A 57,671-nucleotide genomic window follows, 5' to 3' on the forward strand; every position below is an offset into this window, starting at 1 on the left:
TTGACTCAATCTCGATGATGACCATCGTCGTAAACGCAGAAGACAAGTTTGATGTAAAGATTCCAGACGACGAGGTAAAGAACCTTCTTACCGTTGGTGACGCTGTGAACTACATCACAAAGGCGCAAGGCTAAAACCTTGGTCCACAAAGTTGTTGTCACTGGTATTGGCGCAACTACGCCACTCGGTGGCGACAGCAAATCAACCTGGCAAGCATTGCTTGCGGGCGAATCTGGAATAACAACCCTCTCGCAGGACTGGGTTGCCCAGTATGAGCTTCCCGTTACCTTCGCCGGTCAAGCCAAAGTTCCTGCCAAGGAGATGCTGACCCCGCAAGAAGCCAAAAGGTTGGATCCATCTAGCCAGTTCGCCTTGGTTTCAGCTCGTGAGGCCTGGCTCGATGCCGGCTCCCCAGAAGTTGCACCTGAACGCTTGGCGGTCGAATACGCAACAGGTATTGGCGGAATTTGGACCCTGCTTGATGCCTACGACACACTGAAGGAGCGCGGTCCGAGGCGAGTGCTACCGATGACCGTGCCAATGCTTATGGCCAATGGCCCAGCAGCTGCAATCGGAATGGAGCTACACGCAAGAGCTGGGGTTCGAACTGCTGTTTCGGCGTGTGCTTCTGGAACTGAGGCCATCGCCAACGCTTTCAACAGAATCCGAAACGGTGAAGTCGACATTGTCGTTGCCGGTGGCGCGGAAGCCGCCATCCACCCACTTCCAATTGCATCTTTTGCAGCCATGCACGCGCTATCAAAGCGCAACGATGATCCAGCTGGTGCCTCTAGGCCTTATGACACCGCTCGCGATGGTTTCGTAATGGGTGAGGGTGCCGGAACACTCGTTTTGGAAAGCGAAGAACACGCCAAAGCCCGCGGGGCAAAAATTTATGCAGAGGTGGTCGGAGCTTCTGTAACTTCCGATGCCCATCACATCACTGCTCCTGATCCTGAAGGAACTGCGGCAGCCAGGGCCATGCTTGGCGCTCTGGAGCAATCGGGCAGCTCAATAGACGATGTTGCTCACATCAACGCACACGCTACCAGCACACCGGTGGGTGACATCGCAGAGTATCAAGCACTAAAGAGAGTCTTTGGAGAGAAGTTAGCTGGCATCCCGGTATCGGCAACCAAGGCCTCCACCGGTCACCTTCTTGGAGGAGCTGGAGCGATTGAAGCGATTTTTACAGTACTAGCGCTGCACGAAAAAACTGCACCGCCGACAATCAATCTTGAGAATCAAGATCCAGAAATCAAACTGGACGTAGTTGTGTCTCCAAGAAAGCTAGAGGGGTCGAACATTCTGGCTATAACTAACTCTTTCGGCTTCGGCGGTCACAACGCTGTTGTTGCTTTCCGGTCCGTCGAATAGCTCTCGATAGCTTTCAAGTTCGTCATCAAAAGCCTGACCTAAAACTCTCCGAAGCTCAGCTTGCAGCTTGAGCCCATTCGACCCACAGCTTTCAACAATAAATCGCAACTGGTTTTCACTCACGAGGATGTTTCCTGCCTCATCAGTAGCAGATGAGAACATTCCAAGAGTTGGTGTGTAGCTCCAGCGATAACCTGGTGTCTCTGGCGAATCCTGCTCGATAACCTCAAAGGCAAGTTGCTTGAGATTCATGAACGAGGTGGCAAGAACCGCCCCAGAGCCCTCTGGGCCCTCCCAGAGGGCAAGAGCGCGTTGACCCTGCTTTGGAGCAGGCAAAACTTGCCAGCTAATGGTTGTTGGAGCTCCGCAGACACCCGAGATAGTCCACTCGATGTGAGCAAGCAAAGCAATGGGCGCTTGGTGAATAAACACGAGCCCTTTAGACATACTTTCACCTCCAAACCTAGGTACGTCTTCCCCTACGACCTTTATTTGGTGGTTCTCCAAGGCTAGACCTAGCTGCGGAACAAGTCAAAACAAGCAGCTAAAATTGCAGATGTATGAGCAAGCTATATTTCCGCCACGGTGCGATGAATTCGGGTAAATCAACCGCACTACTTCAGGCTGCCTATAACTACGAAGAACGTGGCCAAGCTGTATTGCTTGCCAAGCCAGCGGTAGACACCAAGGGAGACATGGCAATCCTGTCCAGGCTTGGAGTTGATCGCAAGGTAGATTTCCTGGTAACTCCAGAGCTAAATCTTAGAAAAGAATTTCAAAAAAGATCCTCTCTGCATCGCGAAAAGACCGGCAAGAGAGTTGCCTGCCTGCTGCTGGATGAGTCCCAGTTTCTGACCCGGGAGCAAGTTGATCAAGCTCTAGAAATTGCAGTTTTGGATGATGTGCCAGTTCTGGCTTATGGCATTCGCACAGACTTTCTCACTAACGGCTTCCCCGGCTCACTTCGACTACTCGAAATAGCTCACAGCCTCGAAGAGCTAAAGACAATCTGTCGCTGCGGCAAGAAAGCGATGTTCAACGCCAGAAAGATTAATGACAGCTTTGTCTTTGACGGTGACCAGGTGGCAATAGATGGCGAAGAAGTGACCTATGAGTCTCTTTGCGCATCCTGTTACTTCAGGGAAAAGTCAAACGCCGCTTCGGTGGTCTAGATAGAGTGCGAAACAAACAGGCTCAAAAAGTAGCAGTAATAGCTCTGGTACTGGGCGGATTAATTACCGGCTGCACAACCTCCGAGCCTGTTTCCGAGACAGAAACTTCCGAGTCTTCCGAGTTCTTTTTTTACCCAACCGGATCCGCTTCTAGCAACTTGCCGGTCTTCGAGAGTGTCATGAAAGAATCTGGCGCTGGAAAGCCCAATCACGATCTAGCTGAAAGTATTAAGTTGCTTGGGGAAACCGGCTTTAGTATCGAATCCATTAGGCACACCGCAGTTGAGAGCAAGATTGGAGTTTCGGTTGACTCGATTAGCTTGGCGGTAGCTTTCAAGGGAGAGTGCCTTATAGCCCAGTTCTCCAACACCTGGCTCACCACAACAGTTGCCGAAGAACTGGCTTCTGGATGCTTGATAGGTGATGTTGTGAAGGCAAGCCTAGAAACCAACCAGCAGAACTAGACCTTGAACTTACTCATTCAACCGTTGACTGCTCGGACAAGAAAGTCTGAGCAACCCAAGGAAATACCCATTCAAAGAGCACAAGCACCACAATCACCAAAATGATTGCCAGCTGGATTAGCTTTAGGGCAAGTCCCCCGGGTAAGAATCTCCACAATGCTGAATACATCAAGAATCACCCTCCAATAGTTCCGCTAACTCGCTTGGTGCTCCGCCTTCTCTGGGATACCAACCGCTGTATAGACCGTATGCAATGACACGTTCAGAGACTGTGAACTTGGGATGACAGCTAGTAAGGGTGATGACTCTTGTACCAGGAACCTCTTCGTTCATCTTTGGAAATGAATTCAGAACATCCACTTCGGTTTCCCATACATACTCAAGGTTTCTGAACTCATAAGCGTGCCAACCCTCCGGCACCTCAACATAGATCTGGTCCCCGATCCGAAGCTCTCCTATATCACCGAAAGGTGCACCAAATGTTGTGCGATGCGCGGCTAGGGCAAAGTTTCCATAGCTTCCCAGCTGGTCAGATTCTAAGTATCTGCCGACGCCCAGAACTCGGCTGTTCAGAACGGTATCAACATCGACACCCTCGGCAATTGTTCGAACATAGTCCGCGCCAAACCTTGGCACGTAGAGTAGCGCAAAAGCCTCACCCTCAGCAGGTGAAAGTGTTACGGGTGGTTCATCATTACTTGGTTTAACGGCGGGAGTGGAAGTTTCCTGATCTTCACTTGATGATTCTGGGTACTGCCACTGCTCGGATAGGGCAGTAGCCGATTGATTTTGTCGATCCCCTTGAATAGTGTCGTTCAAGACCAAGTGCCAGGCAAGAAACAGACCCATTAGGGCACCTGCAGTGACAAGCACTTCTCCAGTTACACCCGTAACTTTCATGAGCTTGGTGCGCTTGCGAATGAATCTTCTAGACGGATAGCTCATAGTTTCCAATTCTACCCAAGCAAGAATTTCTAAGCTAAGAAAACGGTGGGGAGTACGGGACTTGAACCCGTGACCGACGGATTATGAGTCCGCTGCTCTAACCAGCTGAGCTAACTCCCCTCGCAATTACTAAGACTAGACGATATAAACCGCTAGCCCGCTAAGGCCTGAGAGCGTATAGCCTGCAAAACAGCGTCCAATTTAGACTGATGCTCTTCAGGAAGCTGAACACTCACCCCCATGGACGATAGAACCAGGTCCAAAATATTTTTATTCTTAGCAAGGAGCGGTCCAAATAGAGTTGTCGAGATGAAAGCCTTTTCAATAAATAGATCGATGTCCTTGTCGCTATTTCTGTACCCAAAAGCTTTGTGACCCCCAGAAGTAACCTCTCTAAACTCGCTAACCCTAGAAAGCGTTTTCAACTTTGGTAGCGCAGACAACTTCGAGCAGAAGTACTCATGTGAGGAGCCAACTAGCAGAGTTGCCTTTCCGCTCATTAGACGCTCCTGCAAAAGCTCTGTGATTTCTGCAAGTGCAGATTCGAACTCCCGCATGACAGCCCTAGAGCCATCTCCAACCAACAAAAAGTCCGAGTCGGCAAATTCTGTCGATGTCATGGAGTGCTGGATACCCCGCCACTCAAGCTGTTTTGCCAACACCTCGATGTTGCCCTGGTCTCCGTTGTTGTTGAAGTATTCGGGCATAAAGGTTGCTAACTTAATCATTTCGCCAACCCCAGATGTCTTCTCGTGCGCCTCATGGCGTCAGCCGAGAATAATACCGTTGGGCTCGGGCCAGTAAGCTCCAAAAACTCATCCGCTGCCTTATCGGCTTCCATAATTATCTTGTCTACTTGTACGCCCTGGTAAATAAGCCTCAGAGCTAAATCGTTAGCGTTCTTACCGCCCACAACAGCGACCCGCTTCAGCTTTGAGAAATCCACCGTCCATAGCCAACTTGGATCGTGGATATCTGATCCCGCCATAATCATCAGCGGGCTAGTCTGATCAGAAATCTCACTAAGACTGTGCGTAAAGCTCGTTGGATTCAGACAAAGCAAAAACCTTACATCTTTGCCACGAATTGTTGCGATTTCATCCCGCGCAAATACCGGAGGCAACGCCGAAACGGTGCTTTGGACCAAATCCCAATCAGGTTCGATTAATTTTGAAAGCGCAGTAACAGCAGCCGCTAAATTCAACGCCTGATGAGGCGCATCGGCCTTGGTCTTGAAATCTAGTTCACGCTCGCTTACTCTTAGCTGAACCAACTGCGATCCAACACCGGTTACTTGAACTGTGGGCTCAAATACTGGACTAGCTCCGAAGTTGAGGGCATAAGTGGGTCGAGGTTCAATGGCGGAAGACAGTCCGAAACCAGTCACCTTTGTACTGTCTGCGAATTGAGTGAGGTTTCGATCGTTTATGTTCACAATGGCGTGATCCGAGTGGTCGTAGATCCTCTTTAATTTCTCAACTACCAGCTCTGGATCGACGAAGCGATCAAGCTGATCGGAGTAAACATTGGTTAGCACCGCAAGGCGTGGGCGCAGTGACTCGACTAGAGCTGCTCCATGACCCTCATCCCATTCCAAAACCACAAAGTCCGCGTCGATGTGCCCGCGATAATCACCAAACTGAAGGATTGCAGCGTAGAAGCCCTGCTTGATGTTTGCAGTGGATGGGTTTGTGAAAACTTTGTAACCATGTGCCCGCAATAACGCTACGAGTACTTGAGTTGTCGAGCTCTTGCCGGAGCTGCCTGAAACTACAACTAAACCCTGTCTAGCTGATCGAATTGCATCCCTGAGTAAATTTGGCGCGATTAGGCTGGCTACGGTTCCAGGAAACGCAGAACCGCCACCTCTTCGAACAACTCGAATTAGAGATCTGGTAATTCGACCTATGGCTACCGCCAGGACGCTAAGCACTGAATTTCCAAGCCCTCAGGACCAGTTCACTCTCGCCTGCTGCAGTGTGCAGCTTATGAAATGAAATCACCCCGCCAGTTTACCCGTGAACCCTCTAAACGAATGTGATGCTAGTGCTACAAGCTATTTCCGTCCCAAGACAATCGAGACAGTAGGTGAAGCGATGTGGAAAAAGGTATTCGCGATATTCCGATCCACTCATCCCCTACCTTCGCTCTCTGTTGCAAGTTTTGCGGTTTTGTTTGGAGTAAGCACTGGTTTGTCACCAGAAAGGCTCGTCCTAGTCGGTCTAGCAGTTCTGGCTCAGCAGTTCTCGGTTGGTCTTTCCAACGACTGGTTGGATGCTGGAAGAGATTCAGCTGTAAATCGAACTGACAAACCCGTAGCCCAGGGAATGATCTCAATACCTATGGTGAGAACAGCTTCTCTGTTTTCAGCCATAATCTCGCTAGCGCTGGCTTTGACACTAGGGACACCAACTTTCTTGTGGATGATTCCAATGCTTGTAATCGGTTGGGTTTACAACTTGGGGCTAAAGTCAAATGGCTTTTCAGTTGTTCCGTACATTATCGGGTTTGGAATTCTGCCTGTATTTGTGACCCTTGCGGGTCCAGAACCATCACAGCCACCAGCTTGGGTAATTCTAGTTGCAGCACTTTTTGGCGTAGCTGCTCACTTCGCTAATTCACTACCCGATCTCCTCGAAGACAAACAAACTGGAGTGAAGGCCTTGCCACATCTTCTTGGACAAAGATTCTCCGCACTCGTTATTGCCTTCTCCGCTGGCTCGGCTTCACTAATTCTGGTAACCCAGAGCCAGAATTTGAACCAAACAGTTGCGGTTATTGGTTTTGGGCTAACTCTGGTTCTTGCCACCGTGGCGAGTTTATTGGCACTAAAGCCAAAGCCCCCGAAATTGGTATTTCATCTACTTTTAGTAGCGTCACTTGTTAACGTTGTCTTGCTAATGCTTGGCACTTAGTTAGTGGCTGCTTGAATGGCTAAGGAAGCTCTTCTCTTCGGAGTCTCTCAGCCGCTTTCTTGACACCCTTGCGCACCCGAATCTCTAGTTTCTTGGCGGCGAAGGCAACTTCGTCGCGAACTTCCTCCAGGCGCTCTTTGACCTCATCCCTGGCGTCTTCAGCCCTGGAAATTAGTTCCTTGCTTGCGAGTTCGGCTTGTTCGCGAAGCTTGGCAGATCGTCTTCTTGCAAGCGCGATAGATCTACTAAGACCCTTACTTAGACTTCCGATAGGTAGTGAGTAGGTTGCAAGGTTGTCGGCGGTTTCGTTCTCCTCCTGCTTTTCACCACTGTAGAGGCCCTCGAAGATTCTTATGGTGCGATCGATATCGTGCGACTGGATCAAGTGCAGGGAGTTTTCCGAAAGGCGATCTAGCTCTTTCTGATCGGCAGTTAACACCTTGAGTAGCCTGTCAGCAAGAGCCTTTACGTCATCTGGAGGAAATAGATAACCATTGTCACCATCGTGAACCAAGTGAGGAAGAGCCATTGCGTCAGCGGCAACCACAGGGCGGCCAGAGGCCATCGCCTCCATAGTTGCAATGGACTGCAGCTCCGCAATCGATGGCATTGCAAACACGGTTGCTCGTTCATAAACCTTGGGTAGCTCCTCGTCAGAGATGTGACCACGGAAATCCACGTTTTTGTCAATACATAAATCCTTAGCTAGCTGCTCTAGGTATTCGCGTTCGCCACCATCACCGACAATCTCAAGTTTTACCTTTAGAGAGTTAGGGAGTAGGGCTATCGCCTTGATTAGGTTGTGAATGTGCTTCTCGGAATCAAGCCGACCGAGGTACAGAACTCTAGGTTCAGTATTTGTTGTTGGGGTGTTGTTGGCAAACTTTGACGCTTCTATGCCACAGGACACGGCCAACACCCCGGTTAGGCCGGCTGCGCTTTCCAAGAGATTGGCAGCTTTCCTGGTTGGGGTTGTTACAACATCAGCTTTTTTAAGAATCCTGCCGGCGTCCTTCCAAGCAAGGCTCATGGCAACTTTTTCTGCCCAGCGCGGAATAACTAGGGAGTACTTGATCAGGTTCTCGGGCATGATGTGGTTAGTTGCGATAACGCGAATACCTCGCTGCCTAGCAGATCTCAACAGGTACCTGCCAACAATCATGTGCGAATTTATGTGAACTGCGTCAGGCTTGAGCTCTCTTAGAATTCGATCGGTCTTGGCTTTTAAGGTAAAAGGCCAGACATATCTCAAAGTTTTATGTTGGACAACTCTGTAGCTTTTGACACGGTGAACCGTCATTGTGCTGGAATCGTGAACCTCAGTGAAGGTTCCGTACCTTTTGCTGTAAGACGGTGCGATGACATGAACTTCGTGTCCAGCCCGAACCAGACCTGAAGCTAGCCGCTCCGCAAACCTGGAAGCGCCATTTATATCTGGCGGGAAGGTGTCGCAGCCAATCACCACGCGCATGCGTCTAGTATCTTTTGCTGCTTCGGTCATTTCATCCCTGAGATTGAATTGGGGGTGTCTTGAAAAAGTTTACTTGACGGGGGCTTTGGGGTGCCGTCTAAGTTCCGGGTGCACTTTCGAGAGCAAATAGACGCCAAATATAGCCAGCAGCCCAAAGCCCGAGAAGAAAGCTCCCGAGCCCAAAGTAGCCTGCTGAGCCTCCCCCAGAATGCCAATAGCGATTGCAATTGCCACGATTGGGTCAACAACCGTCAATCCCGCGATAACCAGATCCGGGGGTCCTGAGGCATAAGCGTTTTGGACGAACCAGCCTCCTAACAAGACGGCCCCTAACATGCTGACAACAGCAATAAGAGTCAAGATGTCGTAGTCCATCTGGTACAAGCGTTGGATTGTCACCTTGGCAAGAGTTGCGACAAATCCATAAAGCACCCCAGCCCCAAGAATGAAAGTTAGCGCTTGAGCCTTCTTTCCAACGGTGAAAAACAGCAAAGCGAAAACCACCAAGATAATCACAAAAAGAAGTAACACCCTAAGTAAGTTCTCGTCGGTAAGTTCGACTTGGGCGGCAACCTGAGAAGCGGTAACCACAAAACCGCCAACTCCAAATGTGCTTAGACCAATGGCTAAAATAGTGGCTTTATTGAGCCTGGTTTTTGTATAGCGAGCATTTAACAAAGAAGTTATAACTAGAGCTATAGCACCAATAGGCTGAACCACAATTAATGGGGCTAGGGATAAAGCTCCGAGTTGCAAAAACATTCCCAAGATCATCAAACCGGTACCCGAAACCCAGCGAGGTCTGACAAGCAGCTTGGCTAATTCTTTGAGAGACAGTGAAACCTTGGGTTGGACATGCTTTTCTCTACTAGTTGAGACAGCCTGGTTCTGAAACTGAGCGCCAAACGCAAGAGCGACTGCGGCCAATAGGGCAAGCGCAATAGCTAATAATCTAAGTTCTGGTCCCACAAGTATTCCTAAAATTTCCCAGATTCGAGCCTAGCCCTGATTTGAGCTCATTCGCCAAAACAAAAGGCTAGATTTGAGCCATGATCAGGCCAATACGCATATATGGGGACGAGGTGCTGCACCAGCGGGCACAGCTGGTCACGGCCTTTGATCAGGAGTTGGCCGACCTAATTCGCGACATGTTCGAGACCATGGAAAATGCCCCCGGGGTTGGGTTGGCTGCGCCGCAGGTTGGTGTTGCGCTTCGAGTATTTGTCTATGACTACCCAGACGATGAGGACAACCCTCGAAGAGGCGTAGTGATTAACCCGACAATTACTATCGGGCCAGTTTCAAGAGAAGACCCCGATGAAGAGCTTCATAGCGAAGGATGCCTTTCAGTGCCAGGAGAAAGGTTTTCCCTGCAGCGAGCTGACTGGGCCATCATCGAAGGCGTAGATCTAGAGCAAAAACCCATAAAGATAGAAGCCGAAGGATGGTTTGCAAGAATTTTCCAACATGAGTTTGATCACCTTGAAGGAATCATTTATGTCGACAAGCTCCCTGAGGAATCCAAAAAGGAAGCGTTCGAGATCATGGCTGAACTTGGTTGGAATAGACCGGGTCAGTCTTGGTTACCTGGAACAGATCACCTCGAAGACTAAAACCAAAGCCTAAGCAAGCTTGCAACCGCCGCTGCGGCAATCACAACGAAGATAAATGGGACTCTCAAGTAGAAAAGAATTGCTGCAACCGCCAAGGCAGCCGCCCGTGCGTCCAAAACAATACCGTCTGATGAGACAAAAGTTTGAATCCCAACAAGGCCAGCGAGCATGGCGACCGTAAGTAAAGCAGCGAGTGAGCGAATCTTCGGGTCCTGAACAAAGCGTTCAGGAACCAGGTGACCAAGTAGCTTCCAGGAGTAAACCAGAGCACTTGCTAAAAGTACCCCTACCCAAAGCGTCATATTCTTTTTCCTAAAAGCTCGATTATCCAGAAAGCAACAGCGACACCTGCTGTAAGCAGAACTGGAATACCAGCAGGAAGAAAAGCTGAAAGCAAGACAGCTGTGAAGGCAGAAACTACTGCAAGTAGCAAGAGCTTAGACTCTCTGAGCCTTGGCCAAATAAGCCCTAAGAAGGCGGCCCCCGCGGCAGCATCCAAACCGAAATCAGCAGGATTACCAATGAGAGATCCAAGTAGCGCTCCAGCTGCAGTTGCCAAGTTCCAAAATACAAATACTGCTATTCCTGTAAGCCAGAAACCCTGGCGCTGTTTTGCAAGATCAGGCTCTTGGGATAGCGAAACCGCATTAGATTCATCTATGGTTAGCTGAGCCCCGAATGGTTTCAAGAGCCCAGAAAGCGACAACACTGGGGCCAATCTAATGGCATAGAAGCCGTTACGAACACCAAGTAGCCACGATGACAAAACTGCCGGAACTACTCCCGCACCGGTTGCAATAACTCCAACAAATGCAAACTGACTACCCCCGCTAAACATCAAAAGACTAAGCGCCATGGTTTGCCAAAAATCTAAGCCGGCAGCAACCGATAGAGCGCCAAAAGAAATGCCATACAGACCGGTTGCGAAACCCACCCCGAATGAGATTGCTTTAACGCTTTGCGCTTCACTTGGCATCTAACACCCCATTTTGCATGAGCTTGATAATGAGCTCGCTGGAAGTAATAAAGCCTAGCGAAAGAGCGAGCGGTTGGTACTGCTCGAGACTTAGCTTCGGTTTAGAGCCTGCTCTTATCTTTGGCCACTCCTCGGCAAGTTTTTCGATCAGGCCCCTTTTTCTAACCGGCAGGGCAATAACTGCTTGACTCAACTCGAAATTGTTTTTGGACACGGGCGGTGTTTCGGTAAGTAACTTCGCGAGTTCCGGCAGGTCAATAACTGGCTCAGCAGACGCTGCTGAAAAAATAGATTTTATGAGCCCCTCAGGTCCGCTATCTATACTCACCACATCGTGCATTCCCGCTCCAAGAGCTTGGACACGTAGGGTTGCAATGTCATAGACCGTGGTAAGAACTGCCTTGGGAACCTCTGACAATTCGGGATAGCTTTGCCTGAGAGTCAAGAAGGCCTCGACTCCAGTTTTGCTATCTAGCTGTTGATCGATGACGATGACATCCACTAATAAATCAGGTATCTGATTTAGTCCATCGATGCTGCCATCAGATTCGAAGACAACCGTAAGATTCTCGGTGGCATCAAGGATTGCCCTCCTGGCGGATCGAACGCTCGCGTTCCAATCAATCAGTGCAATTCGAAGTGATTGGCTCATTTAGGTTCTTGTCAGTCTTGCTTGGGGCGACGAATCGGGAAAAGAGCCGACACCGTAAAACCAACCCCGACTGCGCGCTGTGCCTCTAAGGATCCACCAAAGCTCTCGACTCGCTCACGCATAGCCGTGATTCCGGGTCCAACAACTTTTTCTAGAAGGTTGTCGATATCATCATTGGCGTCATAGGGAGCTGGTAAGCCATTCGGCCCAACAGCACTTTTCCTAACTACCTCGACACCGTTGTCTCGAATGATTACCTGAAGGCTTGTTTCAAACCATGTAATTTCAACGGTTACCATTGTGCCCTTGGGGTTGTGCTGGCGAACGTTCTTGATTGCCTCGAAAACTATCCGGTAAATTGCTAGCTCCATTGAGCTATCCAATTTAACCCGTGAGCCCGAGTAGCTAACCGCCATGTTGTAACCGGCCTCGCGCATTGCTAGCTCAAGAGCTGGAATGCTCTCCAGGGTAGGAGGTGCGGTGGAGATCATGCTTCCTCGATTAATGGTCTCGTAAAGCCTTCTAAGTTCGGCGTGAGCTGCCTTTGCGCTTAGCAGGACTTTGTCCAAGGCCCGTAAACCCGCAGCCGGATCTAACTTGGCTGTGTATAAACCTGCTTCGGCGTTAGTGATTACCGAAGAAATGTGCTGCACAGCACTTTCGTTCATGTCACCTGCCATCTCGAAGCGCTTGGCTTGCTCCGCTAGCTCCAGCGAGATTTCATCTTGCTGAGAGTTTGAGTATTTGCGGTTACCTTGGAATTGCCTCTGAAGATATTGCTCACGTAGTAGCCGACCGCCAACTGCAGCCAGGCCAATTAGGCTACCTACAAAGATCGATCCGGCTATAAAGAAAACTAGTCTTCCCGAGTCAGTAAATTCGATTATCCCCAAGTTCGGTAGCGAAAGATTTGGGTTGTAGGAAGCGCTTGCAACAATCAAAAATGATGTAGCGCTGACAGCCAGTATGCTGATGGCGCGCCAAGGGTTAGCCGTAAATACACCAGCTGCAAAAGCAACAGCTGCAAGAACCAAGTTTCCAAAGGATGGTGCGGCCGATAATCCAACATGTAGGGCGGCTCCAATTAGAAGCATTACTCCGGTTAGGTAACTATAGTTTCTGACAAACAGCGAAGCTAGTGCGAATGGAACGATAAGTAGGAATGAAACCATTCCGCCGGTAACAGCGTTGATTCCGCCAAATACAGCCAGGAGGGTTGCGAAAAGAGTAATCTCTGGAATCCATTTGTTGTCTAGTATCCAGCGAATCAAGCAGGCTCCCAAAAATTGGTTTGATGTGATGAGAAATTCTCTGGCTCCCCGGCTTGGACTCGAACCAAGAACCTATCGGTTAACAGCCGATTGCTCTGCCAATTGAGCTACCGAGGAATGCTTGCGCAGCCTCCAACACTACCAAAAATGGGGGCTTTGCTATATCAGTAGCCCAGGGCTGGATTTACTTCACCAAGCCACTGCCCGTTACCTAGAAAAGCCTTCACGTTTTGCTCAATGCGGGTGGCAAATAGCCTAGTGACGATTTCCTTAGTGTCAGCGGTATGAGGCGTCAGAATAAGGTCGTCACGGCCAAAAAAGGCGTGTCCATCGGGCAGTGGCTCCGGGTCGGTAACATCCAACCCAGCACCTGCCAACAGACCCTCATCCAGGGCTCTTAGTAGGTCATCGCTAACAACAATCGGTCCCCTGGCAACATTGACCAAATAGGCAGTGGGCTTGAAAAGTGAGAGCCTCTCGTAATTGATAAGCCCTCGAGTTTGATCAGTAAGCGCACAAGAAACAATCACAAGATCAGCATCGGGTAGCAGGCTCTCTAGCTTGTCGAGCCCGGCAATGGTCTTGGCGCCAGCAAGTGGCAACTCTGGGTTGTTCCGGACAACGGTTATCTCTGCCCTAAACGGTGCGAAGTGTTTTACCAGCTCCTCCGAGATTCCTCCAGCGCCAATAAGCAAAACTTTTGAATCATAAAAGCTAAAGGCTTGTTTTTTGCCCCAACTAAAAGCTTTAATCCGAATGGGAAGCTTTCGACCAAGGGCGAGTGCGAGCATAAGTGCGTGCTCGGCTACCGGCTCTTTGTAGGCACCCTTGGCGCTGGTAAAAAATACATCTTTGTCGAGCAGGTCTGCAAACGCATCGACTCCCGCAAATGGTAGCTGCACCCATTCCAATTGAGGGTTGGCATCGATCAATTTACCGAGGGCCTCGGGTGAAGAGTAATCGGTCCAAATTAGCCCGCGAACCTCAGCACCCATTGGTGCAAGACTTGCTCCAGCAAGTTCAAGCGCCCTGGCGTATTCCGGAAACACCTTTGGCTCGATTGCAACTAAATTGTTAGCCACCCTGTAGAGCCCTTCTTCGCTGTTCGATGTCCATAAGCTCCTTTTGAATCTCAGCAATCTTGGTGGAGTCTGTTGGCTCGGTTTGACGGAGTACAGCCTGCAAGGAAAGCTTCTGTCTGGTGAGTAGGTTAATAAAACCACTAACGACTACTCCGTCAATGTATCTCTTTAGCTCTTCTGGTGTACTCGCAGGAAGTGCTGTAGCCGCAATTTCCCTCAGGCTTTGATGAAGCGCCGGATCAAGTGATTCGGAAAGCTTCACTAGCCAGTTCGAATCCTTGCGGTGTGAAGCATTGGCTGAAAGGGCCGAGGCGATCATGGAGTGAACCCTTGCCAAGAAATCCCCCGAGACTAGGTCCATGAATTTACTTTCTTCGACTTCTGAAGGGTGTTGAACTAGAACTTCAAGCAATTGCCGTTCGAATCGAATGGTCGGGTCTCTAAGATCTGGCACGTCAAAGGACTGCACGGCAGGCTCTAAGGAAATGTCTTGTCGCATTGGCGCCACCGCTGCTACGACCCTGTCCTTGATGGCTCGGTCGACCAATGCGCTAACTTCCGATACGTCTAGGTTTACCCAGTTAGCAACTTCTCGAAGGTATACAGATCGCATGGCAGAGTCACGAATGGTTGCAATGACATTGGCAGCGGCTCTGGCTGCACCGACGCGTCCTTCCACGCTGGAGAGGTCAAAGTTTTTTAGCTTCTGCTTGATTGCAAACTCGTAGATTGGTTTCTTGCTTTCAATCATTAGCTGCACAGCTTCATCGCCTTTTTGCACCCGAAGATCCGAAGGATCTAGTCCATCTGGCCCAACCGCGATAAAACTGTTGGCGTGGAACTTATCAGCATCGGCAAAGGCACGCATGGCCGCTTTTTGACCCGCTTCATCGGGGTCAAAAGTAAAGATAACTTCCGCTGGGTTATCTACATTTGCAGACAGCATGCGATTCAAGATTCTGATGTGCTCATCGCCAAATGCAGTTCCGCAGGTTGCAACTGCAGTGGTGACTCCAGCAAGGTGGCAGGCCATCACGTCGGTATATCCCTCGACTACAACTACCTTTTGCGACTTCGAGATTTCCTTTTTGGCTAAATCGATTCCATACAGCACCGCTGACTTGTGATACACCGGAGTTTCTGAAGTGTTTAGATACTTGGGCCCCTGGTCATCATCAAATAGTTTTCTAGCTCCAAAACCAATCACCTGGTTAGACGTGTCTCTAATTGGCCAAATTAGTCTTCCGCGGAACTTGTCGTAAAGACCGCGCTCTCCCCTGGAGGCGAGCGAGGCGAGCACTAACTCATCCTCAGTGAAACCCAACGTCTTTAGGTGATCAACCAGGTTGTTCCAACCCTTAGGTGCAAAACCAACACCAAATGTTTCGGCAGCTGATTTATCAAAGCCACGGGATTTCAAGAAGTCTCGGCCGGTAGTTGCAGCATCACTTCCAAGCTGCTCAGCAAAGTATTTCGAGGCTGCCAGGTTGGCTTCAAAGATTCTGGCTTTTTGACCCTGGTCTGGTGCATTTGAGCCAGCTTCGTAGGTAAGTGTGTAGCTGGCTTTCTGAGCTAGGTTCTCAACCGCTTCATAGAAGCTAAGTGATTCCATCTCCTGGAGGAACTTATATACATCTCCGCCTGCACCGCAACCAAAGCAATGATAAAAGCCCTGCAGGGGCCGCACATTAAAAGATGGTGACTTCTCTTGGTGAAACGGGCATAGCCCCTTGAGGCTTCCTGCACTCGCTGGCTTTAGCGCAACGTACCCACCAATAACATCGGCGATGTTTACTCGAGCTTTTACTTCCTCGATGTCTCTCGCGCTTATTTTTCCGGCCACTTGATAATCCTATTTAGTCACTAGTTCGTGGTGCAGGCTGAGTGCAGATACGTCAGTAAGAGATGCCACTTGGTCAACAACCACACGGTGTTTTTGCTCCTGCGAGGTCGCATCCTGCCAAGCACTAGCGCAGTAAGTGTCTAGGTGCTTGCCGTTGGCTGCTAGCAGCGCATCTGCTAGCTCTGAAAGAATCGCCCTTTGCCATTGGTAGTAAGGCTGCCTTTTCTCATCGGACATCAAATAGGCAGACACTATTCCTTTGAGAACTGCTATCTCAGCTCTAACTTCTGAGGGAACCACCAGGGCTCCCTGGTATCTAACTAAATGCTCGGAAGCGTTTGCTAATTCTGTTTGGTCTGTGGTCCGTCTAACGAATGAGCCAATCAGAGCGCTCGTTAGGTTCTTGAGGGTTGCCTGATCTTTCATTTCACCACTGTGACTTGAGAGCCAATAACTATTTGAGCGCAACCTAGCAAGAGCTGATTCAAAATCTGAACTAGCCAAATCAGACCCATCCCACTGGGCAATTTTTTCAATCAGTTCAGCATCAGAAGCTGTGGAGTTGATCTCGGCTAGGTTTACGTATCCCGAGACGATGGCATCTTCGAAATCGTGAACAGAGTAGGCGACGTCATCTGCAAAATCCATAACCTCGGCTTCGATGCACTTGCGCATTGGTGTCGCACCGGCTCTGAGGAATTCGAAGACTTCTTTGTCGTCCTGGTAGTAACCGAATTTGACTGAGTAGTCTCCGCCAGTTTCAGCCTGACCTGACTCTCGTCCCCACGGGTACTTGCAAGAGGCATCCAGCACTGCGCGAGTGAGGTTTAGACCCCGGCTTCTTCCATGGCCGTCAAATGCTTTTGGCTCGATTCTTGATATCAATCTAAGAGTTTGAGCGTTACCTTCAAATCCCCCGAAGTCTGACGACCATTCGTTGAGAGCGGCTTCGCCGTTGTGACCAAAAGGAGGGTGCCCCAAATCATGAGCCAGGCAAGCGGTATCAACTACATCTGGGTCAATTCCTAGCTCCTGGGCCATCTCACGTCCCACTTGAGCAACCTCAAGCGAGTGAGTAAGTCTGGTTCTGGCAAAATCACCATTTGAAGGCGAAAGCACCTGCGTCTTTGCGCCAAGTCTTCTAAGCGCTGAAGAGTGTAAAACTCTGGCTCGATCTCTTGCAAATTCACCTCGCTTGATTGAGCCCGAGCGATCTTCTGGGACAAATCTCTCCTGGTCTGATTCTTGATAACCTCGGCTAATCATTTAGCCACCCGAAACGCTGAGTTCAGCTTCCAAAAGCGAAAGCCTCGCAGAGTCTTCAAGCTCTCTGGAATCCAACCAGCGCTCAGGCAGTGCGCAGCTCTTCATTCCACCCGCTCTTCCTCTTGGACCCTCCGCTTCGTCTCCCGGGTAGGGCATGGTTCGATCAAGAGTTCCAAGAAGTTCATCCATCTGGGTCAGGGTTTCAACGCTTGCAAGCGATGCTCGCAAAGACCCGCCAACTGGGTAGCCCTTGAAGTACCAAGCGACGTGCTTTCTAATGTCCCTGCAGGCACGTAATTCATCTCCGAAGAACTCAACAAGTAGCTCAGCATGCTTCTTGAAGGCGTCCGCTACCTCTCCCAAATTTGGTTGGACTTGAGAATAGTCAATGCTGGCATTGGGGTTCTCAAGGTATGACCTAAAGGCATTTTCTAAATCTGCAAAAAGCCATGGTCTTCCGAGGCATCCCCTGCCAACAACAACGCCGTCAACACCGGTTTGCTTCATCATGTTTACGGCGTCCTGCGCAGACCAGATGTCTCCGTTTCCAAGAACTTGAACATCGGGTAAAGCCGCTCTAAGTTCCGCAATCGCGTCCCAGTCGGCTTTGCCAGAGTAGTAATCAGCAGCGGTTCGACCGTGAAGAGCAACAGCTGCAACCCCAGCATCTCTAGCGGCTTTTCCGGACTCCAAGAATGTCAGGTGATCAGCGTCGATACCCTTTCGCATCTTCACGGTTACAGGAATATCCCCAGCTGCCTTGACGGCATTTTGGACAATGGCCTGGAAAAGATCTTGCTTCCAGGGAAGTGCTGCTCCGCCACCTTTCCTGGTGACTTTTGGAACCGGGCAGCCAAAGTTTAGATCGATGTGGTCGGCGCGATCCTCGGATACCAGCATGGTGACTGCATCTGCAATTGTCTTTGGGTCAACGCCATAGAGCTGAACCGAACGCACCTTTTCACTCTCGTGGTGACCAATTAGTCTCATGGACTCTTCGGTTCGCTCCACAAGAGCCCTGGAGGTAACCATCTCAGAAACGTAGAGCCCTCCACCAAAGCCTTGGCAGAGTCTTCGGTAAGCGGTGTTTGTGATTCCAGCCATTGGAGCAAGTACTACCGGGACATCGATCGCTATGTTGCCATAACTTAAAGCCGGTTTAGTTTGTGACTGCATGGAAGATTAAACCAACTTCTCGGCCAGGTAACCCTTTAGCTTGTCTAAAGAAACTCGCTGCTGCTCCATGCTGTCTCGCTCACGCACGGTAACTGCCTGGTCCTGCAAAGAATCAAAATCGACAGTTATGCAAAACGGAGTTCCAATTTCATCTTGCCTGCGATAGCGGCGCCCGATTGCTCCTGAGTCATCAAAATCAATGTTCCAACTCTCACGCAAATCGTTGGCTAGCTTTCTGGCAACTGGCGAAAGGTCTTCATTGCGAGAAAGTGGAAGAACCGCGGCCTTGACTGGCGCCAACCTGTAATCCAAACGCAGCACGGTTCGAACGTCCACGCCACCTTTAGTGTTTGGCGCCTCGTCCTCGGCGTAGGCGTCGACTAAGAACGCCATGAGAGATCTAGTTAGACCCGCCGCTGGCTCAATTACATAAGGAGTCCAGCGCTCATTGATGCCCTGGTCGAAGTAGCTAAGGTCAACACCTGATTCTCTTGCGTGAGTTGCTAGGTCGAAGTCAGTGCGGTTAGCAACACCTTCGAGTTCACCAAATTCACTTCCAGGGAAACCAAAGCGGTATTCGATGTCTACTGTGCGCTTGGAATAGTGAGAGAGTTTTTCCTTCGGGTGCTCGAACAACCGAAGGTTTTCAGGGTCTATTCCAAGATTTACATACCAGTTGAAGCGCTCTTGAATCCAGTACTCATGCCAAGTCTCATCTGTGCCTGGTTGAACAAAGAATTCCATTTCCATTTGCTCAAATTCGCGAGTTCTAAAAATAAAGTTTCCGGGAGTAATTTCATTGCGGAAACTCTTTCCGATCTGACCAATTCCAAATGGCGGCTTCATGCGAGCCGCTCCTAGGACGTTGGCGAAGTTTACGAAGATTCCCTGAGCGGTTTCTGGCCTTAGGTAGTGCATTCCAGATTCATCTTCCACAGGGCCCAGATGGGTCTTTAGTAGTCCATTGAACTGCTTGGGTTCGGTCCAGGAGTCCCTCGTGCCACAGTTTGGACAAGCAATGTCTTTCATGGACTCTGGGGCGCGGCCCTTCTTCTCTTCAAAAGCTTCCTCGAGGTGATCCTGGCGGAATCTTTTGTTGCAGCTGGTGCACTCAATTAGTGGATCAACAAACTCTTTTACGTGTCCGGATGCTTCCCACACTTTTCTTGGCAGGATCACTGAGGAATCTAGGCCAACCACGTCCTCGCGGCTGTTTACAACAGAGCGCCACCACTGACGCTTGATGTTTTCTTTTAGCTCAACTCCAAGTGGTCCATAATCCCAAGCGGAACGGGTGCCACCATAGATTTCTCCGGCCGGAAAGACAAAGCCTCTGCGCTTAGCGAGGGCAATTGCCGAATCTAGGCGATTGGTGGTGGCCAATTTGAACTCCAAAGAATAGATAAAGCCTGAACTAAGGCTGAACCCCAGTTTAGTTGGCTAGTTAGCCCTTAGGGCTATCGATTGCAGCCCCAAAGCGGCGCTGCCTAGTCGAATACTGCTCTATTGCCCGCCAGAGCTCCTGGCGGTCAAAATCTGGCCAGAGCACTTCACTAAACACCAGCTCGGCGTAGGCGCTTTGCCACAGCAGGAAATTAGACATGCGCTTCTCCCCCGATGACCTGACAAAAAGGTCGACATCCTTGAGTGGGTTTGTAGAAAGCAGTTTGCCAAAACTGTTCTCGGTTACCGATCCGGCCTTGAGTTTCTTTTTTGCAACAAGCTGCGTGATCTCATTTACGGTATCGACGATCTCAATTCGTGAACCGTAGTTCACGCACATAGTCAAAGTTAGAACCTTGTTCTTCTTGGTCATCCGCTGCGCCTCTTCAAGCTCATCAATTACGCTGGCCCAAAGCTTTGGTCTTCTACCAACCCAGCGAATCTTTACGCCCCAGTTGTTTAGTTGATCTCTGCGAGCTCTAAGTACCTCTTTGTTAAAACCCATTAGGAATCTAACTTCTTCAGGTGAGCGTTTCCAGTTCTCGGTAGAGAATGCAAAAACAGATAATTCCGAAACACCGGCCTCAATCGCTCCTGCAACCACGTCAAGAAGTGCAGCCTCGCCGGCTCTGTGTCCTTCAACTCTGGTAAGGCCTCGCTTATTTGCCCAACGACCATTACCGTCCATGACAATTGCGATGTGCTTTGGAACCTGGGAAAACTTGGGAACCTTGATGCCCTTTTTGGCTACTGGCTGAAACTCCATCATGCTCTTTCGACGTGGGGCATTGATTTTAGACCGCGCTCTATATGCCACTGACTATACGCAGCTACGATACCCGATGCGTTTGCTCTGGCGCTCGGAGCGGAATTCTCCGCCAGTTCCCAGTCGCCAGATAGCAAAGCTCCAAGTAGGGCAGTTGTCTCGAGCGACATTGAAACAGCGCCAATTGGCTTGCATTCTTGGCACACCACAGAACCAACCTGCATTACAAAAGCAGAATGCGGACCTTTGGCCTCACACCTCGCACAGTCATCAAAGCTAGGTGCCCACCCGGCAATAGCTAAAGCGCGAAGCAGATAGGAATCCAGAATCAACGATGAGTCGTGCTCTTTGGTTGCAAGGGAACGAAGTGCTCCAACAAGTAATAGGTATTGCTGAGGAGAAGACTCCTCCATCGTGAGCCTCTCAGCTGCTTCCACCATGGCGTTAGCTGCTGTAAACGCTCCATAGTCGTCAATGATTGATCCGCCATAGGAGCCGATGGTTTCAACTTGGTTCACTATATCTAGATTCTTGCCTTCGTAGAACTGCGCATCGACAACCATGAAGGGCTCAAGCCTCGAACCAAACTTTGACGCTGTTCGGCGAACTCCTTTGGCAACGGCTCTGATTTGACCGCGGGTGCGCGATAGCAAAGTGACGATACGGTCAGCTTCACCTAGCTTGTGAGTTCGAAGCACAACAGCTTCATCGCGATAAACAGGCACTAGTCCAGTATCTAACGGGCCAGGGACGAAGCGGCTTTCTCAAGCACGTATGGCGCGATTTACGCCCGAAATTACTGCTTTGAGCGAAGAAGTGGCGATGTCAGAATCTATTCCAACGCCCCAGAGGGTCTTGCCAGCTATATCTAGCTCGATGTATGAAGCCGCCTGGGCGTCTCCTCCGGCACTCATCGTGTGCTCGATGTAATCAAGCAGCCTGGTCTCAACACCCTGCGCACCAAGAATTGCCAAGAAAGCAGAAATTGGTCCGTTTCCAGTTCCAGAAGCCTCAACTTCTTTGTCACCATCACGCAAGACGATCTGAAGTTTCACTTCACCGTCCATTTCACTTTCGGTTTTCATGCGCTTGAGTTCGAAGCGTCCCCATTTCAGCTCGGACTTTTCCATGGGCGCAGGTAGGTACTCGTCTTGGAAGATTTCCCAAAGCTTTTCGGAGCTAACTTCTCCACCTTCGCTGTCGGTTAAACCTTGAACCACTCGAGAGAATTCGATCTGAAGCTTTCTTGGAAGGTCAAGTGAGTGATCAGATTTCAATAGGTACGCGACACCACCCTTACCTGACTGAGAGTTAACGCGAATGACAGCTTCGTAGCTTCTTCCAACATCCATTGGGTCAATTGGAAGATATGGCACTGCCCACTCAAGTTCAGAGATCTCTTTGCCTGATTCGGTAGCAGTTTTCTGCATAGCCTCAAAGCCTTTTTTAATGGCGTCTTGGTGCGAACCAGAAAATGCGGTGTAAACCAGGTCGCCTCCGTACGGTGAGCGCTCTGCAACCGGAAGCTGGTTACAGTACTCAACGGTGCGCTTGATCTCATCGATGTCACCAAAGTCAATCTGTGGATCAATGCCTTGAGAAAACAGATTCAACCCAAGGGTCACCAGGTCAACGTTTCCAGTGCGCTCACCGTTTCCAAATAGGCAACCCTCGATGCGGTCCGCACCCGCTAGGTATCCAAGTTCAGCAGCGGCAATAGCGGTTCCACGGTCATTGTGTGGGTGAAGGGACAAAATTACGCTCTCGCGCTTTAGGAGTCTTCTGCTCATCCACTCAATTGAGTCCGCGTAAACATTTGGTGTAGTCATCTCCACGGTTGCTGGAAGATTTATAACCATCTTTCGATCCGGAGTGGGCGCAATTTCCTCGATAACCGCGTTGCAAACCTCAAGCGCGTACTCAAGCTCCGTTCCGGTATAGCTCTCCGGGGAGTACTCGTAATAGACATTGGTACCTGGAAGCATGTGCTCTAGTGACTTACATTTTTTGGCAGCATCCAGGGCAATCTTCTTGATTCCCTCTTTGTCCTGGTTGAACACAACTTTTCGCTGGAGCACTGAAGTTGAGTTATAGAAGTGCACGATTACGTTTTTGGCTCCAACCAGGGATTCATAGGTTCTTTCGATTAGGTGATCCCTAGCTTGCGTTAGAACCTGAATAGTGACATCTTCTGGGATGTGACCGTCGTTTATAAGCACCCGAACAAAGTCGAAGTCGGTCTGGCTAGCAGAAGGAAAACCGACTTCGATTTCCTTGTAGCCCATGCGAACTAGCAGCTGGAACATCTTGAGTTTGCGCTCTGGTGACATTGGGTCGATCAGGGCCTGGTTACCGTCACGAAGATCCACCGCACACCAGCGTGGGGGCTTTTCTATGCGCTTGGTGGGCCAGGTACGGTCCGGGAGCTCAATCTTGATTTGCTCGTGGAAGGGTTTATAGCGATGCACCGGCATCGAAGAAGGTTTTTGTTGGTTTTCCAATTGTGTTCTCCTAAAGATTGTCTGAGTCGGCTATAACAAAGCTCCGCGACGAGGAAGGCCGTTTAGTAGGCCTCGCCGCGGCCACTAAGTAGTAGCTCAGAGAACACCAAAAGAGGCTAACACTTAAAAGCCCAGTTTTCCTAGCTGCTTTGGATCCCGCTGCCACTCGTGAGCAATTTTGACTCTGAGGCTTAGAAATACTGGCCCACCGATTAGTGCTTCTATCTCCTTGCGGGCCCTTGTTCCAACGTCTTTTAGACGAGATCCCCCCTTGCCAAGAACGATTCCTTTTTGGCTGTCGCGCTCGACAAAAATGTTGGCGTGGATGTCCGTCAGCTCTGAGTTCTCACGTTTTTTCATCTCGTCCATGGTTACTGCTAGCGAGTGGGGCAATTCATGACGGACGCCTTCCAAGGATGCTTCCCGAATTAGTTCACAGATTCTAGATTCAATTGACTCGTCAGTGATTGTCTCTTTTGGATAAAGCTCTTCAGATAGTGGCATCATTCCAACAAGCATTTTCGCTAGTTCATCTAGCTGTGAGCCAGCTATCGCAGACACCGGAATTATTTCGCTCCAGTCACGAAGCTTAGAAACCTCGAGCAGTTGATTGGCCAATTCTTCTCTGGAAACTGTTTCGCTCTTTGTCACAATTGCCACGCACTTGGCTTTTGGAAAGCTACTTAGCTGCTCGTTGATGAACTTATCCCCTGGACCAATTTTGTCGCCAGCTGGAAAACACATGCCAATCACATCAACTTCGCCAAGAGTTGAGGCAACAAGGTCGTTGAGTCTTTCACCAAGCAGTGTCCTCGGACGATGAAGACCCGGGGTGTCGACAATAATTAGCTGGCCGGATTCTAGATGAGCAATACCCCTAATGGCTTTTCTTGTGGTTTGTGGCTTATCGCTCGTGATTGCAATCTTCTCGCCCACCAGAGCGTTTGTGAGAGTGGATTTTCCGACGTTGGGTCGACCCACAAAGGTCACGAACCCCGCGCGAAATTCATTAATCATCAGTTGACAGTTCCTCGGGATCTGGTTCAGCCAATACTCTCACTAATACAGTTACTAATCTCTTTGCTCGACCTTCAACGCGGTCAGCAGTTAGCTCAAGCCCGTTAATCACAATCTGGTCGCCAAGTTTTGGAAGAGCTCCTAGGCCTTTAGTGAGCCAACCGCCAACCGAATCAACGTCATCGTCTTCTAGCTCTATCTCTAAAAGTTCACCTAGCTCAAACAGAGAGAAGCGAGCATTTACTCGATAAAGGTCCGCTGCGAGCTTCTCGACATCTGGAATCTCTTTGTCATACTCATCGGCGATATCACCAACTAGCTCTTCAATGACGTCTTCCATGGTCACAAGTCCCGCTACACCGCCATACTCATCAATTACCACAGCGATGTGTGTGGAGCTTTTTTGCATTTCCTGCAAGAGGTCTTTTAGGGGTTTGGACTCGGGGACAAAAATAGCGGACCTGGCTAGATCTTCAGCTGTTTTTTCAAACATGATCTTTGGGGTCTCGTGCAAAATCTTCGCTACATCCTTGAGATACAGAATTCCCACTATGTCATCGGTGTTCTTGCCGGTAACGGGTAGGCGCGAGTATCCGCTATACAAGAACATGGTCATCGCACTGTCTAGATTTGACTCGGCAGTGATGGTCGCGATGTCAATTCTTGGAATCATTACCTCCCGGGTAATGGTTTCTGAGAAGTCTTCGACTGAGTCAATGAGTTCTTGCTCATACTCTTCCGCCTCGGTGGCGTCCACCTGCTTCTTTGCGAATACTTTGCCAATAAAGGCAAACCTGTTACTCTCCGACAAGTTGACTGCTCTCGCTTTCGTAGTAGGCCTTCAATATTGACTTCTGAATGCCAAACATCTCAAGTTCTTCCTCTGGTTCTGCGTGATCAAAGCCCAATAGGTGCAACACTCCGTGGGTAGTTAGCAGCAAGACCTCATTGATTGTTTCATGACCAGCGGTGACCGCTTGCTTTTGCGCCACGGTTGGGCAGATAACAATATCCCCGAGTAGTCCAGGAGGTGTTGGGTCTGACTCCGTTCCTGGGCGAAGCTCGTCCATCGGAAAGCTCAGCACATCTGTTGGACCTGGCTCATCCATCCACTGCAAATGCAATTGCTCCATCGCTGGTTCGTCAACAAAAATAATTGCTAACTCAGCGGCTGGATCTATTTTCATACGGTCTAGGGCAAACTCGGCAAGGCGAAGAACCCGAACTTCATCAATAGCAAATTCGGTTTCGTTGCTGATTTCAATGCTCAACTAGTTGGCCTTCTTGGGGTTTGCAGCATCGGCGCGATCGTAGGCGTCTACGATTTTTCCAACCAGTGGATGTCTAATGACATCCGCGGAGCTCATTTGAGAGAAGTAAACGTCGTCAACGTTGGTAAGAACTCTAGAGGCTACCCGTAATCCAGACACTCCTCCTTGCAAGTCCACTTGAGTAATGTCTCCTGTGACAATCATCTTTGAATTGAAGCCCAATCGAGTTAGGAACATCTTCATCTGCTCTGCCGTGGTGTTTTGAGCCTCGTCCAAGATGATGAATGAATCATTCAGGGTTCGGCCTCGCATGTAGGCAAGCGGTGCCACCTCGATAGTTCCGGTAGCAATCATCCGTGGAACCGCATCGGGATCGAGCATTTCGTGTAGGGCGTCAAATAAAGGTCTTAGATAAGGGTCAATTTTTTCGCTGAGGGTTCCTGGAAGAAAACCAAGGCGCTCTCCAGCTTCAACTGCTGGCCTGGTCAATATGATTCTCGACACTTCCTTGCGCTGAAGGGCCTGCACGGCCTTTGCCATAGCAAGGTAGGTCTTTCCCGTTCCAGCAGGACCAATCCCAAAAACAATGGTGTTTTTATCTATTGACTCGACGTACTCTTTTTGCCCAGCGGTTTTTGGCCTGATGGACTTTCCCCTGGAGCTAAGAATGCTCTGCGAGAGAAGATCAGGTTCAGTTCTTTTTAGATCTGCTGGGGTAACTTCCCTGCCAGAAGAAACTGCCGAGATAATCTGCCTCAAGCGCTGCTCAGCTAGAGCAACAGTTGCAACAGGTCCAGAAATTTCAATCTCGTTGCCGCGAGCTGTGAAGCGAACATCGGGGAAGCTTTCCTCGATAGTTCTAAGTAGTTTGTCTTCAGGCCCAAACACGAATATGGGGTCAACACCGGAAATTTCTATTACGACAGTTTTTGAATCTTTAGATTCGGATGATGTCAAGAGCCGTCCTTTGAGTTATCTGATAAAACGTGAGCGTGGGCATGAAAAATGGTCTGACCGGCTTCGCTGCCGGTATTGAACTGTAACTTGAAAGAGCCATTGGTGTGTTCTTTAGCCAATTTCGTTGCCTGTGACATCAGTTCTCCGAGTACTGCCGGGGAGGATTCCGAGAGCTCAACAACATCTTTGTAATGCTTTTTTGGAATAACTAACAGGTGGACTTTAGATAGCGGAGCAATGTCCCGAAAGGCCAAGGTATTTGCAGTTTCCGCAATTTTGTCGGAGGCAATATCGCCGGAAACAATTTTGCAAAAGATGCATGGGGCTTCTGTCATGTAATTCAGTCTAGTTTTAGCTAGCCCTAGCTCCAATTTCCAAGGGTTGCTTGCAGGTAGGAAACTACCGCCACTCCAGCCGTTGAAGTTCTCAAAATGCCGCTTCCAAGACCAACCAGGTTCAATCCGGCGGAGCGAAACTGGTCAAGTTCTTGCGGACTAATGCCGCCTTCCGGGCCGACAACTATAGCTATCGATTGGTGTCCCAAAAGGGGCAGGCTGGTGAGTGCAGTACTGGATGTAGGGTCCAAAACAAGCGTTAGGTCGAACTGCTTTAGGCGCTCTGTTAGCTCAAGTGTTCCCAAAACCCTCTCAACCTCAGGGATAAAGGGGCGAAGAGATTGCTTGGCAGCCTCAGTTGCGATTGTTTGCCAACGCAAGCGGTGCTTGTCTTGTTTTTCAGGTTTCCAGATTGATACTGATCTCTCGCTCTGCCAGGGAATGACTGTTTGAATGCCAAGCTCAGTGCAGGCCTGCACTGCCATTTCGTCGCGATCCCCCTTGGCTAAAGCCTGGACCAAAATAAGCTGCGGCTTGGGCCTTTCGATCTTTTCAACTGATTCAACATCCAGCTCCAATAAATCCTTCGAGAGCAGGCTCACTTTGCCCCGGGCTTTGTTACCCTGACCGTCCGAAACAGAAATGGCCTCTCCGACTTGCAGTCTACGAACAGACATTGCGTGTTTTGCTTCAGCGCCAGCAATTCTGATCTTGGAGCCAGATTTTGTGTCAGAAGGAATGGGTGAAATAAACAGTGGCTCAACCACGACGTCTGCCCTGGAACGCGCCTGACTTTCTAGGAACGAGGCCTGCGGTGTCGGCTTTTCGCATTCCGGCCAATGTTCTAAAGAGTTCTTTTTGCTTCGAGTCCAGCTTGGTTGGAATCTTTACCGAAAGGGTCACAACTAAATCCCCTCGGCCGGACTGCCGAAGCCTGCCAAATCCTTTTCCTTTGACGCTGACCGTATCACCGGTTTGCGAACCGGCTGGAATTTGCAACTCAATTTCCCCGTCGAAAGTTTTGATCGTTACCAGCGTTCCAAGTGCTGCTTCGTGGAGTGGGAGTTCGAGCTCACAGGTTAGCTCGTCACCGGATCTACCGTAAAGCTGATGCGGGGCAATAGAAATGTCAACGTAAAGATCTCCGCTTGGGCCACCGCCAAATCCAACTTCACCGGAGCCAGAAAGCTGCAACCTAATTCCATCTTCAACACCAGCTGGAATTTTGAGTTCAATATCTCTTCTAGCCCTGACTCTTCCTTGGCCACGACAATCTAAACAAGGCTCTGGGATAACATGGCCGTAGCCTCGACAAGATCCACATGGGCTTGTTGTGACCATCGCGCCAAGAAGTGAACGAACCTGGGTCTGGACCTGACCGCTCCCGTGGCAGATGTCACAAACTCTTGGGCTGGTTCCAGGCTTTGCACAACTTCCATTACAGGTATCGCAAAGCACAGCTGTATCCACCGGTATTGACTTCTCAACTCCAAAAATTGCTTCTTCGAAACTTAGCTCAACTCGAAGCAGCGCATCTTGACCTCTTTCGGCTCTAGAACGAGGTCCGCGCTGTCCGCCACCAAAGAATGTCTCGAAAATGTCTCCAAAGCCAAAGCTCTGCGAGTCACCACCGGAATCGTATCTACGCCTTGCTTGGTCATCACCTAAAACCTCATAAGCATGTGTCACCAACTTGAAGCGCTCTTGAGCAGCATCGGAATCGTTGACATCCGGGTGCAACTCGCGGGCCAGTTTTCTGTATGCCTTTTTTATTTCTTCTGATGATGCGGTTCTGGAAACGCCAAGAGTCTCGTAATGATCTGCCAAGAGTTAGAGTCCTCCAAGAGATTGAGTGAGATACCTAGCAACCGCTCGAACAGCACCGATGTTGGATGAGTAGTCCATTCTGGTTGGACCAATTACCCCGACCTTCGCTACTTCGCTTCCCTGGTTCTCGTAACCTGAAACCAAAACTGAAGTATTCAAAAGTGCGTCAACGGTGTTCTCTCTACCAATACGTAATGAGACACCGTGTTGATCTGCCTGCATCTCAGAAATCAACTTCAGTAAAACCACCTGCTCTTCAATTGCTTCTAAAACCGGTGAGATGCTTCCAGGAAATTCTCCCTGTCTCTTTGCCAAGTTGGAGGTTCCTGCAAGAAGAATCTTTTCCTGGCTATTGGCGTCAACCAGTAATGCGACCTCTGGAATCACAGTGTTAGCTAGTACCTGCAGTGGGCTCTCAATTTCATCTTTGGACGAGCGAAGAGTTTTGTTCACCTGAGAAAGCGGCTTACCAGCGACTTTGTCGTTTAGGAAGTTGCGAAGTTTTTCAACTACTGCCGCCTCGTAACCAGAAGCTACCTCCATTACGTGCTGCTGAATTCGACCAGAGTCGGTAATCAGCATCAAAAGAAGTCGCTTCTCGTCTATGGCGATTAGCTCAATGTGCCTAACGGATGCTTTGCCAAGGCTTGGATACTGCACAAGTGCAATCTCATTTGTTAGCTGGGAAAGTAAGCGTGCCGTTTGGCTTAGTGTTTCGTCAAGGTCAGAACTTTTTGACATGAAGCCCTCAATGGCGGCGCGCTCAGCATTGCTAATTGGCTTGACTTCATTTAGTCGATCAACAAATAAGCGATACCCCTTATCTGTTGGCACTCGACCACTCGAGGTGTGTGGGGCGGCAATTAGCTCTTCTTCTTCGAGTATCGCCATATCGTTTCGGATGGTGGCTGCCGAAACTCCAAAGGAGTGGCGCTCAACTAAAGACTTGGAACCAACTGGCTCATTGCTCTGGATGTAATCTTGCACGATTGCTTTTAGAACCTCGAGGGGTCTTTCCGAAATCAAGCTCAATCACCTACCTAGTTAGCACTCATTGCTTATGAGTGCCAATATTACCCGCTACAGGTAAATAAGTGTCAGTTGGAAAGCGCTCTAACAACTGCGTCGGCAAGCAAGCGTCCCTTGAGGGTCAAAAGCAGCTTCCCTGCAATTGCTTGTGGCCCTTCAATCAAGCCGTCGGCAATAAGTTGCGAGATTGCTAGTTCGCTACCTGGCTGAAGTTTCTTGATCTGATCGATTGACATTCCAGCTGAAGTTCGAGACTCAAGCAAAATACGCTCCAGGGCAGCGGTTTCGCTATCTAGCTGCTCTCTGCCAGCTGCTGGAGATGTGTTCTTCTCAAGAAGATTCGCGTAGCTAAGTGGGTGCTTGTGATTCCACCAGCGAACCGATCCCAGGTGAGAATGAGCACCTGGCCCATAACCCCACCAGTCTTGCCCGCTCCAGTAAGCAAGGTTGTGATTGGACTTTAGATCTTCCGACTTGGACCAATTACTTATCTCGTACCAGCTGTAACCGGCTTCAGAAAGTAACTTGTCTGCAAGCTCATACTTGTCTGCTTGCAGATCTTCATCTACATCTGCTAGCTCACCCGAACTAATCTGCCGAGCAAGCTTTGTGCCAGGCTCAACAATCAACGAGTACGCAGATAGGTGTCCAGGATCTAAATCAATAACCTGACGAATGGTTTGCTCCCACTGCTGCAATGTCTCCCCTGGCGCTCCAAAGATTAGGTCCAACGAAGTTCTAAAGCCAAGAGATTTGGCAATGTCTAGGGCAATAGCAACGTTTTCAGGATTGTGAGTTCGCTCCAGTGTCTTCAAAACATCTGGAACAGCTGACTGCATTCCAATTGAAATTCGAGTGAAGCCTGCGTCCTTTAGCGCGCTCAAGCTTTCTCTTGTTACAGAATCAGGGTTAGCCTCAAAGGTAATCTCAGCATCACTTTGAAACCCGAACTTAGATTCGAGCTCATCCAAAATGGCGATTAGATCAGCTGCGGGAAGTAGCGATGGCGTTCCGCCACCAAAAAAGACTGTCTTGAGCTTTCTTGGGGTGACATTTGATTGCTGCAGAATCTTTGCGGAAAGGATGATTTCACCGATAAGTGTCGCCGCAAAATCGCTTTGCTTCAAGGTTCCAAGTTCACTGGAAGTGTAAGTATTGAAATCGCAGTAGCCACACTTGACTGTGCAAAAGGGAATGTGCACGTAGGCGTGAAAAGATCTGGATTCCGAACCCAGGATCTCCGATGCAGTAAAGAAACCGTTTTCTGGAGGCTTGTCGCCAACTGGAAGAGGGGCTGCCAATTACTTAGCCTTCTTTTCGCCCTTTTTTTCGCCATCTGAGGAAAGTGCGGCAATGAAGGCTTCCTGAGGCACTTCCACTCGCCCAACCATCTTCATGCGCTTCTTACCTTCTTTTTGCTTCTCCAAAAGCTTCCGCTTACGAGAAATATCTCCTCCGTAGCATTTGGCAAGCACGTCTTTTCGAACAGCACGAATTGATTCACGAGCGATAATTCGCGCTCCGATAGCGGCTTGAATTGGAACTTCAAATTGCTGCCTAGGAATTAGTTCACGAAGCTTGCCGGTAATCATCACACCGTAGGCGTAGGCCTTGTCTTTATGAACAATGGCGCTAAACGCGTCAACCTGCTCTCCTTGTAATAGCAGATCAACTTTCACCAAATCACCCTCGGCTAAACCCACTTCTTCGTAGTCCAAAGATCCGTAACCTTGCGTCTTGCTCTTTAGTTGATCAAAAAAGTCAAAAACAATCTCAGCGAGTGGAAGCGTGTATCGAAGCTGCACCCTATCTTCACCTAGATACTGCATGTCAATAATGACGCCTCGACGAGACTGACAAAGCTCCATGATTGTGCCAACGTAGTCCTTTGGCGCCAAAATTGTGGCCTTAACCATCGGTTCCAAAACTTTCTTAATCTTGCCAGTTGGGAACTCGCTTGGGTTAGTAACTGTCACCTCTTTACCGTCTTCGAGCGTGACCTGATATACAACCGAAGGCGCTGTTGCAATTAGCTGAAGACCAAATTCGCGTTCAAGTCTTTCGGTAACAATCTCTAGATGCAGCAGGCCCAAAAAGCCACAGCGGAAACCAAAGCCCAAAGCAACGGAAGTCTCGGGTTCATAGACCAAAGCAGCATCAGAGAGTTTTAGTCGATCTAGTGCTTCACGAAGATCTGGATAGTCTGAGCCATCAATTGGGTAGACACCGGAGAAAACCATAGGCAAAGGTTCTGAGTAGCCAGTTAGTGCCTCGGTTGCTGGCTTTGCAACGGTAGTTACAGTGTCACCAACCTTGGATTGACGAACATCTTTCACACCCGTAATCAAATAGCCAACTTCTCCAACGCCTAACCCCTTGGTTGGTTCTGGCTCTGGAGAGCTAACGCCAATTTCTAGTAACTCGTGGACGGCACGAGTGGACATCATCTGAATCTTTTCCCTAGGTGAGAGCGATCCATCAATCATTCGGATGTAAGTCACAACACCGCGGTAGCTGTCATAAACCGAGTCAAAAATCATTGCTCTAGCAGGAGCATTCGCGTCGCCAACCGGAGCGGGAACCGTGGCAATGATCTTGTCTAAAAGCTCCGATACTCCAACGCCTGTCTTACCCGAAACTCTTAGGCAATCAGCCGGGTCTCCTCCGATAAGGCTTGCTAGCTCTTCGGCGTACTTGTCAGGCTGCGCTGCAGGAAGATCGATCTTGTTTAGAACCGGAATGATAGTCAGCTCGTTTTCCATCGCGAGGTATAGATTCGCGAGGGTCTGTGCTTCGATGCCTTGTGCTGCGTCAACCAGCAACACCGCTCCCTCACAAGCAGCAAGGGATCTTGAGACCTCATAGGTAAAGTCAACGTGGCCTGGGGTGTCAATCATGTTTAAGGCAAATACTTCACCGTCGACTTCCCACGGCATACGAACTGCCTGGGACTTAATGGTGATGCCTCGTTCACGCTCAATGTCCATACGGTCTAAGTACTGGGCCCGCATTGACCGATCATCCACAACCCCGGTTAGCTGAAGCATGCGGTCAGCCAAAGTCGACTTTCCGTGGTCGATGTGGGCAATTATGCAGAAGTTTCGAATTTGCCCTGGAGCCGTCTTGGACGGCTGCAGCTGTGATTTAGCGCGTGGCGACAAGGGCAGTTTCCTAAAACTATGGGGGTCAAAGCTAGCCTCCATTGTCCCATAACGCTAGCCAACTAGTGCTCTATTGCTGGTTGCCCTAGGCGGGGACCAGCTAGTAAGCTTGTCAAAGTTGGGTTTCCCCAAAACGAAAGAAAAATAAATGGCAAATATCAAATCTCAGGTCAAGCGTATTGGCACGAACATCAAGGCCACTGAGCGTAATCGCGCAGTAAAAAGTGAGCTAAAGACTGTTGTTCGCGCAGCCCGTGAAGCCACCGTTTCCGGTGACAAGGCAGTTGCCGCAGCCGCACTAAAGGTTGCAAGCCGCAAGCTTGATAAGGCAGTATCCAAGGGCGTTATTCACAAGTCCCAGGCTGCTAACCGCAAGTCAGCCCTTGCCAAGAAGGTTGCTGGGCTCAAGTAAAGATCTTTAGAAACTTACCGAGGTCATTAGACCTCGGTACTTTTTTGCCCTCTGTTGGATAGCAGCAGCACAAGCTTCTCAAGCGCAAACACCGTATCGCGCTCCATTCCCTTGACTGCAGCATCGGCGGTGGCAACTGCCATAACGGCCTCTGCTAAACCCTCTTCACTCCAGCCTGCCAAATCCTTCTGTGCTCGCTGGATCTGCCAGGGTTGTGCTCCAACTGTTGAAGCACTTGCATACTTGTTTCCATAGACCTTGGCCATCAGGCGAACCTTCATCGCAAATGCAGCAACAACTGGAACTGGGTCTGCGCCGGTAGCAATCACGTGTCTAAGTAGAGCTAGCGCTTCTGCCGATTGCCCAGCAAGAGCAGCATCGGCAACTTTGAAGGCGCTGGTTTCAACTCTTCCCCCGTAATACTTATCGACCATTGCTTCATCGATGCTTTCGCTTTGGTCAGAAAGCAACTGGGTGCAAGCAGCGGCAAGCTCTGAGAGGTCATCAGCAAAGGCATCAGATAAAGCCCTAACTGCTCCAGGTGCTACTTTTCTGCCAGCAGCTGCGAACTCAGCTTGAATAAATGCCGCCCTATCGCTGTCCTTGTCGATCTTGGCGCAGGCAATTTCAATGGCGGCATCACTAAGTCTTATGGCATCGACAAGTTTCTTACCCCGAACGCTTGATGAGTTATGGCGCAAGATTACGGTTGTTTCAGTTTGCGGGTTTTCAAGAAGTGCCAAGCCATCGTCAATTAGTGCATCGCTGCATTTTTCAACACCGCTAATAATTAGCAGTCTCGGCTCCATAAACAAAGACGGGCTAGCCAGAGCGTCGAGTTGTCCAGTTGAATAATCGGCGGCAGCAATTTCGTGCACCTCAAGACCAGTGTCTTTTTTTCTCAGCTGGTCTCTAATCGTGCGAATGGCACAATCGGCCAGGTAATCTTCCGGCCCAGACACAAAAACCATTGGCGCCGCTTTGGCGTCTCGCCAAGAAACCTGCTTTGCTTTACCCACCCAATTAGCCTAGCCATTGAAGTCACAGGGGCGATAATTCAATCTTCTCTAGATCTCTGGTTCAGTTGACATGATGTTTTCGATCTGTGGAAAACTAGACTCTGGACCGAGGAAATTCTGCGAGTCTGTTAAGCATGACTGAAATTGAGTGTGCAAAGTGTGGCTGGAATTGGATAATGTTCGAAGGCGAGACTTATAAAGATTGCCCGTTTTGCCCTGAGATAATTTGGGGGCCTGTCTTTCTCTCCGAGGAGAGCTAGATATAATTAAATCAGTCCGGTAATTTCAAATCTGAAAATGCCTGAGCTGCGATCCCAGCAGACTCACCTGAGACATTTGTTGTGAAGCCGCTTTCGTTGTCAATTGTTGTCATGCTAGCGACAAACATTATGAACCTGCCATTATTTGAAATGCTTCGCGTTAAAGAGAGTCCAGGGTCCCCCGCGATGCCGACGGCTACCCAAGCATGCCCCTTGAACCCGACAGGCAAGAAATCAGTGGCTGAAATTTGCTCGTAATAGCCCAACTGTAGGGTGTCCGCGCACTGCTGGTTGAAATAATCTGCGGCAAAGCTGTCGACCAACTGAGATGCCTCATAGGAAGAATCAACCTCAAAGACCCATTGACCGAAGAATGCAAATTCTTGGTCGAATCCAGACTCCCTTGAAACTAAAAGATTGAACTTAGAGACCTGCTCATGAAGACTTAAGGATTCAGCACACCCATTGTTATCGGCAAGAGTTTCAGCGAAATATAGATTGAAATCGTCAAGGTTTGATGACGATTGTCTTGCTGGTTCAAATGGAAAATCATCTATTTCAAGCAACAGATCTTCGGCCTGTGAAGTGACATCAATGGCTGATGTCTCGCTAGTCTCAGGCAAAGGCCCGTTTGAATCCCCAGCCCCTGCGCACCCAGTCAGGGTAAGGGTTAGAATTAGGATCAATCCAAGTTTCTTAGGCAATTCATCCCCCTCATATTTGTTTCTCAAAATTGTAGCAAGTTATATGATTGCGAGTCATTGGGTTGCTATGTTGACAAGCTTCGGAGCTCGAACAATTACGTTTTTGATGCTCTTTCCTTCAAGCGCCTTCTTCACGACATCAGAACTCATCGCAAGCTTCTCAAGCTCCGCTTCGCTAATGTCTGTTGGGACTTCGAACTTGTCCCGAAGCTTGCCATCGATTTGGACCACCGCAGTCAAGCTGGTTTGAACCAAAAGCTCTGGAATTGGCTTAGCGAATCCCGCTAGCGCAACAGCTGGCTGGTGTCCAAGCACTTGCCACATATCTTCTGCGGTGTACGGGGCAAATAGACTCAGCGCCTTGGCTACCGTCTCGGCTGCTTCGCGAACAGCAGGGTCCTTAGGTCCAGGCGAACCATCGATTGCCTTACGCAAAGCATTCACGAGTTCCATAACCTTGGCAACACCCACGTTGAATTTGAAGGACTCTATCTGTTCTGGAAACTGCTGCAAGAAAAGATGTGTGGCTCTTCTAAGTTCTAGATCTCCAGAACCAAAGTCCACTCCAGGTTCTGACTCAACTTCATTGGCACATCTCCAGGCTCGAGCTAAAAACTTTGAGCTCGCAGCTGGAGAAACATCAGCCCAGTCAATGTCATCTTCTGGAGGCCCTGCGAATGCCATGGTTAGGCGAACGGCGTCTACGCCGTGCTCATCGAGTTGCTCAGATAGGCGAACCAGATTTCCACGAGATTTACTCATCGCGGAACCGTTCATTTGAACCATTCCCTGGTTTAGCAATCTGGTAAACGGTTCCTCAAAATCTAGATGACCTAGGTCATGCAGCGCCTTGGTGAAAAAGCGTGCATACAAAAGGTGCAAGATGGCGTGGGTTACTCCACCCACGTACTGATCAACCGGCGCCCACTGCTTGGCCTCTGATTTAGAAAAAGCTTCAGTGTCGGAATTTGGTGAAAGGAATCTAAGGAAGTACCAAGAAGAGTCAACAAAAGTATCCATGGTGTCGGTATCACGCTTGGCAGGGCCTTTGCACTTTGGGCACGGAACATTTACCCAATCAGTTGCAGCTCCAAGCGGTGAGGTTCCCTTAGGCGACAGATCCAAGCCTTTGGAATCTGGAAGCCTAATAGGAAGCTCAGATTCAGGAACTGGAACCTCGCCACAGGCGTCGCAGTAAACAATAGGGAACGGAGTGCCCCAGTAACGCTGCCTGGAAATCAGCCAGTCACGTAGGCGGAAATTCTTTGCGGTTTTTCCTTTTTCTGCGGCTTCGAGTGTTGCCGTGATTTTCTTGATGGCGTCAGCCTTGTTCAATCCGTTGAGCTCTCCGGAGTTCACCAGAACGCCATCGCCGGTAGTTGCTACCCCAGACTCGGAAGGGTCCGGCTCACCAGTTTCTACTACCACTTGCACAGGTAAACCATTGGTCTTGGCAAAATCTAAATCTCGCTGATCGTGAGCAGGAACAGCCATGATGGCTCCCGTTCCGTAGTCAGCTAATACATAATCCGCCAACCAAATTGGAATGCGCTCACCATTGACTGGATTTATTGCAAATCTTCCAAGATCAACGCCGTTTTTTGGTCGGTCAGTTGCCAATCTTTCAATGTCATTACTTTTCTTGGTGGCTTCCAAAAAGTCTTGGTACTTCATGCGAACCTCTGGGCTCGAGCCTGCGGCAAGCTCTCCTGCCAAATCTGAATCAGCAGCCACCACCATAAATGTCGCACCAAATAAAGTGTCTGGCCTTGTGGTGTAAACCTCGATAGGTTCTGACCTGCCCTCAATTTCAAACTTGACTACAGCTCCATAGGACCGACCAATCCAGTTGCGCTGCATCGAAAGAACTTTCTGTGGCCAGGCACCCTCAAGGGTGTCTAGATCGTCTAGCAACCGGTCGGCATAATCAGTTACTTTGAAATACCACTGGGTGAGAGCCTTCTTTGTTACAGCAGTGTCGCACCTCTCACAAAGACCTTGAACCACCTGCTCGTTAGCAAGAACTGTCTGACAAGACGGGCACCAGTTCACGTTTGAGTTTTTGCGGTAGGCCAAGCCTTTTTTGTAAAACTCTAGAAATAGCCACTGGTTCCACTTGTAGTACTCGGGGTCTGAAGTGATAAGGACGCGGTCCCAGTCGAAGCTACAGGCGTAGCGTCTCATGGAAGCTTTTTGTTGAGCAATGTTGTCGTAGGTCCAACCCCTTGGATCTAGGCCGCGCTTAATTGCTGCGTTCTCAGCCGGCAGACCAAATGAGTCCCATCCGATTGGATGCATGACGTTATAGCCCTGCTGAATCCAGTACCTAGCAATGACATCGCCAAGCGCGTAAGCCTCGGCGTGACCCATGTGAAGATCGCCAGACGGGTAAGGGAACATGTCCAGAACATACTTCTTAGGTCTTTTGTCGTCGGCCTTGCCAGAATCAAAGGGCTTGAGCTCATCCCAAACAGGCAGCCACTTATCCGCTAATGACTTAGCGTCATACTGCTCTGACTCGGTGGACACTGGAATTCTCCTGCTGATTTACGAACTTGCTAGTAAAGGCTACCAAGAGCCAAGCATAGAATTACTTGTTTGCTCGAGGCCAAAAGGCCATAGCCGCGGTTATTGCTAAACCAAGAAGAGGGATCGCGCCCAATGCAGCACTTCCCAGCAAAGCCAAAACGGTTAGTCCGCCCAGTACAACTAGATATGAAAGGACCCAGTATTTGCCAATCTTGTTCTTGCGAAACAACACGGCAAGAACTGGCCCCAACAGACCAAGAAACAATAAGCCAATAAAAACTATGCTGAAAAATATAGCTAGTGATTCCACGTTGTACCTCCCAAGGTTCTAAGAAGTGCCTCTGCTTTGAGCATAGTTTCTTGAAGTTCTTGCTCGGGATTGGAATCAATTGTGATTCCGCCGCCGACACCAAGAGTTACATTGTTTCCTTCAAACACCAAAGTTCTAATGGTCATCCCTAGATCAGCCGAGCCATCAAAACCTAGATAACCGATTGCACCGGAGTAAACGCCTCTTGGTCCAGCTTCTATATCTTCCAGAATCTCAATCGCTCTGATCTTGGGGGCTCCGGTCATTGATCCTGCCGGAAAGCATGCGTCCAATGCTGAGACGGCATTTTGCCCTGGCTGCAAGGTTCCAGTCACAGTGCTAACTAGTTGATGAACGGTTGCATAGGATTCAATATCAAATAGCTTTTCCACGGTGACTGAACCTGGTTCACAAATTCGCCCAAGATCATTTCGCATAAGGTCAACAATCATGAGATTCTCGGCTTGTTCTTTTTGGTTTTCTCTTAGCTCCTTGGCAAGTAGCTCGTCTTCAACAGGAACTTGCGACCTTGGACGAGTTCCCTTGATTGGCTTGCTAGAGATTTTCCCCTCGGCCGTAACTTTTAGAAATTGCTCCGGCGAGGAGCTGACTATTTCTCGAGTTCCTGTCTTGATGTAGCTTCCGTAAGGAGCTGGGTTTTGCTGCCTGAGAGTCAGGAAAGTCTTTAGCGGATCTGCATCATGCTCAAGAAGAATCTGGTTGGTCAAACAAAGTTGATACACATCCCCCGAGGCAATGTGCTGCTTGCACTTTTCTATTAGCTCCAGATACTGATCTGGCGAGTGACGAAGCTTGCTCGATAGAATCTTTGGCTCTTTGGTTCGTTGGGTATAGGAAGCTAGCTCCCCTCCCACCAGGGTCAATCGAAGCAGTGCTGCGCGGTGCCAGTTGTGAAATTCCGCTTCGGTTTCGAATAGCCCAATGAAATACATATGACGATCGCGGTGATCAAACACCATGGCCCGATCAACAATCATTAGCTCAGCTTTTTCGCCAGAGGTAATTTCGCGAGCGCCTTTGAGCATCTCGTAGCCGAGATAGCCAACTAGCCCTGGCCTGAAGCTAAATGGGATCTCCTCTTCGGGGAAGCTATCGATTGATTGCTGAATTTTGGCCAAATGGTTCGAGATAGCTTCCAGTGGATTGTCACCCAAATCAAGCGTTGAGCCAGCGGAGCCGATGACAGAAACTGGTTCGTCTGGGTGGGTTGACCTATCCAGCCAGAAGGTATTGGGGTCATCTTTGTGGATGGAGATAAAGATGTCCGCTGGGTTCACAAAGCCACGGAGCTTGGCTAGCTCTAGACGCAAAATGGCCACCTTGTGTGAGATTGATTTGGGCTGAAAGAAAAGCTCGTACTCTATAGATTAGACCAAGGCCTATAGGAGTAATCGATGAGCGTTCTGGGGGATTTTTACCGCCTAGAAAACGCAGAGCTTAAACCTCTCATTGTTTCTGGCCCCGAAGTTCAGCTAAAAGTAGCTGACTCCTGGCTGGTTGAAAACGGTGCGGTTAGATCCTTGCAGGCACACTTCGATAGATTCGCCGCCTGGGTTATCGCTGAGGATCCTAATCAAGAGCCTCTGCTGAAAGGTTTCTTCGCCGAGGTTAGACGCCTGACTCCTCGCGAGGGCAGATGGTTTCCAAGGATCGAGTATCACGGCGAACAAGAGTCAGCGGACCGACTACACCTAAGACTTCGTGAAGCGCCAGCGCCGGTGGACTCAATGGTGTTGTGGCAATACCCAGACGCTGACCCAAGACAGTCTCCATTAGTCAAAGGGCCTGACCTATCGTTGTGCCAGCAGCTAAGGCGCCATGCCAACATGAATGGTGCCACCGAAGCGGTCATTACTGATTCCAAGGGTTTTGTCGCTGAAGGTGCGCTAAGTGCCCTGGTTTGGTGGCGTGGCAATGTGCTTTGCTCCTCAGATGATCAAACCAATTGGTTACCTTCTATTACCAGGCAAGAGCTGTTCCAAATAGCGAGTCAAATGGACATTGAAACCAGGGTTGAAAACATCAAACCCGAGGAGCTTGTGAAGCTGCCAATCTGGGCACTTAGTTCTCTTAATGGCATAGTTCCGGCTACTTCTTGGGTGGGATTGGCCGATGAGCTTCCGACCTCTTCACAGCTTGAGACCTTTACCAAGAGACTCAAGCTACTGAGCACTCAGGTTGGCTAGAGCCATCTCACAGTAGATTCCAACGTTTCTGTGGCAGGATTAACAGCGTGAATGAAGCTCTCGACTGGTTACTGGAATTGGTCCAGGGTGTTGATCCTGTTTGGCGAAATGTTGCCGCTGGAATCGCAATCATGCTCGAGACTTCATTATTTATTGGCCTGATCATGCCTGGGGACACCGTTGTGCTGGTGGCCTCGACCGGTGTTGTTGATCTTGCAGACTTTTTTTGGCTCATAGGTGCAGTTTTGCTAGGTTCGCTAATCGGTGAAACCATAGGGTTCTTTATCGGAAGACTCTTTGGTGATCGCATTAGAGCTTCCAAGCTCGGTCAGCGCTTTGGTGAAGAAAACTGGCAGCGAGCTGATATCTTTGTCGAAAAAAGAGGTGGCCCAGCAGTAGCAATCTCCAGGTTCCTGCCCGTATTGCACTCGCTAGTTCCGGTTGTGGCGGGAGCCACCAAGATGAGATACAAGACCTTCATTTCCTGGACCTTTGCTGCCTGTTTCGTCTGGGCTACTGTCTACGTTTCAATTGGCTACATCGCCAGGGCTAGCTACGAGGAGGTGGCCTCAAACTTCAAATTTGGCGCCTTTATCTTTGTTGGGATCATCGCCCTATTCATTGTTTTAATCCACTTTGCCAAGAAGAAGATCTCCAAGGCTGCAGACAAGATGATTGCCGAGGAGTCCCCAAAGGCCTAAGTGGGTCCTGATTAGGGCCGATTTTTGATTGTCGGCTGATACCCATACACTATTTATTCGAACACTTGTTCGAATAAATAGAGCACTATGGGGCAATCAAATGATCAGGGTAGACGAGTCAATCCAGGTAGCAACTAACCAAGCTGGCGAGCCGGTGGGCTTTAGTTGGCGAAATGGCAGCTATCAGGTGATCACTAAGCCGGTTCGCTGGTTTTCGAGAAGGAACTGGTGGGATGAATCCGCCAGAGCCCAGCGCGGTATCGGAGCCGGGGTTCTAGAGCTTGAGATGTGGCGACTAAGTGCCAGTAAAGAAAACTCCTCCCCCGCACAGTTTGAGCTAATCCATACCGAAGAAACTAATAGCTGGCAGCTCCTTCGAGTATTTGGATAGCAATGTCATTTACTCACCTGAACGTTTCCTCTGCTTACTCGTTTCATTTTGGAACAGCTAAGCCAGACGAGCTTGCTAAAGCTGCAAGTGCTTTAGGTTTTGACGCGCTCGCGATAACAGATCTAAATGGTCTCTATGGTGCCATAAAGCACATCGGTGCTTGCCTAAACCAAAGCATTGCACCAATAGTTGGAGTTCGACTAAGCGTTCAGCACAAAGGAACCGCAACGATCTTGGCTAGGGGTCATAACAACGGCACCGGTTGGGCAGCTCTTTGCAGAATCATTTCTAGCGCTCAGAAAAAAAGCAAAAAAGAAGTTGCTATTTCTCAAAAAGACCTAGCTGCATTGATGACAACAGACAGTAAAGCTAACTGCACCATACTGCTTGGTCCTGATTCTGATTTTGGTCAAGCAACAATACTTTCCAATGCCACTGATGCTGCCAAGAAACTTTTGGAGTGGCAAGAGCTGCTTCCTTGCAAATCAGCACTTGCGGTTGAAATAGTTTCACACCTAACTGAACCTGGAACCAACTACTCCACCCTGCAGGCCAAAAGAATGCTGCAGCTTGCCAAAACAATCGGCATCACACCGGTATTAACCAATGCCGTTAGATACCTTGAGCCAGATGATGCTCTTACTGGCGATGTCCTAGATGCCGCAAGGCATCTAGAGGCACTTGGCCTATTTGACCCACAACCAAACGCCCAAGCCTGGCTAAAGCCTGCCAGCTTGATGGAAAAGCTAGCTGTAGAAATTACCGAGAGTAAAACTCTGGCCTTAGAGCTACTTTCTAATACCGAAGCTCTAGCGAAGCAGCTAAGGCTAGATCCGGTCTCGGATTGTGGTTGGTCCAAGCCCAAAACCCCTGAGAAGTCAGCCCTTGGTATTGAGGGAAACCCCTTTGAGGTGCTGTGGCAAAAAGCACACACCGGAATCACCTGGCGGTATCCAGATAAAAGCGAAGACAAGCTACTGCCAATTAGGCACCGCTTGCATCAAGAACTAATAACCATAAACAAGCTAGGTTTTGCTACCTACTTTCTAACTGTTGCCGATGTTGCCCAGATGATTCGAGATATGAGAATCAGAACGGCAGCTCGAGGCTCTGGAGCTGGCTCGATGGTCAATTACCTACTTGGTATCTCAAGTGTTGACCCAATAGAGCATGAGCTACTGTTCGAAAGATTCCTAAGCACCGAGCGCTCTAGCTTGCCGGACATTGATATCGATGTTGAATCAGCCAGACGGCATGAGATATACCGAGCGATATTCAAGCGCTATGGCGGCAATAGGGTAACGCTTCTTTCAATGCAGTCCACCTATCGCGGAAGAGGTGCCGTAAGAGATGGTGGCCTAGCCCTTGGGTTCGAGCCAGAACAAATTGATGAGATAGCAAAAAGCATCTGGCGCTTTAGCGCTAGGGACTTTCGTGGAATGCTGGGGAAAAAGCCAGAGCTAAAACAGCTTGCTGCGCAGTTGGACACTGACCGCAGGTTAAATCTTTTAGTTGATGTCACCGAAAGATTAGATAGGCTCCCAAGGCATATCTCGATGCATCCTTGCGGCGTAATACTCGGTAACGAGCAGCTTCTTGCTCACACCCCAGTTGAACCAAGCGGCCTGGGACTCCCGATGAGTCAGTTCGATAAGGACGATATGGACCCGATGGGAATGCTCAAGCTAGACATTCTTGGAGTCAGGATGCAATCGAGCATGGCCTACGCGATTAGGGAAATAGAACGGGTTTCCAAAAAAAGCATCGACCTGGATGCCATCTCCAGAGATGATGCGGAAACCTTCAAGCAAATAAGAACTACAAACACCCTTGGGGTGTTCCAAATTGAAAGCCCAGGCCAAAGAGAGCTAACCGGTAAGCACCAGCCAACGCAGTTCAATGACCTGACAATACAAATTTCCCTGTTTAGGCCAGGACCGATGAAGGGCAACATGATTTCCCCCTACTTAGATGGCAGGCATGGCTTTATCAAACCGGATTTCATACATCCAGATTTAGAGCCGATTCTAAAATCCACCCACGGCGTTGTTATCTTCCACGAGCAGCTACTAAAGATCCTGAATGTTATGACTGGCTGCTCGCTGGCTAAAGCCGATGAGCTTAGAAGGTCTCTCGAAAAAGACCGCAAGTTTGTTGAAAAGTTCTTCAAAGAAAATGCCACTAAACGCGGCTACTCGAGAGTTGTTGTTGATCGAATCTGGAGCGTGCTTGATGGCTTTGGAAGCTTTGGTTTCTGCAAGGCTCATGGGGCAGCTTTTGCGCTACCGACCTATCAAAGTGCCTGGCTGAAAACTCACTACCCGACTGAGTTTTTAGCTGGCCTATTTACCCACGATCCTGGGATGTATCCAAAGCGTTTGCTGCTGGCCGAGGCCAGAAGACTTGGGGTGAAAATTCTTGGGGTTGATGTCAATAAATCCAAGGACGAGTATCTGGTGGAGAAAACTCCCGATGGGTTAGCTATTCGCATGGCCCTTAGTGATTTGTATGGAATCTCTGGGGCAGAAATTAGTCGCATTATCGAAAATGCTCCCTATAAAGACCTTGCTGATTTCTATTTGCGAGCTAACCCGGGAAGAGCTACCGCCAAGAACCTTGCGCTAATTGGCGCCCTGGATCAACTTGGAGCCAACAGTCAAGATCACACACGAGGAGATGTCCTTGAAAGAGTTAGGCAACTAAGCGCCTTGAAATCAAGACCTAAGCTCACCAAAGACCAACCGATGCTTGATTTTGACTTGATTGATTTGATGCCCAAGGGAAACCCTGAATTCACCAAGGAGCTTCAGCTGGAAAGCGAAATGAATCTACTTGGCATGGATGTCACAGACCACCAGCTCGCTAAGTATCAGCCGATGCTCGATCAAATGGGTGTTGTTCGAGCAAGCGAACTTGTTGGGCTTAGATCCAAAACCGATGTTCTAGTTGCTGGAGTAAGGGTAGCGACCCAGTCTCCCCCGATGCGTTCAGGAAAGAGAGTCGTCTTTATAACCCTCGATGATGGCACAGGGTGTTCGGATGCAACATTTTTTGATCAGGCCCAAGAGCGATCCAGTCACGTGCTTTTCAATACCAGGCTCATGGTTGTCTCAGGTAAAACCAGAAGAACCGGAGTCAAAGGAGTTTCAGTAATGGCTGAAAACGCCTGGGACCTAGATCAGCTGTGGCAGCAATACCGTCAGAAAAATTTAGTCGCGGTTGAAAATTGACAACAAGCGAAGAATCTCAACGTAAAGCCAGATAAGAGTAACGGTAAGACCAAAAGCTGCGCGCCATTCCATGTCTACCGGCCACTTGTCTCTAGCGCCAACAGTAATGGTCTCAAAGTCTAGATTTAGAGTGAAGGCAGCAAGGCCGGCTCCAACCAATCCAGCAAGCCAGCCAAAAGCAGAACCGTAAACACCTGGTGAATCAGAGAAAAAAACAACCCCTAGGTTGATAACAGCAAAGATCATGTATCCAACGATTGCAAAGGTCATGATTCTTGTGAACCTTGCGTCAACCTTGATCCAACCAAAGCGGTAAGCGGCAAACATCGCACCGGCGGTAGTCAAGGTCGCAAGAACTGCAGACTGAACAATACCTGGGTACATCGACTCGAATATGGCGGAGATTCCACCCAAGAAAACACCCTCGACGGCAGCGTAAGCAATGATGACTCCTGGCATTACCTTCTTAGAAAAGGTGATCCACAAAGCTAGACCTAGGCCCACAAACATTGCTGGTAACCAAAGACCCTGAAGATACCCGAATACCGACGTTGCAGCAGCCGTGATAAGTAAGACAACGAAGATTGCTGCTACCTTGCCAGCTGTTCCCTCAACGGTCATTGGCTCATTTTTGGAGGCAATCTTAGAAAACTCTGCATCCACAAGGTCCTGAGGAACCTCACGAGCAGCCTGTAATCCGGTTTGCATTGAGCGGTTAAACACTGGGTTGTGGGACAAGATGTTCTCCTTTTGTCTTATGGTCTAACAATTAAATTCTAAGCCGATTTGCTGAAAGTTAGCTGAGCGTTAGCTCTCTGGCCAGTATTTCAACGTGCTCAGGGCTAATCTGGTGCCCGCCGGGGTGCATCAAGACCTCAACTCTGGCTCCCCAAGCGCCAAATTCTTGGATCATGTCCTCGCTCTTTTGCTTGGGTGAGTAGGGATCTTTTTCTCCGTTAGCAATGAATACGAACTTACCGTGGAGGTTTGGTTTGAATTCGGTCTCCACAAAAGCCCTGGTCGTACCAAAGGCAAGGATTCCCCTGAGTAGCTCAGGGTGAACCGTTAGCAAAGCACCAGCCATGTGAGCTCCGTTCGAAAACCCAACAGCAGTTACTCGCTTCGGGTCAAACCCATAATGCTCACTTGCTAGCTTCAGAAACTCTGCCAGGGACTCGACGGCTTCAATAAGGGTGTCTTCCTTGGCGCTAAAGTCATCCAAATACTCAAAAAATCTCGTCATGCCATCCTGGCTAGCGAGGCCGCGTGGAGACAAGATGTTTGCTGAAGGATCGAGGGCCCTACCCAAGGACAACAGATCGAACTCATCCGCACCAGATCCGTGCAATAGCAAAAGGGTGTTCGCGGATTGCCCAGATGGCAGCCAAACGTGTGGTCTGGAAAGTTTTTCTTCGGGCACCGTCTCAGTCTAGATATCTATTTATGTTTCTGAGAGTTAAACAAAAAAGTAGCCCCGAAGGGCTACTTACTTGTGGACCTGAGGGGACTTGAACCCCTGACCCCCTGCATGCCATGCAGGTGCGCTACCAGCTGCGCCACAGGCCCTCTTGTGTAACTTTGTTAGCTTAGCTCAAACTGGGGCTAGCTGACAAAGCAGTTAGCTTTAACTCTGGACAGTCGCTCCAGATTCTTTCCAGCGAGTAGTAGACGCGATCTTCCTCGTGCATAACGTGGCAGATTATTTCTCCAAAGTCTAGAAGCACCCAGCGTCCGCCGGCTTTTCCTTCGCGTCGAAGTAGCTTGATGCCTTGTTCTAAAAGCTTTTCTTCAATGCCATCAGAGATAGCAACAACCTGGCGCTCGTTTCTACCTGAGGCAATCAGGAATATGTCAGTTAGGGGCATGTGAGACGAAACATCGAGTGCGACTATGTTTTCAGCTACTTTGTCGGAAGCTGCCGCTGCAGCTAGTTCTGCAACTTCAATTGCTTTTTTAGTAGCGCTCACAAACACCCATCTTTATAAGATTCCTAACATAAACGCGGCCACCGTAAGTGCTCCTACGGAAATCATGAGAACAACTGTGGACATAACCGCGTAGACCTGTCCCTGGCCTTTGCGGTTAATAAGAGTCAGCTCAACTACCTTGGCCCTAGTTTTGGCAATTCCCGCAGCTCGGATTGGAGCGACAGAGGAAACAAAGGAATTGAGGCTATCTTCGGCAACGGCCTCGTCAGCTTTTTCGCTTTCCAAGATTACGGTGATGCTTCCGGTGGTTGGATCAACAGTTGGAATCTGAATTGAACCCGTGGTTACAGCCGGGCCAGAGCCTGATAGCACTATTGATCCGCCAAGCATGTCCGGAACTTTATCTAGGATGATTGATGCTGTGACTGGCTCAATTCCCAAATTTGCGGTGGAGCCGAAGTTGTAGCCGGTCACTGGCTCTAAAAATATGTCGGGTGTTGCAACAATTGGAACCGAGCCAGTGAGGGTGTGGTCGTCGAAGAGCGGTGACCTATCAGCTGGGGCAGAGTCCTTCAGGTCATTTAGACCCCGAAGTTCGCGACGAGATCTTGCTACCTGTGGTTGGCTTGGTGGCGCAACATAGGGTTCGTAGCTTGGTGCTTGAGATAACGGCGCTGGTGTTTCTGGAACGTAGGGTTTGTAGCCAGTGTTTTCGGTTACAGGTTCACTAAATGAAGGAATGTATGGTTCAAAGGTTGGTGAAGCTGCGGTTTGCTCGACTGGTTGCTGTGCAACAGTATTTGACTCTGCAGCTCGACGCTCTCTTCGAGACTGGAAGGTGGGGCTATCGCTCATGAGAGCCCCCTGTACAAACCATGCTTACCAATGTACTGAACTACACCATCGGGAACTAGGTACCAGATAGGTTCACCGTTAGAAACTCTGTTTCTGCAGTCAGTTGAACTGATGGACAGCGCTGGAACTTCAACAACTGTGACCGTTCCTTTGGGGACGTCTGGAATCTGAAGAGCGTGGCCTGGCCTACTAACGGCAACAAAGTGTGCCAAATCCCAAAGTTTCTGAACTTCTTTCCAGGCTAAAATCTGCGCGATGGCATCACTTCCGGTTATGAAGAACAGTTCAGCATCTGGGTAGCTGTTCTTGAGATCGGTAAGGGTGTCAACTGTGTAAGTCGGCTTGTCTCTATCGATGTCCACTCTGGAAACCAGGAATCTTGGATTAGCTGCGGTTGCAATAACAGTCATGAGATAGCGATGCTCGCCGCCGGTAACATCTGGTTTGTTCTCAGGCGCTCCGGTTGGCACGAATACAACTTGATCAAGCTTTAGTGCTGCTGCTACTTCGCTGGCGGCCACTAAGTGGCCGTTGTGAATTGGGTCAAAGGTGCCACCCATTACTCCGAGTCGAATTTTAGCCATAGAGAATTTGGAGGCCTAGTGACCTTGCGAGCTCGAATTCTTGTGATCGTGGCGGTTAGCTACATCGCGATAGGAGAAAACAATGAATGCAAGAACGATAAACACGGTCATCGCGATGATGCCGTAAGCCAGCGCAGGAATTGGCAGTTCGCTGTGTTGGATGAACACACCATCGGTCTCAGCAAGTAGTACAGCTAACAAAGTATTCTCCTTAGAAGTGTTAAAACTAGAATAACCTAGGCCCGCGTTTGGCCGGCACCTCTAGCCAGCCATTTCGTGCTTGTTAGCTCTCTTAACCCCATTGGACCGCGGGCATGAAGCTTTTGTGTTGAAATACCGACCTCGGTTCCGAAGCCAAACTGACCGCCGTCGGTGAATCTCGTTGAGGCGTTCACCATAACTACCGCTGAATCGATTTCAGTCAAAAATCGTTCCGCGTGAGCTTCATTGCCTGTGATTATTGACTCGGTGTGGTGTGTTGAGTACTTTTTTATGTGATCCAGGGCATCGTCCAAAGAAGCCACAACTTTTACCGCTAAATCGAGCGAGTAGTACTCCGCATGCCAGTCCGCTTCGGTTGCCAAAACAGAGGCCGGGTAGATGTTGTTTACTTTCTGGTCAGCATGAAGAGTGACTCCAACGGCAACCAAGCGATCGAGAACCCTGGGGAGAATAGTTGAGGCAACTGCTTCATGGACCAGCAATGTCTCTAGTGCGTTGCAAGTCGCTGGGCGTTGCACTTTTGAGTTAAACACAATCTCAACAGCCCAGTCTGGGTTAGCGAACTCATCAATAAACAAGTGTGTGACGCCGTCACCAGTTTGAATTACAGGAACCTTTGCACCCTCAACCACGGCAGAGATCAAACTTGCACTTCCCCTTGGGATCAGGACGTCAATGAGGCCACGAGCTGCCATCATCTCGTTCGCTCCGTCTCTGCCGAAGTCATCTACTGTTTGCACTAGCTCTGGGCTGAGGCCAGAACTTGCCAGAGCGTCTTTGAGAATCTTTGAAAGCGCGATGTTTGTGTTTTCAGCAGCGGTTCCACCGCGAAGTACAACAGCATTACCCGACTTGATAGCTAAAGCACTGATGTCGATGGTTACATTCGGCCTGGCCTCGTAAATCACCCCAATCACACCAAAAGGGACACGAATCTGAGTGAGGTCTAATCCATTCTCAAGTGTTTTGGCCTGAACTACCTCTCCTATTGGATCCGGTAGCGCGATAACCTCTTGAATGGAATCAGCAAGGGATTTTATCCTTGCTTCCGTGAGCCGAAGGCGATCTTGCAACCCTGTAGCCAAATTTGATTTGAGGGCCTGCTCGAGGTCTATTGAATTCGCCAAGAGAATCTCTGCGCTGCGCGCAACAAGTAGCTCAGCAATTGATTTCAATGCTGCGTTTTTGGAAGCACTTGAAGCATGGGCTAGCGAGTAGCTAGCGTCTTTAGCTAATTGGATTCTTTGTAACGCGGTCATGACTCGAGCCTAGCCCTGCGACTTATTTGTTTGTGCTCTGGGTTCAAAGAAGGTCCCGGAGTTACTTCCAGACAGAACTGGTCCAACATTGTCAGCATTCGTCACAATAACTGCGATTCCGGCTTCAGTGCATTCTCTGGCTGCGGCCACCTTGGTGATTGCCCCGCCAGTTCCAACACCAGTATTGGTACCGCCGATTTCTAGAGTGCCCAGGTCCATGTTGAAAGGAACGTGAGAAATCAACTTTGCCCCTGGGTTAGTCGGTGGGATGTCGTAGATTCCATCAACATCGCTCAGTAGAACCAAGGCGTCTGCATCAATCAGGATTGAAACCATGGCTGCGAGATGATCGTTATCTCCAAAGCGAATCTCAGTGGTAGCCACGGTGTCATTCTCGTTCACGATCGGCAGGGCCTTAAGTTCGAAAAGTCTCTCTAGGGCCTTTCTTGCGTTGTCTCGGCTTTCGTGATTCTCAATATCCGGCACGGTAAGCAGGACCTGACCAGCAATAATGCCAAATCTCTCAAGAGACTTCTGATATTTAGACACCAAGCGGAACTGGCCAACAGCTGCTAGTGCCTGAAAAGTATCAAGATCTGTTGGCTTTTTCTCGAAGTCAAAAAGCGGCATGCCAGTAGCAATTGCTCCAGATGAGACTAGGACTATCTGAGTGCCCCGCTCCATCGCCTTAGCGAGGGCATCAACGAGGTGGTCAATCTTGTTTTCATTTACTCCAGTTACCGAATTTGAGCCGATCTTCACAACAATTCGCTTTGCGCCGAAAAGCCAGTTAGCTTGCTCAGACATTTACTTGTCTTCCTCTGGCGCCGGCGTACTCCAAGCTCCAGACTTTCGGTCTTGTTCCATCTGATCGCGGAATGCGGATCTTGCATCCATCATTTCTTGGTAGCGCTTTCGGCGCTCAGCCGTAGTTCTTCGATCATTCAGCGGACCAAACCTAGGGTCAGTACCTCTAGGGCTAACTAGTAGCTCCGCGGTTGAAGCAATTGTTGGCTCCCAGTCGAAGATGATTCCATCTCCTGGGCCAATCACCACGGTTGAACCCGAGGATGCTCCAGCTTTAAAAAGCGCGTCTTCGATTCCAATTTTTGCCAAGCGGTCAGCCAGATATCCAACTGCCTCTTCATTTCCAAACTCTGTTTGGGCAACCCAGCGCTCTGGCTTGGCGCCAAGGATGCGGAAGAATTCTTCCATTCCCGATTCTTCGCGAACGATAGTGAACTTGTTGTCTTCTTTTCTTGCCTGCATTAACGTAATGCGAGGTTTGGTTGGGACATTGGCTTTTGCCAAGCGCTCCGATTCAACTAGCTTGGCCATCGCATACTTGAGCTCTTTTAGCCCTGCATGCGAAGCGGCAGATACCTCAAAAACCTGGAATCCCCGTGCCTCAAGTTCTGGTGTTATAAACGTCGCTAACTCTTGAGCGTCGGGAATGTCAATTTTGTTGAGAGCAATAAGAGCCGGTCTTTGAGTCAGCGGTACTTGCCCCTCTGGGACTTGGTAGGCATCCAGTTCCTTTAGAACCTTGTCGAGATCCGAGATTGGATCTCTGTTTGGCTCAAGAGTTGCGCAATCAATAACATGCAGCAATGCAGCACATCTTTCAACGTGACGCAAGAACTCAAGGCCTAGGCCTTTTCCTTCGCTTGCGCCTTCGATAAGTCCTGGAACGTCAGCGATGGTAAACCTTGTTTCGCCAGCTTGCACGACACCAAGGTTTGGGTGAAGAGTGGTGAAGGGGTAATCAGCAATCTTTGGACGTGCCGCTGAGACAGCAGCAATCAGCGAGGACTTTCCGGCACTTGGATATCCAACTAGCGCGATGTCGGCGACGGTCTTTAGCTCGAGCACTACATCGCCTGCCCAGCCAGGAACACCAAGCAAAGCAAAACCCGGAGCTTTACGCTTTGTGGAGGAAAGTGCTGCGTTTCCGAGTCCCCCTACTCCGCCTTCCGCAACGACAAGTTCCATGCCTGCCTCGTCGAGATCGGCAATAAACTCACCGTTTGGCTTTTTCACAATCGTGCCAACTGGAACTGGCAATCTTAGGTCAGCGCCCTGGGCTCCATTTCTAAAATCTCCCGCACCGGCTGCGCCATCTCCCCCGGCGCGATGTGGATGGAAATGGTAATCAAGCAAAGTTGTTGTGTTGGACTCCGCAACTAAGGTGATGGATCCACCATCGCCACCGTTTGCTCCGTCAGGACCGCCAAGGGGTTTGAACTTTTCTCGCTTTACCGAGACGCACCCTTTTCCGCCGTTACCGGCGCGCAGGTGAAGGGTGACTTGATCAACAAATGAAATCAATTTCGTCCCTTCCTGTAAATAACTAAAGGCGAGCCTTTGGCTCGCCTTTAGTAGAAACTTTTTGTCGTTCTAGACTTATGCAGCCTCAACGATGTTTACTACTCGGCGACCACCCTTGGTTCCGTAGTGCACGGCTCCTGTGGCTAGAGCGAACAAAGTGTCATCCTTGCCCTTGCCTACGTTCTTTCCCGGGTGAAAGTGGGTTCCGCGCTGACGAACAAGAATCTCGCCTGCGTTGACTTCCTGGCCTGCGTAACGCTTTACGCCAAGACGCTGAGCATTGGAGTCTCTACCGTTCCTGGTGGAGCTAACGCCTTTTTTGGATGCCATTTGTTCTAGTCCTTTACTTGATCTCTAGTACTTTTACGCGGGTAAGTTCAGAGCGGAAACCCTGCTTTCTTTTGTACCCAGTCTTGTTCTTGTACTTCTGAATGATGATCTTGGGTCCACGAAGGTCGTTCATGACCTCTGCGGTTACCTTTACGGAAGCAAGGGTTGTGGCATCGGTTGTAACCTTGTCGCCGTCTACCAAAAGCAGAGCCGGAAGTTGAATTTTTCCACTTGCGTCAGCTTTTACTCGGTCCAAAGTCACGATGGTTCCAACTGAAACCTTTTCCTGACGACCGCCTGCGCGAACTACTGCGTAAACCACTTGTTTTACCTTTTTCTAAGTTTGGATTGTTACCACCTGGGCAACAAATCCCTAGTCTAATGGGGCCTAAGCCTTGGGGTCAACCGGTCCATCGCTGGATGCCCGCCTTGGCTTGCGTTTTGCCTCTTGCTTAGCCTCCGGAAGGGCCTCAAGAATGGATTCCAGGCCGGCGGCCTTGGAATCAGCCGCAGGCTCTGCTTCAGCTGATTTGCCAATAGTGGAGGCGGCAATCTTGGCCATGACGTTGTTGATCTCGACAGCCTTCTCGGGGGTTACGACGTTGGCAACATCCATGTGACCCTTGCGCTTTTTCTCACTCTTGCCTTCATTATTTGAACGGGAGCGAACGATTGGCTCGTGGTGCACAATCACTCCCCTGGAATCACAGACCGCACAAGGCTCGCTGAAAGATTCCAAAAGTCCAATTCCAAGCTTCTTTCTTGTCATTTGAACAAGACCGAGGGAAGTCACCTCAGCGACCTGATGCTTGGTGCGGTCTCTACCTAGACATTCAATAAGCCTTCTGGATACCAGATCCCTGTTGGATTCAAGAACCATATCGATAAAGTCCACAACAATGATTCCACCGATGTCACGCAGCCTTAGCTGGCGCACGATTTCCTCAGCAGCCTCCAGGTTGTTCTTAGTTACGGTCTCTTCAAGGTTTCCACCGCTTCCGATGAACTTTCCGGTGTTGACATCAACCACGGTCATGGCCTCAGTGCGGTCAATAACTAGCGATCCTCCGGAAGGAAGGTAGACCTTGCGCTCCAAAGCCTTGTCAATCTGCTCGCCCACTCGGTAGTGATCAAATAGGTCATTCTTGCCCGTGTAGCTTTCAACTCGATCCATCAAATCAGGAGCTACAGACTCCAAGTACTCGGTGATAACCGACTGGGCGTCATCGCCAGCGATGATCATCTTCTGGAAGTCTTCGTTGAACACATCGCGAACAATCTTGACTAGAAGGTCTGGCTCGGAGTGCAGGAGGGTTGGCGGGGTGGCTTTCTTAAGCTTGTTCTGAATCCCGGTCCACTGTGCCTGCAGTCTTTGCACGTCAAGAGTTAGCTGCTCTTCGGTTGCTCCCTCGGCAGCGGTTCTGACAATCACGCTCGCTTCTTCTGGAACGATGTCCTTCAAAATCTTCTTCAGTCGCACTCGTTCAGAATCTGGAAGTTTCTTGGAGATTCCGTTCATATTGCCGTTTGGAACGTAAACCACGTATCTTCCAGGCAAAGAAACCTGAGAAGTCAGACGAGCACCTTTCTGACCTACTGAGTCCTTGGTTACTTGAACCAAGATGGTGTCGCCTGATTTGAGAGCAAGCTCAATCTTTCTTGGTCTTCCTTCTAGTCCATCGGCGTCCCAGTTAACTTCGCCGGAGTACAGCACGGCATTTCTTCCCTTGCCGATGTCGACGAAAGCTGCCTCCATAGAAGGAAGTACGTTTTGGACCTTTCCTAGATAGACATTGCCAATTAGCGAACCATCTTGGGTCTGCGCCACGTAGTGCTCAACCAAAACTTTGTCTTCAACAACACAGAGTTGAATCTTGGCGTCTTTGGATCGAACCAGCATCATTCGATCTACCGACTCGCGACGAGCCAGGAATTCAGTTTCGGTGATTGTTTGACGACGTCTACCGGAGTCTCGCCCATCACGCCTGCGCTGCTTTTTGGCCTCAAGTCTGGTTGAACCTTTGACCCTTTGTGGTTCGTTGCTTGGCTCTTTTGGAGCGCGCGGGGTTCGAACCTTGACGACAACGTTTGGAAGGTCTGAAGATTCATCAATAGGCTCGCCGGCTCTGCGACGGGATCGTCTTCGAAGATGAGATTCTGACTCGTTATCGGGACTCTTCTTGTTGTTGGACTTTTTGCGAGGCTCAACAGGGGGAAGATCCGGGGCTTGAAACAGTAGAGAGGTCGCACTGACTGCAACGGGTTTAGCACTTGCTTTCGGAGTTACTGTTTCTGACTCTTTGGAATAGCCTTTTGATTCAGACTTCTCTTTCTTTGGAGCCTTTGAGTCAGCTTTTTTTGAGCTCTTTAGCTCATCTGATTTCGACTTAGCCGCTAAAGGTTTCTTGTCTGTTTTCTTAGGAAGTTTCTTAGCCTTGGCTGAATCGTCTTTTTCTTTTGCCATTTTGGTGCTCCAAGCTGCCGATTGGCAAAAGCCCACACACTTTGCCGTTATTCGGCTATCAAATCTGTATCGGCGACTTTTGTAGCCGACTAAAACTTTGGTGGTTGTGAGTCATTGCTGTCACGACGCCCTGCCAGCTGCCCGATGGGTCTTATACCTTGGAGCCGAATGCTCAATAAACCTGTGGCGTCTAGAAGATGTGGCTCTAGCTCACCTATCTACAAGTATGACACCAATTTGGCAAAAGCCCAGAATTGTCGTGGAATACTTGGACTTATGAGTCAAAAACCAGCCGAACGGAGCCTTATTGGGGCTCCAGTTTCGCTGGCCTGGATGCTTATTACCGGCGGAGTTGTGGGCTGGATTGCGGCTCTCGCCCTCACGATCGAGAGGCTTAGAGTCGCCAGTAATCCCGATGCGGTTCTCAGCTGCGATGTGAGCCCGTTTATTTCCTGCAAGTCAGTAATGCTGACCTGGCAGGCTTCGCTCTTAGGTTTTCCTAATCCCCTAATTGGGCTTGCGGCTTTTTTCGCACCAGTTCTTATTGGTTTTGCAATATTAGCTGGAGCCAAATTTGCAAAGTGGTTCTGGCAGCTATTCACTCTCGGCATGACGGGTGGATTTGTATTCGTGTTCTGGCTCTTTAGTCAAAGTCTTTTTGATATCGGTGCGCTGTGCCCATACTGCATGGTGGCTTGGGCTGGAATGATTCCGATGTTCTGGAAGCACTTCTTATTTGCCGCCAGTGAGGGAATTGTTCCAGTGCCATTGAAAACTGTTGGATTCTTTGTAAATGCCTATGACTGGCACTGGCTCTTTACGATCTTGACGTTCTTTGGATTGAGCGCAACTGTGGTTTGGAAATTCTGGGACCTTTGGCCCAGCCTGTTTTAGCTAAACCAGATTCCAAGTTCTCTAGTTGCAGATTCAACTGAATCTGAACCATGAACGAGGTTCTTTTGAACCTTCTCTCCCCAGTCGCGACCCAGATCGCCTCTAATGGTGCCAGGGGCGGCAGCGGTTGGGTCAGTTGCGCCGGCCAAAGCTCGGAATCCTTCGATTACTCGATCGCCTTCCAGCCTGATTGCAACAATCGGCCCCGAGGACATGAACTCAATCAGTGGAGCATAGAAGGGCTTTCCCTCGTGCTCTGCATAGTGCTCAGCAAGCTGCTTGGCAGATGGCTGCAACATCTTTAGTCCTGTCACAACGTAGCCTTTGGCTTCAATTCGGCTGATTATCTCTCCAGTTAGTGAGCGGGCAACACCATCAGGCTTAATCAAAACTAATGTCTGCTCTTTAGACATTTCCTACTCACTTCCTAAATCTTGAACATCGAGTTTCGCCTTTGCGGCTCTCGCTCTGTCAATTGTGGCACCTGCAATCATCGCCCAGCCCCACATTCCCAAGAATATTGTTCCAAGTAAATACATCAAGGGAACCCAGATTCCTAGCAGTACAACAATTACCTGCAATACCCAGCCAAGTGCGTAGGTTCCGCGCTTTCCAAGAACCGCGGGAAACAGCATCAAGATTACCGAGAGCCCCGCTCCAACGCCCCATATCACTGCCGGGTCAGGGTGGACTCGAAGACCAAATCCCACCAGGGTTGCAAAGAACACGACCACAGATTCAAAAACCATAACCAGCGAACCAAGGGTGGCCCTTGTGGTTCTATTCCGCATCGCTTTCCTCCTGAAGAATCTGTAGCACATCGCCCACTAGGGAAATCGATCCCGTCACTACAACCATGCCATCAATTTCACGTGCAATTGTTCGGGCCCGCTCGAGTGCTAGCTTGACCCCGGTCATAGCCTCAGTTTTGGTGCCTGAATGCTCACTGGCTATCGGCTCTAGTTTAGAAATTTCAAGTGACCTATTCGAGGATGACTCAGTGATCACAAGACGCTCAAAACAACCGGCGAGCTCGCTGAATACCCCCGCTACATCCTTATCGGAGAGCACGGCAACCAAACCAACCAAAGGTTTGGCAGAAAATTCCAACTTGAGAGAAACTGCCAGGGTCTTAGCTCCTGCTGGATTGTGTGCTCCGTCAAGTAACAATGCTGGTTCAGTTCGAACAAGTTGCAATCTGCCAGGGGAAGAAAGATCAGCCACAGCTGATCGAAGAACATCATCGGCAATTGGAACTTGACCGCCACCTAGGAAAGCCTCAACTGCTGCAATTGCAACTGCAAGATTCGCACTTTGATGAATTCCAAATACTGGAGCCTCGTATGGTCCATACTTCCCCGCCAAGCCAGCAACGCTAACGCGCTGTCCAGTTGAAGTTGCTTGATAAGACTCAACAGAAAAGTCTTTACCGAGCTCGAAAAGTCCTTCGGCTCTCTCGTTCGAGACACGTTTTAGAACTTGCATTGCCTCATCGGTTTGATCCGATGTGATTACAAGGGCCCCTTGCTTGATGATTCCTGATTTGGTTTCGGCAATCTCCGAAATGGTGTTTCCTAGTCTGTCCATGTGATCAAGACCAACGGGTGTAAAAACTGCGACATCGCCATCTGCCACATTTGTGGAATCCCACGCGCCACCCATGCCAACTTCAAGAACAAGAACGTCCACCGGAGCATCGGCGAAGACCGCAAAGCCAAGAACTGAAAGAGCCTCAAAGAAGGTAAGCGGAGCTTCCGAATGGGCAGCTAGTTCCTGATCCACCATCACTAGAATCGGTTCAATGTCTACATAAACGCCATAAAGCACTTCATCGCTTACTGGCTCACCATCTATTGCCATTCGCTCGGTGAACTTCAAAAGATGTGGCGAAGTGAACCTTCCGGTTCTAAGTCCATGCTCGCGCAGTATTCGCTCGATAAATCGGGTAGTCGAGGTTTTTCCGTTGGTTCCAGTGATGTGAATAACGCGATAGGAGCGTTGCGGGTCACCCAGTAGCTCAACCGCTCTTCTGGTGGGCTCAAGTCTTGGTCTGATCTTGTTTTCCGGAACCCGTTTCATAAGCTCTTCTAGAACGAAGGCCGCTTTGGACTCCCAGTACTTTTCGTCGTGAACGGCTGCGCTCAAAGCTTAACTACCGAAATCTGAACCTGCTGATTGTCACCAACTGCAACTGCGTTGGAGGGGGATGCAGATTCGCTATAGGAAATCTCCAGAGTTAGAGTTTCGTTTTTTACAAGGTCTTCGTGGGTCTTGACAGCGTCTAGGACATCCTTAGCTGCTAGCAAAGTTGTAGCGATCCGATCTGAGACATCAAGGTCAGCATCTTTTCTGGCCTGCTGTACCGCACGTACCACATCGCGAGCTAGTCCCTCGGCTTCAAGCTCTGGCGTCACCACGCGATTTAGAATCACAAATCCACCGGCTGGCAAAATTCCAATCAGCTTCTCAGCGCTTGATTCGTCCTTGGCAACTAGATTTAGTTCGTATTCGCCA

At 49.6% G+C, this 57,671-nt stretch carries 62 protein-coding genes and 3 tRNA genes (2 of these 65 only partly in view); 12 read left to right on the top strand and 53 right to left on the bottom strand.

The genetic code is table 11. From position 1 onward, the window contains the following. Positions 1–134, top strand: partial view of an acyl carrier protein gene (locus AC9UFE_RS01115; RefSeq protein ID WP_509544912.1) — the 3' portion only. It extends 115 nt beyond the left edge of the window; the window shows 134 of its 249 coding nt (coding positions 116–249); its start codon lies beyond the left edge, outside the window; it ends in the stop codon at positions 132–134. A gap of 4 nt (positions 135–138) precedes the next feature. Beyond that, positions 139–1,377, top strand: a complete 1,239-nt coding sequence (gene fabF, locus AC9UFE_RS01120; protein ID WP_509544914.1) for a beta-ketoacyl-ACP synthase II — start codon at positions 139–141, stop codon at positions 1,375–1,377. Here fabF and AC9UFE_RS01125 read toward each other — a convergent pair. After that, positions 1,291–1,824: a DUF3145 family protein gene (locus tag AC9UFE_RS01125; protein ID WP_509544917.1), complete on the bottom strand. Its 534-nt coding sequence runs from the start codon at positions 1,822–1,824 to the stop codon at positions 1,291–1,293. The two genes, fabF and AC9UFE_RS01125, sit on opposite strands and share 87 nt — an antisense overlap. A 113-nt stretch (positions 1,825–1,937) precedes the next feature. On the opposite strand from AC9UFE_RS01125, the gene AC9UFE_RS01130 reads away from it, so the two are divergent. Continuing rightward, positions 1,938–2,549, top strand: a complete 612-nt coding sequence (locus tag AC9UFE_RS01130; RefSeq protein WP_509544920.1) for a thymidine kinase — start codon at positions 1,938–1,940, stop codon at positions 2,547–2,549. Positions 2,550–2,554: 5 nt separating this feature from the next. Next, positions 2,555–3,013 carry a DUF6993 domain-containing protein gene (locus tag AC9UFE_RS01135; protein ID WP_509544923.1) on the top strand — a complete coding sequence of 153 codons (459 nt, stop codon included), beginning with the start codon at positions 2,555–2,557 and terminating at the stop codon, positions 3,011–3,013. 13 nt (positions 3,014–3,026) lie between these two features. On the opposite strand, the gene AC9UFE_RS01140 is transcribed toward AC9UFE_RS01135, so the two are convergent. From AC9UFE_RS01140 to AC9UFE_RS01160, 5 genes are all read right to left on the bottom strand, one after another. Then, the gene (locus tag AC9UFE_RS01140; protein WP_509544925.1) at positions 3,027–3,182 is read right to left on the bottom strand and encodes a hypothetical protein; all 156 of its coding nucleotides are present in this window, start codon (positions 3,180–3,182) and stop codon (positions 3,027–3,029) included. Further along, complete coding sequence (locus tag AC9UFE_RS01145; RefSeq protein ID WP_509544928.1) at positions 3,182–3,958, bottom strand: class E sortase; 777 nt, start codon at positions 3,956–3,958, stop codon at positions 3,182–3,184. The genes AC9UFE_RS01140 and AC9UFE_RS01145 overlap by 1 nt, the downstream gene beginning before the upstream one ends. A 46-nt stretch (positions 3,959–4,004) precedes the next feature. Further along, positions 4,005–4,078, bottom strand: a tRNA-Ile gene (locus tag AC9UFE_RS01150). Between the two features lie 32 nt (positions 4,079–4,110). Further along, positions 4,111–4,686, bottom strand: coding sequence for a hypothetical protein (locus AC9UFE_RS01155; protein ID WP_509544931.1), 576 nt, complete (start codon positions 4,684–4,686; stop codon positions 4,111–4,113). Further along, the gene (locus AC9UFE_RS01160; RefSeq protein WP_509544934.1) at positions 4,683–5,891 is read right to left on the bottom strand and encodes a MurT ligase domain-containing protein; all 1,209 of its coding nucleotides are present in this window, start codon (positions 5,889–5,891) and stop codon (positions 4,683–4,685) included. Before AC9UFE_RS01160 ends, AC9UFE_RS01155 begins: the two co-directional genes overlap by 4 nt. A 163-nt stretch (positions 5,892–6,054) precedes the next feature. Here AC9UFE_RS01160 and AC9UFE_RS01165 point away from each other — a divergent pair, with 163 nt between their 5' ends. After that, on the top strand, positions 6,055–6,873 hold the full coding sequence (locus tag AC9UFE_RS01165; protein ID WP_509544937.1) for a UbiA family prenyltransferase: 819 nt from the start codon (positions 6,055–6,057) through the stop codon (positions 6,871–6,873). Positions 6,874–6,892: 19 nt separating this feature from the next. Here the strand turns inward: AC9UFE_RS01165 and AC9UFE_RS01170 are convergent, their stop codons facing one another. Next, positions 6,893–8,374 (bottom strand): glycosyltransferase, encoded by a 1,482-nt coding sequence (locus AC9UFE_RS01170; RefSeq protein WP_509544940.1) that lies wholly within the window; start codon positions 8,372–8,374, stop codon positions 6,893–6,895. Positions 8,375–8,413: 39 nt separating this feature from the next. Further along, positions 8,414–9,313, bottom strand: a complete 900-nt coding sequence (locus AC9UFE_RS01175; protein ID WP_509544943.1) for a DMT family transporter — start codon at positions 9,311–9,313, stop codon at positions 8,414–8,416. Between the two features lie 80 nt (positions 9,314–9,393). Between AC9UFE_RS01175 and def the strand changes: the two genes are divergently transcribed. Continuing rightward, positions 9,394–9,957, top strand: coding sequence for a peptide deformylase (def, locus tag AC9UFE_RS01180; protein WP_509544946.1), 564 nt, complete (start codon positions 9,394–9,396; stop codon positions 9,955–9,957). Here the strand turns inward: def and AC9UFE_RS01185 are convergent. From AC9UFE_RS01185 to lepA, 23 genes are all read right to left on the bottom strand, one after another. Then, a complete protein-coding gene (locus AC9UFE_RS01185) occupies positions 9,954–10,259 on the bottom strand; it encodes an AzlD domain-containing protein (protein ID WP_509544948.1) in 306 nt (101 codons plus the stop codon). The genes def and AC9UFE_RS01185 overlap by 4 nt on opposite strands. Then, positions 10,256–10,933 (bottom strand): AzlC family ABC transporter permease, encoded by a 678-nt coding sequence (locus AC9UFE_RS01190; protein ID WP_509544951.1) that lies wholly within the window; start codon positions 10,931–10,933, stop codon positions 10,256–10,258. Before AC9UFE_RS01190 ends, AC9UFE_RS01185 begins: the two co-directional genes overlap by 4 nt. Next, positions 10,923–11,585, bottom strand: a complete 663-nt coding sequence (locus tag AC9UFE_RS01195; RefSeq protein ID WP_509544955.1) for a response regulator — start codon at positions 11,583–11,585, stop codon at positions 10,923–10,925. Before AC9UFE_RS01195 ends, AC9UFE_RS01190 begins: the two co-directional genes overlap by 11 nt. A gap of 11 nt (positions 11,586–11,596) precedes the next feature. After that, complete coding sequence (locus AC9UFE_RS01200) at positions 11,597–12,856, bottom strand: sensor histidine kinase (RefSeq protein WP_509544957.1); 1,260 nt, start codon at positions 12,854–12,856, stop codon at positions 11,597–11,599. Positions 12,857–12,897: 41 nt separating this feature from the next. After that, positions 12,898–12,973 (bottom strand) — tRNA-Asn (locus tag AC9UFE_RS01205). Positions 12,974–13,020: 47 nt separating this feature from the next. Beyond that, positions 13,021–13,938 carry a D-isomer specific 2-hydroxyacid dehydrogenase family protein gene (locus tag AC9UFE_RS01210; protein WP_509544960.1) on the bottom strand — a complete coding sequence of 306 codons (918 nt, stop codon included), beginning with the start codon at positions 13,936–13,938 and terminating at the stop codon, positions 13,021–13,023. Continuing rightward, positions 13,931–15,781, bottom strand: a complete 1,851-nt coding sequence (gene dnaG, locus AC9UFE_RS01215) for a DNA primase (protein ID WP_509544963.1) — start codon at positions 15,779–15,781, stop codon at positions 13,931–13,933. Before dnaG ends, AC9UFE_RS01210 begins: the two co-directional genes overlap by 8 nt. Positions 15,782–15,790: 9 nt before the next feature. Continuing rightward, positions 15,791–17,047 carry a deoxyguanosinetriphosphate triphosphohydrolase gene (locus AC9UFE_RS01220; protein ID WP_509544965.1) on the bottom strand — a complete coding sequence of 419 codons (1,257 nt, stop codon included), beginning with the start codon at positions 17,045–17,047 and terminating at the stop codon, positions 15,791–15,793. After that, positions 17,048–18,223, bottom strand: coding sequence for a tRNA dihydrouridine synthase DusB (gene dusB / locus AC9UFE_RS01225; protein ID WP_509544968.1), 1,176 nt, complete (start codon positions 18,221–18,223; stop codon positions 17,048–17,050). It abuts the gene before it with no gap. A 6-nt stretch (positions 18,224–18,229) separates the two neighbouring features. Then, positions 18,230–19,606: a glycine--tRNA ligase gene (locus AC9UFE_RS01230; RefSeq protein WP_509544970.1), complete on the bottom strand. Its 1,377-nt coding sequence runs from the start codon at positions 19,604–19,606 to the stop codon at positions 18,230–18,232. 61 nt (positions 19,607–19,667) lie between these two features. Beyond that, positions 19,668–20,435, bottom strand: a complete 768-nt coding sequence (locus AC9UFE_RS01235; protein WP_509544973.1) for an isoprenyl transferase — start codon at positions 20,433–20,435, stop codon at positions 19,668–19,670. Beyond that, on the bottom strand, positions 20,432–21,157 hold the full coding sequence (gene recO, locus AC9UFE_RS01240) for a DNA repair protein RecO (RefSeq protein WP_509544976.1): 726 nt from the start codon (positions 21,155–21,157) through the stop codon (positions 20,432–20,434). The genes AC9UFE_RS01235 and recO overlap by 4 nt, the downstream gene beginning before the upstream one ends. Before the next feature lie 39 nt (positions 21,158–21,196). Next, positions 21,197–22,933: a 2-isopropylmalate synthase gene (gene leuA / locus AC9UFE_RS01245; RefSeq protein ID WP_509544979.1), complete on the bottom strand. Its 1,737-nt coding sequence runs from the start codon at positions 22,931–22,933 to the stop codon at positions 21,197–21,199. Between the two features lie 123 nt (positions 22,934–23,056). Further along, entirely contained in the window at positions 23,057–23,950 is an 894-nt protein-coding gene (gene era, locus AC9UFE_RS01250) for a GTPase Era (RefSeq protein WP_509544982.1), read from the bottom strand. Further along, positions 23,943–24,761, bottom strand: coding sequence for a hemolysin family protein (locus tag AC9UFE_RS01255; RefSeq protein WP_509544985.1), 819 nt, complete (start codon positions 24,759–24,761; stop codon positions 23,943–23,945). Before AC9UFE_RS01255 ends, era begins: the two co-directional genes overlap by 8 nt. Then, a complete protein-coding gene (gene ybeY, locus AC9UFE_RS01260; RefSeq protein ID WP_509544987.1) occupies positions 24,748–25,221 on the bottom strand; it encodes an rRNA maturation RNase YbeY in 474 nt (157 codons plus the stop codon). The genes AC9UFE_RS01255 and ybeY overlap by 14 nt, the downstream gene beginning before the upstream one ends. Then, positions 25,222–26,178 (bottom strand): PhoH family protein, encoded by a 957-nt coding sequence (locus AC9UFE_RS01265; protein WP_509544990.1) that lies wholly within the window; start codon positions 26,176–26,178, stop codon positions 25,222–25,224. Beyond that, positions 26,175–26,513, bottom strand: a complete 339-nt coding sequence (locus AC9UFE_RS01270) for an HIT domain-containing protein (protein ID WP_509544993.1) — start codon at positions 26,511–26,513, stop codon at positions 26,175–26,177. Before AC9UFE_RS01270 ends, AC9UFE_RS01265 begins: the two co-directional genes overlap by 4 nt. A 26-nt stretch (positions 26,514–26,539) precedes the next feature. Further along, positions 26,540–27,280 (bottom strand): 16S rRNA (uracil(1498)-N(3))-methyltransferase, encoded by a 741-nt coding sequence (locus AC9UFE_RS01275; RefSeq protein WP_509544996.1) that lies wholly within the window; start codon positions 27,278–27,280, stop codon positions 26,540–26,542. Then, on the bottom strand, positions 27,273–28,340 hold the full coding sequence (gene dnaJ, locus AC9UFE_RS01280) for a molecular chaperone DnaJ (protein WP_509544999.1): 1,068 nt from the start codon (positions 28,338–28,340) through the stop codon (positions 27,273–27,275). Before dnaJ ends, AC9UFE_RS01275 begins: the two co-directional genes overlap by 8 nt. A gap of 3 nt (positions 28,341–28,343) precedes the next feature. Continuing rightward, complete coding sequence (gene hrcA, locus AC9UFE_RS01285) at positions 28,344–29,366, bottom strand: heat-inducible transcriptional repressor HrcA (protein WP_509545002.1); 1,023 nt, start codon at positions 29,364–29,366, stop codon at positions 28,344–28,346. A 71-nt stretch (positions 29,367–29,437) separates the two neighbouring features. Further along, positions 29,438–30,670, bottom strand: a complete 1,233-nt coding sequence (hemW, locus tag AC9UFE_RS01290; RefSeq protein ID WP_509545005.1) for a radical SAM family heme chaperone HemW — start codon at positions 30,668–30,670, stop codon at positions 29,438–29,440. Beyond that, positions 30,671–32,530 carry a translation elongation factor 4 gene (gene lepA / locus AC9UFE_RS01295; RefSeq protein ID WP_509545008.1) on the bottom strand — a complete coding sequence of 620 codons (1,860 nt, stop codon included), beginning with the start codon at positions 32,528–32,530 and terminating at the stop codon, positions 30,671–30,673. Positions 32,531–32,678: 148 nt separating this feature from the next. Here lepA and rpsT point away from each other — a divergent pair, with 148 nt between their 5' ends. After that, the gene (gene rpsT / locus AC9UFE_RS01300) at positions 32,679–32,942 is read left to right on the top strand and encodes a 30S ribosomal protein S20 (protein WP_509545009.1); all 264 of its coding nucleotides are present in this window, start codon (positions 32,679–32,681) and stop codon (positions 32,940–32,942) included. Between the two features lie 26 nt (positions 32,943–32,968). On the opposite strand, the gene holA is transcribed toward rpsT, so the two are convergent. From holA to pabB, 5 genes are all read right to left on the bottom strand, one after another. Next, positions 32,969–33,961, bottom strand: coding sequence for a DNA polymerase III subunit delta (gene holA / locus AC9UFE_RS01305; RefSeq protein ID WP_509545011.1), 993 nt, complete (start codon positions 33,959–33,961; stop codon positions 32,969–32,971). A 271-nt stretch (positions 33,962–34,232) separates the two neighbouring features. Continuing rightward, on the bottom strand, positions 34,233–34,925 hold the full coding sequence (locus tag AC9UFE_RS01310; RefSeq protein ID WP_509545014.1) for a hypothetical protein: 693 nt from the start codon (positions 34,923–34,925) through the stop codon (positions 34,233–34,235). Positions 34,926–34,979: 54 nt separating this feature from the next. Next, a complete protein-coding gene (gene leuS, locus AC9UFE_RS01315) occupies positions 34,980–37,454 on the bottom strand; it encodes a leucine--tRNA ligase (protein ID WP_509545017.1) in 2,475 nt (824 codons plus the stop codon). 61 nt (positions 37,455–37,515) lie between these two features. Beyond that, on the bottom strand, positions 37,516–37,764 hold the full coding sequence (locus tag AC9UFE_RS01320) for a hypothetical protein (RefSeq protein ID WP_509545020.1): 249 nt from the start codon (positions 37,762–37,764) through the stop codon (positions 37,516–37,518). Then, a complete protein-coding gene (gene pabB, locus AC9UFE_RS01325; protein ID WP_509545022.1) occupies positions 37,752–39,095 on the bottom strand; it encodes an aminodeoxychorismate synthase component I in 1,344 nt (447 codons plus the stop codon). Before pabB ends, AC9UFE_RS01320 begins: the two co-directional genes overlap by 13 nt. An 84-nt stretch (positions 39,096–39,179) precedes the next feature. Between pabB and AC9UFE_RS01330 the strand changes: the two genes are divergently transcribed. The 4 genes from AC9UFE_RS01330 to AC9UFE_RS01345 all read left to right on the top strand — a co-directional run bounded on the left by AC9UFE_RS01330 (position 39,180) and on the right by AC9UFE_RS01345 (position 44,293). Next, on the top strand, positions 39,180–39,971 hold the full coding sequence (locus tag AC9UFE_RS01330) for an aminotransferase class IV (RefSeq protein ID WP_509545025.1): 792 nt from the start codon (positions 39,180–39,182) through the stop codon (positions 39,969–39,971). 47 nt (positions 39,972–40,018) lie between these two features. Beyond that, the gene (locus tag AC9UFE_RS01335) at positions 40,019–40,672 is read left to right on the top strand and encodes a DedA family protein (RefSeq protein ID WP_509545028.1); all 654 of its coding nucleotides are present in this window, start codon (positions 40,019–40,021) and stop codon (positions 40,670–40,672) included. Positions 40,673–40,772: 100 nt separating this feature from the next. Further along, entirely contained in the window at positions 40,773–41,063 is a 291-nt protein-coding gene (locus AC9UFE_RS01340) for a DUF6504 family protein (RefSeq protein WP_509525910.1), read from the top strand. 2 nt (positions 41,064–41,065) lie between these two features. Further along, a complete protein-coding gene (locus AC9UFE_RS01345; protein WP_509545030.1) occupies positions 41,066–44,293 on the top strand; it encodes a DNA polymerase III subunit alpha in 3,228 nt (1,075 codons plus the stop codon). Here AC9UFE_RS01345 and AC9UFE_RS01350 read toward each other — a convergent pair. The 13 genes from AC9UFE_RS01350 to AC9UFE_RS01410 form a co-directional block, all read right to left on the bottom strand. After that, positions 44,273–45,031 (bottom strand): Bax inhibitor-1/YccA family protein, encoded by a 759-nt coding sequence (locus tag AC9UFE_RS01350; RefSeq protein WP_509545032.1) that lies wholly within the window; start codon positions 45,029–45,031, stop codon positions 44,273–44,275. The two genes, AC9UFE_RS01345 and AC9UFE_RS01350, sit on opposite strands and share 21 nt — an antisense overlap. A gap of 58 nt (positions 45,032–45,089) precedes the next feature. Beyond that, entirely contained in the window at positions 45,090–45,713 is a 624-nt protein-coding gene (locus AC9UFE_RS01355; RefSeq protein WP_509545035.1) for an alpha/beta hydrolase, read from the bottom strand. A 73-nt stretch (positions 45,714–45,786) separates the two neighbouring features. Continuing rightward, positions 45,787–45,859, bottom strand: a tRNA-Ala gene (locus AC9UFE_RS01360). A 20-nt stretch (positions 45,860–45,879) separates the two neighbouring features. Then, on the bottom strand, positions 45,880–46,260 hold the full coding sequence (rsfS, locus tag AC9UFE_RS01365; RefSeq protein ID WP_509545038.1) for a ribosome silencing factor: 381 nt from the start codon (positions 46,258–46,260) through the stop codon (positions 45,880–45,882). 12 nt (positions 46,261–46,272) lie between these two features. After that, positions 46,273–47,076, bottom strand: a complete 804-nt coding sequence (locus AC9UFE_RS01370) for a hypothetical protein (protein ID WP_509545041.1) — start codon at positions 47,074–47,076, stop codon at positions 46,273–46,275. Continuing rightward, a complete protein-coding gene (gene nadD / locus AC9UFE_RS01375) occupies positions 47,073–47,660 on the bottom strand; it encodes a nicotinate-nucleotide adenylyltransferase (RefSeq protein ID WP_509545044.1) in 588 nt (195 codons plus the stop codon). Before nadD ends, AC9UFE_RS01370 begins: the two co-directional genes overlap by 4 nt. 15 nt (positions 47,661–47,675) lie before the next feature. Next, a complete protein-coding gene (locus tag AC9UFE_RS01380) occupies positions 47,676–47,861 on the bottom strand; it encodes a hypothetical protein (RefSeq protein WP_509545047.1) in 186 nt (61 codons plus the stop codon). A 35-nt stretch (positions 47,862–47,896) separates the two neighbouring features. Continuing rightward, positions 47,897–49,141 carry a glutamate-5-semialdehyde dehydrogenase gene (locus AC9UFE_RS01385; RefSeq protein ID WP_509545049.1) on the bottom strand — a complete coding sequence of 415 codons (1,245 nt, stop codon included), beginning with the start codon at positions 49,139–49,141 and terminating at the stop codon, positions 47,897–47,899. 9 nt (positions 49,142–49,150) lie between these two features. Further along, entirely contained in the window at positions 49,151–49,948 is a 798-nt protein-coding gene (gene proB, locus AC9UFE_RS01390; protein ID WP_509545052.1) for a glutamate 5-kinase, read from the bottom strand. Next, positions 49,949–51,469, bottom strand: a complete 1,521-nt coding sequence (obgE, locus tag AC9UFE_RS01395) for a GTPase ObgE (protein WP_509545055.1) — start codon at positions 51,467–51,469, stop codon at positions 49,949–49,951. A 75-nt stretch (positions 51,470–51,544) separates the two neighbouring features. Then, positions 51,545–51,799, bottom strand: coding sequence for a 50S ribosomal protein L27 (gene rpmA / locus AC9UFE_RS01400; protein WP_509545058.1), 255 nt, complete (start codon positions 51,797–51,799; stop codon positions 51,545–51,547). A 13-nt stretch (positions 51,800–51,812) separates the two neighbouring features. Beyond that, positions 51,813–52,121, bottom strand: a complete 309-nt coding sequence (gene rplU, locus AC9UFE_RS01405) for a 50S ribosomal protein L21 (RefSeq protein WP_509545061.1) — start codon at positions 52,119–52,121, stop codon at positions 51,813–51,815. A gap of 66 nt (positions 52,122–52,187) precedes the next feature. Continuing rightward, positions 52,188–54,263, bottom strand: coding sequence for an Rne/Rng family ribonuclease (locus AC9UFE_RS01410; RefSeq protein ID WP_509545064.1), 2,076 nt, complete (start codon positions 54,261–54,263; stop codon positions 52,188–52,190). Positions 54,264–54,431: 168 nt separating this feature from the next. On the opposite strand from AC9UFE_RS01410, the gene AC9UFE_RS01415 reads away from it, so the two are divergent. Beyond that, positions 54,432–55,157, top strand: coding sequence for a vitamin K epoxide reductase family protein (locus tag AC9UFE_RS01415; protein ID WP_509545067.1), 726 nt, complete (start codon positions 54,432–54,434; stop codon positions 55,155–55,157). Here the strand turns inward: AC9UFE_RS01415 and ndk are convergent. The 4 genes in view from ndk to ileS are tightly spaced (at most 3 nt apart) and all read right to left on the bottom strand, a layout consistent with a single transcriptional unit that may run on beyond the window. Then, positions 55,154–55,570 (bottom strand): nucleoside-diphosphate kinase, encoded by a 417-nt coding sequence (ndk, locus tag AC9UFE_RS01420; RefSeq protein WP_509545070.1) that lies wholly within the window; start codon positions 55,568–55,570, stop codon positions 55,154–55,156. The two genes, AC9UFE_RS01415 and ndk, sit on opposite strands and share 4 nt — an antisense overlap. 3 nt (positions 55,571–55,573) lie before the next feature. Next, on the bottom strand, positions 55,574–55,948 hold the full coding sequence (locus AC9UFE_RS01425) for a DUF4233 domain-containing protein (protein WP_509545073.1): 375 nt from the start codon (positions 55,946–55,948) through the stop codon (positions 55,574–55,576). After that, positions 55,938–57,302, bottom strand: coding sequence for a bifunctional folylpolyglutamate synthase/dihydrofolate synthase (locus AC9UFE_RS01430; protein WP_509545076.1), 1,365 nt, complete (start codon positions 57,300–57,302; stop codon positions 55,938–55,940). The genes AC9UFE_RS01425 and AC9UFE_RS01430 overlap by 11 nt, the downstream gene beginning before the upstream one ends. Further along, positions 57,299–57,671 carry the 3' portion of an isoleucine--tRNA ligase gene (gene ileS, locus AC9UFE_RS01435; protein ID WP_509545079.1) on the bottom strand. It continues 2,840 nt past the right edge of the window, so only the last 373 of its 3,213 coding nucleotides appear in the window; the start codon falls outside the window, past its right edge; the stop codon is at positions 57,299–57,301. Before ileS ends, AC9UFE_RS01430 begins: the two co-directional genes overlap by 4 nt.

The sequence above is a fragment of the Rhodoluna sp. genome (assembly GCF_044239955.1).
GTDB lineage: Bacteria > Actinomycetota > Actinomycetes > Actinomycetales > Microbacteriaceae > Rhodoluna.

Coding starts and splice junctions, on each gene's coding strand:
- AC9UFE_RS01185 (WP_509544948.1), bottom strand. CDS start 10,259: ATGACGCTTTGGGTAGGGGTACTTTTAGCAAGTGCTCTGGTTTACTCC.
- AC9UFE_RS01270 (WP_509544993.1), bottom strand. CDS start 26,513: ATGACAGAAGCCCCATGCATCTTTTGCAAAATTGTTTCCGGCGATATT.
- AC9UFE_RS01345 (WP_509545030.1), top strand. CDS start 41,066: ATGTCATTTACTCACCTGAACGTTTCCTCTGCTTACTCGTTTCATTTT.
- dusB (WP_509544968.1), bottom strand. CDS start 18,223: ATGCAGTCACAAACTAAACCGGCTTTAAGTTATGGCAACATAGCGATC.
- def (WP_509544946.1), top strand. CDS start 9,394: ATGATCAGGCCAATACGCATATATGGGGACGAGGTGCTGCACCAGCGG.
- AC9UFE_RS01165 (WP_509544937.1), top strand. CDS start 6,055: ATGTGGAAAAAGGTATTCGCGATATTCCGATCCACTCATCCCCTACCT.
- ndk (WP_509545070.1), bottom strand. CDS start 55,570: ATGTCTAAAGAGCAGACATTAGTTTTGATTAAGCCTGATGGTGTTGCC.
- rpsT (WP_509545009.1), top strand. CDS start 32,679: ATGGCAAATATCAAATCTCAGGTCAAGCGTATTGGCACGAACATCAAG.
- AC9UFE_RS01190 (WP_509544951.1), bottom strand. CDS start 10,933: ATGCCAAGTGAAGCGCAAAGCGTTAAAGCAATCTCATTCGGGGTGGGT.
- AC9UFE_RS01220 (WP_509544965.1), bottom strand. CDS start 17,047: ATGATTAGCCGAGGTTATCAAGAATCAGACCAGGAGAGATTTGTCCCA.
- AC9UFE_RS01140 (WP_509544925.1), bottom strand. CDS start 3,182: ATGTATTCAGCATTGTGGAGATTCTTACCCGGGGGACTTGCCCTAAAG.
- AC9UFE_RS01195 (WP_509544955.1), bottom strand. CDS start 11,585: ATGAGCCAATCACTTCGAATTGCACTGATTGATTGGAACGCGAGCGTT.
- AC9UFE_RS01155 (WP_509544931.1), bottom strand. CDS start 4,686: ATGATTAAGTTAGCAACCTTTATGCCCGAATACTTCAACAACAACGGA.
- rpmA (WP_509545058.1), bottom strand. CDS start 51,799: ATGGCATCCAAAAAAGGCGTTAGCTCCACCAGGAACGGTAGAGACTCC.
- AC9UFE_RS01410 (WP_509545064.1), bottom strand. CDS start 54,263: ATGGCAAAAGAAAAAGACGATTCAGCCAAGGCTAAGAAACTTCCTAAG.
- AC9UFE_RS01170 (WP_509544940.1), bottom strand. CDS start 8,374: ATGACCGAAGCAGCAAAAGATACTAGACGCATGCGCGTGGTGATTGGC.
- AC9UFE_RS01425 (WP_509545073.1), bottom strand. CDS start 55,948: ATGCGGAATAGAACCACAAGGGCCACCCTTGGTTCGCTGGTTATGGTT.
- nadD (WP_509545044.1), bottom strand. CDS start 47,660: ATGGCTAAAATTCGACTCGGAGTAATGGGTGGCACCTTTGACCCAATT.
- era (WP_509544982.1), bottom strand. CDS start 23,950: ATGATTAATGAATTTCGCGCGGGGTTCGTGACCTTTGTGGGTCGACCC.
- AC9UFE_RS01385 (WP_509545049.1), bottom strand. CDS start 49,141: ATGACCGCGTTACAAAGAATCCAATTAGCTAAAGACGCTAGCTACTCG.
- AC9UFE_RS01145 (WP_509544928.1), bottom strand. CDS start 3,958: ATGAGCTATCCGTCTAGAAGATTCATTCGCAAGCGCACCAAGCTCATG.
- AC9UFE_RS01415 (WP_509545067.1), top strand. CDS start 54,432: ATGCTCAATAAACCTGTGGCGTCTAGAAGATGTGGCTCTAGCTCACCT.
- AC9UFE_RS01330 (WP_509545025.1), top strand. CDS start 39,180: ATGAGCGTTCTGGGGGATTTTTACCGCCTAGAAAACGCAGAGCTTAAA.
- AC9UFE_RS01130 (WP_509544920.1), top strand. CDS start 1,938: ATGAGCAAGCTATATTTCCGCCACGGTGCGATGAATTCGGGTAAATCA.
- AC9UFE_RS01125 (WP_509544917.1), bottom strand. CDS start 1,824: ATGTCTAAAGGGCTCGTGTTTATTCACCAAGCGCCCATTGCTTTGCTT.
- AC9UFE_RS01235 (WP_509544973.1), bottom strand. CDS start 20,435: ATGATGGAGTTTCAGCCAGTAGCCAAAAAGGGCATCAAGGTTCCCAAG.
- proB (WP_509545052.1), bottom strand. CDS start 49,948: ATGTCTGAGCAAGCTAACTGGCTTTTCGGCGCAAAGCGAATTGTTGTG.
- AC9UFE_RS01340 (WP_509525910.1), top strand. CDS start 40,773: ATGATCAGGGTAGACGAGTCAATCCAGGTAGCAACTAACCAAGCTGGC.
- AC9UFE_RS01370 (WP_509545041.1), bottom strand. CDS start 47,076: ATGAGCGATAGCCCCACCTTCCAGTCTCGAAGAGAGCGTCGAGCTGCA.